At 72.0% G+C, this 57,470-nt stretch carries 40 protein-coding genes and 2 pseudogenes (2 of these 42 only partly in view); 18 read left to right on the top strand and 24 right to left on the bottom strand.

Annotation, left to right across the window (positions count from 1 at the left end; genetic code table 11):
• Positions 1 to 601, bottom strand: the 5' portion of a protein-coding gene (locus ACFQ9Z_RS17670) for an SDR family oxidoreductase (RefSeq protein WP_383017881.1). Its footprint begins 230 nt before the window's first position; 601 of the gene's 831 nt are visible here — the first part of the coding sequence; it begins with the start codon at positions 599 to 601; its stop codon lies off the left edge, out of view.
• Positions 602 to 1,089: 488 nt separating this feature from the next.
• Between ACFQ9Z_RS17670 and ACFQ9Z_RS17665 the strand changes: the two genes are divergently transcribed.
• A complete protein-coding gene (locus ACFQ9Z_RS17665; protein WP_383017878.1) occupies positions 1,090 to 2,403 on the top strand; it encodes a hypothetical protein in 1,314 nt (437 codons plus the stop codon).
• An 83-nt stretch (positions 2,404 to 2,486) separates the two neighbouring features.
• Here the strand turns inward: ACFQ9Z_RS17665 and ACFQ9Z_RS17660 are convergent.
• Positions 2,487 to 2,764 (bottom strand): annotated as a pseudogene (locus tag ACFQ9Z_RS17660) (exo-alpha-sialidase); the annotation flags it as partial.
• 68 nt (positions 2,765 to 2,832) lie between these two features.
• On the bottom strand, positions 2,833 to 3,693 hold the full coding sequence (locus ACFQ9Z_RS17655; RefSeq protein WP_383017875.1) for an SDR family oxidoreductase: 861 nt from the start codon (positions 3,691 to 3,693) through the stop codon (positions 2,833 to 2,835).
• Positions 3,694 to 3,780: 87 nt separating this feature from the next.
• Here ACFQ9Z_RS17655 and ACFQ9Z_RS17650 point away from each other — a divergent pair, with 87 nt between their 5' ends.
• Entirely contained in the window at positions 3,781 to 4,509 is a 729-nt protein-coding gene (locus tag ACFQ9Z_RS17650; RefSeq protein WP_383017872.1) for a TetR/AcrR family transcriptional regulator, read from the top strand.
• Positions 4,510 to 4,648: 139 nt separating this feature from the next.
• Here ACFQ9Z_RS17650 and ACFQ9Z_RS17645 read toward each other — a convergent pair whose 3' ends face one another.
• From ACFQ9Z_RS17645 to ACFQ9Z_RS17620, 6 genes are all read right to left on the bottom strand, one after another.
• Complete coding sequence (locus tag ACFQ9Z_RS17645; RefSeq protein WP_383017869.1) at positions 4,649 to 5,527, bottom strand: MurR/RpiR family transcriptional regulator; 879 nt, start codon at positions 5,525 to 5,527, stop codon at positions 4,649 to 4,651.
• Positions 5,528 to 5,704: 177 nt separating this feature from the next.
• Positions 5,705 to 6,940 (bottom strand): cyanophycinase, encoded by a 1,236-nt coding sequence (locus tag ACFQ9Z_RS17640; RefSeq protein ID WP_383017866.1) that lies wholly within the window; start codon positions 6,938 to 6,940, stop codon positions 5,705 to 5,707.
• A 213-nt stretch (positions 6,941 to 7,153) separates the two neighbouring features.
• Positions 7,154 to 8,344 (bottom strand): M20 family metallopeptidase, encoded by a 1,191-nt coding sequence (locus ACFQ9Z_RS17635; RefSeq protein WP_383017863.1) that lies wholly within the window; start codon positions 8,342 to 8,344, stop codon positions 7,154 to 7,156.
• Positions 8,345 to 8,370: 26 nt separating this feature from the next.
• On the bottom strand, positions 8,371 to 9,123 hold the full coding sequence (locus ACFQ9Z_RS17630; RefSeq protein WP_383018453.1) for an amino acid ABC transporter ATP-binding protein: 753 nt from the start codon (positions 9,121 to 9,123) through the stop codon (positions 8,371 to 8,373).
• A gap of 8 nt (positions 9,124 to 9,131) precedes the next feature.
• Complete coding sequence (locus ACFQ9Z_RS17625; protein ID WP_383017860.1) at positions 9,132 to 10,091, bottom strand: amino acid ABC transporter permease; 960 nt, start codon at positions 10,089 to 10,091, stop codon at positions 9,132 to 9,134.
• 2 nt (positions 10,092 to 10,093) lie between these two features.
• On the bottom strand, positions 10,094 to 11,047 hold the full coding sequence (locus ACFQ9Z_RS17620; protein WP_383017857.1) for an ABC transporter substrate-binding protein: 954 nt from the start codon (positions 11,045 to 11,047) through the stop codon (positions 10,094 to 10,096).
• 333 nt (positions 11,048 to 11,380) lie between these two features.
• Between ACFQ9Z_RS17620 and ACFQ9Z_RS17615 the strand changes: the two genes are divergently transcribed.
• Positions 11,381 to 12,814 (top strand): pre-peptidase C-terminal domain-containing protein, encoded by a 1,434-nt coding sequence (locus ACFQ9Z_RS17615; RefSeq protein ID WP_383017853.1) that lies wholly within the window; start codon positions 11,381 to 11,383, stop codon positions 12,812 to 12,814.
• Between the two features lie 314 nt (positions 12,815 to 13,128).
• Here ACFQ9Z_RS17615 and ACFQ9Z_RS17610 read toward each other — a convergent pair whose 3' ends face one another.
• Both ACFQ9Z_RS17610 and ACFQ9Z_RS17605 read right to left on the bottom strand, forming a co-directional pair.
• On the bottom strand, positions 13,129 to 13,878 hold the full coding sequence (locus tag ACFQ9Z_RS17610; protein WP_383017850.1) for a glucose 1-dehydrogenase: 750 nt from the start codon (positions 13,876 to 13,878) through the stop codon (positions 13,129 to 13,131).
• A 279-nt stretch (positions 13,879 to 14,157) separates the two neighbouring features.
• On the bottom strand, positions 14,158 to 15,180 hold the full coding sequence (locus tag ACFQ9Z_RS17605) for an LLM class flavin-dependent oxidoreductase (protein WP_383017847.1): 1,023 nt from the start codon (positions 15,178 to 15,180) through the stop codon (positions 14,158 to 14,160).
• Between the two features lie 2,082 nt (positions 15,181 to 17,262).
• Between ACFQ9Z_RS17605 and ACFQ9Z_RS17600 the strand changes: the two genes are divergently transcribed.
• The 6 genes from ACFQ9Z_RS17600 to ACFQ9Z_RS17575 all read left to right on the top strand — a co-directional run bounded on the left by ACFQ9Z_RS17600 (position 17,263) and on the right by ACFQ9Z_RS17575 (position 25,022).
• Positions 17,263 to 18,933 carry a hypothetical protein gene (locus tag ACFQ9Z_RS17600; RefSeq protein WP_383017844.1) on the top strand — a complete coding sequence of 557 codons (1,671 nt, stop codon included), beginning with the start codon at positions 17,263 to 17,265 and terminating at the stop codon, positions 18,931 to 18,933.
• Positions 18,926 to 20,026: a Gfo/Idh/MocA family oxidoreductase gene (locus ACFQ9Z_RS17595; protein WP_383017841.1), complete on the top strand. Its 1,101-nt coding sequence runs from the start codon at positions 18,926 to 18,928 to the stop codon at positions 20,024 to 20,026. Before ACFQ9Z_RS17600 ends, ACFQ9Z_RS17595 begins: the two co-directional genes overlap by 8 nt.
• On the top strand, positions 20,023 to 21,156 hold the full coding sequence (locus ACFQ9Z_RS17590) for a Gfo/Idh/MocA family protein (RefSeq protein WP_383017838.1): 1,134 nt from the start codon (positions 20,023 to 20,025) through the stop codon (positions 21,154 to 21,156). Before ACFQ9Z_RS17595 ends, ACFQ9Z_RS17590 begins: the two co-directional genes overlap by 4 nt.
• Entirely contained in the window at positions 21,153 to 22,421 is a 1,269-nt protein-coding gene (locus ACFQ9Z_RS17585) for a B12-binding domain-containing radical SAM protein (RefSeq protein WP_383017835.1), read from the top strand. The genes ACFQ9Z_RS17590 and ACFQ9Z_RS17585 overlap by 4 nt, the downstream gene beginning before the upstream one ends.
• 79 nt (positions 22,422 to 22,500) lie before the next feature.
• Complete coding sequence (locus ACFQ9Z_RS17580; RefSeq protein ID WP_383017832.1) at positions 22,501 to 23,709, top strand: MFS transporter; 1,209 nt, start codon at positions 22,501 to 22,503, stop codon at positions 23,707 to 23,709.
• 20 nt (positions 23,710 to 23,729) lie between these two features.
• Positions 23,730 to 25,022: a hypothetical protein gene (locus tag ACFQ9Z_RS17575; protein ID WP_383017828.1), complete on the top strand. Its 1,293-nt coding sequence runs from the start codon at positions 23,730 to 23,732 to the stop codon at positions 25,020 to 25,022.
• Here the strand turns inward: ACFQ9Z_RS17575 and ACFQ9Z_RS17570 are convergent.
• A pseudogene (locus ACFQ9Z_RS17570) lies at positions 25,000 to 25,236 on the bottom strand (hypothetical protein); the annotation flags it as partial. The gene ACFQ9Z_RS17575 and the pseudogene ACFQ9Z_RS17570 overlap by 23 nt on opposite strands.
• A gap of 152 nt (positions 25,237 to 25,388) precedes the next feature.
• Positions 25,389 to 26,837 carry an amidase family protein gene (locus ACFQ9Z_RS17565; protein ID WP_383018450.1) on the bottom strand — a complete coding sequence of 483 codons (1,449 nt, stop codon included), beginning with the start codon at positions 26,835 to 26,837 and terminating at the stop codon, positions 25,389 to 25,391.
• Between the two features lie 591 nt (positions 26,838 to 27,428).
• On the opposite strand from ACFQ9Z_RS17565, the gene ACFQ9Z_RS17560 reads away from it, so the two are divergent.
• Positions 27,429 to 27,590 carry a hypothetical protein gene (locus ACFQ9Z_RS17560; protein ID WP_383017825.1) on the top strand — a complete coding sequence of 54 codons (162 nt, stop codon included), beginning with the start codon at positions 27,429 to 27,431 and terminating at the stop codon, positions 27,588 to 27,590.
• A gap of 527 nt (positions 27,591 to 28,117) precedes the next feature.
• Here the strand turns inward: ACFQ9Z_RS17560 and ACFQ9Z_RS17555 are convergent.
• Entirely contained in the window at positions 28,118 to 28,324 is a 207-nt protein-coding gene (locus tag ACFQ9Z_RS17555; RefSeq protein WP_383017822.1) for a hypothetical protein, read from the bottom strand.
• A 251-nt stretch (positions 28,325 to 28,575) separates the two neighbouring features.
• On the opposite strand from ACFQ9Z_RS17555, the gene ACFQ9Z_RS17550 reads away from it, so the two are divergent.
• Positions 28,576 to 29,568 carry a RimK family alpha-L-glutamate ligase gene (locus ACFQ9Z_RS17550; RefSeq protein ID WP_383017819.1) on the top strand — a complete coding sequence of 331 codons (993 nt, stop codon included), beginning with the start codon at positions 28,576 to 28,578 and terminating at the stop codon, positions 29,566 to 29,568.
• The gene (locus ACFQ9Z_RS17545) at positions 29,565 to 30,371 is read left to right on the top strand and encodes a RimK family alpha-L-glutamate ligase (protein WP_383017816.1); all 807 of its coding nucleotides are present in this window, start codon (positions 29,565 to 29,567) and stop codon (positions 30,369 to 30,371) included. The genes ACFQ9Z_RS17550 and ACFQ9Z_RS17545 overlap by 4 nt, the downstream gene beginning before the upstream one ends.
• A gap of 93 nt (positions 30,372 to 30,464) precedes the next feature.
• Here the strand turns inward: ACFQ9Z_RS17545 and ACFQ9Z_RS17540 are convergent, their stop codons facing one another.
• On the bottom strand, positions 30,465 to 32,090 hold the full coding sequence (locus tag ACFQ9Z_RS17540) for a sensor histidine kinase (RefSeq protein ID WP_383018447.1): 1,626 nt from the start codon (positions 32,088 to 32,090) through the stop codon (positions 30,465 to 30,467).
• A gap of 56 nt (positions 32,091 to 32,146) precedes the next feature.
• Positions 32,147 to 32,809, bottom strand: a complete 663-nt coding sequence (locus tag ACFQ9Z_RS17535; RefSeq protein WP_383017813.1) for a response regulator transcription factor — start codon at positions 32,807 to 32,809, stop codon at positions 32,147 to 32,149.
• Between the two features lie 146 nt (positions 32,810 to 32,955).
• Between ACFQ9Z_RS17535 and ACFQ9Z_RS17530 the strand changes: the two genes are divergently transcribed.
• The gene (locus ACFQ9Z_RS17530; RefSeq protein ID WP_383017810.1) at positions 32,956 to 33,768 is read left to right on the top strand and encodes a PepSY domain-containing protein; all 813 of its coding nucleotides are present in this window, start codon (positions 32,956 to 32,958) and stop codon (positions 33,766 to 33,768) included.
• A 145-nt stretch (positions 33,769 to 33,913) separates the two neighbouring features.
• Here the strand turns inward: ACFQ9Z_RS17530 and ACFQ9Z_RS17525 are convergent, their stop codons facing one another.
• From ACFQ9Z_RS17525 to ACFQ9Z_RS17505, 5 genes are all read right to left on the bottom strand, one after another.
• On the bottom strand, positions 33,914 to 34,759 hold the full coding sequence (locus ACFQ9Z_RS17525) for a ketose-bisphosphate aldolase (protein WP_383017807.1): 846 nt from the start codon (positions 34,757 to 34,759) through the stop codon (positions 33,914 to 33,916).
• Positions 34,760 to 34,909: 150 nt separating this feature from the next.
• A complete protein-coding gene (locus ACFQ9Z_RS17520) occupies positions 34,910 to 35,800 on the bottom strand; it encodes an SIS domain-containing protein (protein WP_383018444.1) in 891 nt (296 codons plus the stop codon).
• Positions 35,801 to 36,923: 1,123 nt separating this feature from the next.
• A complete protein-coding gene (locus tag ACFQ9Z_RS17515; protein WP_383017804.1) occupies positions 36,924 to 37,964 on the bottom strand; it encodes an NAD(P)-dependent alcohol dehydrogenase in 1,041 nt (346 codons plus the stop codon).
• A 29-nt stretch (positions 37,965 to 37,993) separates the two neighbouring features.
• On the bottom strand, positions 37,994 to 38,761 hold the full coding sequence (locus ACFQ9Z_RS17510; protein ID WP_383017801.1) for an SDR family NAD(P)-dependent oxidoreductase: 768 nt from the start codon (positions 38,759 to 38,761) through the stop codon (positions 37,994 to 37,996).
• 9 nt (positions 38,762 to 38,770) lie between these two features.
• Complete coding sequence (locus ACFQ9Z_RS17505; protein WP_383017799.1) at positions 38,771 to 39,439, bottom strand: TetR family transcriptional regulator; 669 nt, start codon at positions 39,437 to 39,439, stop codon at positions 38,771 to 38,773.
• A gap of 370 nt (positions 39,440 to 39,809) precedes the next feature.
• Between ACFQ9Z_RS17505 and ACFQ9Z_RS17500 the strand changes: the two genes are divergently transcribed.
• Positions 39,810 to 42,188, top strand: coding sequence for a M20/M25/M40 family metallo-hydrolase (locus ACFQ9Z_RS17500; RefSeq protein WP_383017796.1), 2,379 nt, complete (start codon positions 39,810 to 39,812; stop codon positions 42,186 to 42,188).
• A gap of 129 nt (positions 42,189 to 42,317) precedes the next feature.
• On the opposite strand, the gene ACFQ9Z_RS17495 is transcribed toward ACFQ9Z_RS17500, so the two are convergent.
• Positions 42,318 to 44,813: an AAA family ATPase gene (locus ACFQ9Z_RS17495; RefSeq protein WP_383017793.1), complete on the bottom strand. Its 2,496-nt coding sequence runs from the start codon at positions 44,811 to 44,813 to the stop codon at positions 42,318 to 42,320.
• A 528-nt stretch (positions 44,814 to 45,341) separates the two neighbouring features.
• Here ACFQ9Z_RS17495 and sbnA point away from each other — a divergent pair.
• Positions 45,342 to 46,325: a 2,3-diaminopropionate biosynthesis protein SbnA gene (gene sbnA / locus ACFQ9Z_RS17490; RefSeq protein ID WP_383017790.1), complete on the top strand. Its 984-nt coding sequence runs from the start codon at positions 45,342 to 45,344 to the stop codon at positions 46,323 to 46,325.
• 47 nt (positions 46,326 to 46,372) lie between these two features.
• On the opposite strand, the gene ACFQ9Z_RS17485 is transcribed toward sbnA, so the two are convergent.
• Positions 46,373 to 48,556, bottom strand: a complete 2,184-nt coding sequence (locus ACFQ9Z_RS17485; RefSeq protein WP_383017787.1) for an amino acid adenylation domain-containing protein — start codon at positions 48,554 to 48,556, stop codon at positions 46,373 to 46,375.
• Positions 48,557 to 49,044: 488 nt separating this feature from the next.
• Here ACFQ9Z_RS17485 and ACFQ9Z_RS17480 point away from each other — a divergent pair, with 488 nt between their 5' ends.
• Complete coding sequence (locus tag ACFQ9Z_RS17480; protein WP_383017784.1) at positions 49,045 to 52,473, top strand: amino acid adenylation domain-containing protein; 3,429 nt, start codon at positions 49,045 to 49,047, stop codon at positions 52,471 to 52,473.
• Positions 52,474 to 52,617: 144 nt separating this feature from the next.
• The gene (locus tag ACFQ9Z_RS17475; protein WP_383017781.1) at positions 52,618 to 55,833 is read left to right on the top strand and encodes an amino acid adenylation domain-containing protein; all 3,216 of its coding nucleotides are present in this window, start codon (positions 52,618 to 52,620) and stop codon (positions 55,831 to 55,833) included.
• A gap of 83 nt (positions 55,834 to 55,916) precedes the next feature.
• Here ACFQ9Z_RS17475 and ACFQ9Z_RS17470 read toward each other — a convergent pair whose 3' ends face one another.
• The gene (locus ACFQ9Z_RS17470) at positions 55,917 to 57,068 is read right to left on the bottom strand and encodes a glycine amidinotransferase (RefSeq protein WP_143632809.1); all 1,152 of its coding nucleotides are present in this window, start codon (positions 57,066 to 57,068) and stop codon (positions 55,917 to 55,919) included.
• A gap of 340 nt (positions 57,069 to 57,408) precedes the next feature.
• Between ACFQ9Z_RS17470 and ACFQ9Z_RS17465 the strand changes: the two genes are divergently transcribed.
• Positions 57,409 to 57,470, top strand: the start of a protein-coding gene (locus tag ACFQ9Z_RS17465; RefSeq protein WP_365291042.1) for a hypothetical protein. The gene runs 643 nt beyond the window's last position; only the first 62 of its 705 coding nucleotides appear in the window; its start codon is at positions 57,409 to 57,411; its stop codon lies beyond the right edge, outside the window.

Genomic DNA, 57,470 nt, shown 5'->3' with positions numbered 1-57,470 from the left:
GTTGCTCACCGAGGAGGGAGGCCGACAGCGGTGTGTCCACGACTCCGGCCGCGATGAGGTTGCCCCGCAGCGGGGCCACCTCGAGCGCCAGGTTGGCGGTCAGCGCCGGCAGCGCCGCGGTGAGCGCTCCCGTCACGGCCATCCCGGCCACGGGCGGCCGGCCGCCGGTGCCGCCGATGAACAGCAGCGTTCCCCCGGCCCTGACCCTCCCCCGGCTCGCCCGGGCCGCCGCCAGCATCATGGCGATACGGCCACCGAAGTCACGTCCCGCGTCGGCCAGGTCGAGTTCGTCGAGGGGCGTGTACGACGGGCTGCCCGCTGTGACCAGCACATGGTCGACCCGCCCCGGCAGCTCGTGCAGGAAGCGCTCAAGACGATCGGTGTCCAGGGCGTCGAACACGGCCGTGCTCAGCGGGCTCAGGTCCGCCGCCGCCCGCTCGAGACGATCGGGGTTCCGGGCCGCGAGCACCACCTCGCCGCCGGCCGCGCGCACCTCCCGCGCGGTCTCCAGACCGATTCCCGCGCTGCCCCCCACCACCACGACCGTCTGCCCGGCCAGTCCTCCGTCCGCCGGACGGGCCCCTCCGTCCTTCGTGCTCACGGCAGGTCACCGCCGTACGGAACCGGTTCCCGGACGTCCCCGCGCAAGCCAGACATGCTCATCTCCGTGTCTCCTGGGCCTTGTACGAGCCGGCCCGCACAGGAGCCGTCTCGTGGGCGGATCGTGTGTGTCGACGGCCACGGGAGGTTCCCGACGGCCCAGCGAACGGATCGGCCGCTGGAGGGGTGCACCACCGAGGGGACGGGGAGCGGGTGGTCAGGGTTCCTCGCCACGGACGACCGGACCCGTGATTTCAGTCTGGCACTCGTCCGGTGGGGGCGCATCCGGGCTGAGTTCGCACTTCGCCGGGTTGAGCGGAGAGCCTGGGCGCGAGGCTGTCGCTCACTGCGCCGGGGCCCTGTCCGGTGTTCCGGCCGCGCTCCTGACGCGATCAGCCTTCGGGTCCAATGTCGGTGCGTCTCACTAGAGTTGCTTCGCCGGCCGCGCCGGTGCGACCGGATCCCTTCACGAAGGAGTTCAAGGTGCGAATGCGAATACGAAGACGTGCGGCGGGTGTCGCGCTGGTCCTGGCGGCCGCGTCGCTCCAGCTGCTCGGTGCCCCGGGCACGGCGGCGGCACAGACCCAGGGGAGCGTCGTGCTGCCCGTGCGGTCGCACTGGCAGACACTCGCGGACAGCCGGCGTGTGTACGTCAGCGCGCCCGGCGACGACGCGGTGCTGGCCACCGACCACGACGGGCAGGTCGTGAAGAAGGTGGAGGGTCTCGACGGGGCGCGGGGCATGGCCGAGTCGCCCGACGAGTCCACCCTCTACGTGGCGCTCCCGGACGCCGACGCGATAGCCGTCATCGACACCGCGACCCTGACCGAGACCCGGCGCATCCCGACCGGGGCCGACACCGGACCCGAGACCGTCGCCCTCGCCGGCGGCCGGCTGTTCTTCGGCTACCAGGCCACCGTCTTCGACGCGGGCATCGGGTCGGTCGACATCGCCGGGGCGACCCCGACCGTCACCCTGGACGACGACCCCGTCTGGTACGGCAAGCCGCGGCTCGCCACGTCGCCGGGCGCGCCGGACCGGCTCGTCGCCGCGGAGAGCCTGGGCGCGGCGGGCATGCGCGTGTACGACGTGAGCTCCGGCACGCTTCGGCAGACCGCCTCCAGCGACGCCGTCGGCGATGTCGAGGACGTGGTGGTGACGCCGGACGGCAGCAGCGTCATCACCGCGGACGGCCACGACTACTACCACCAGCGGTGGCACCTGTCGGACCTGTCGGAGGAGGTCCGGTACGACACCGGGCCGTATCCCAACGCCGTCGCCGTCGACTCCCACGGCACGGTCGCCGCGGGGATCGTGGCGGGAGGGGACTGGGACGTCTACCTCTACCGCCCGGGCGAGACCACCGCGTACCGCACGGTCTCGCTGTCGCCGGGGTACCGCGACCTGCTCGACCGGGGCCTGGCCTGGGCGCCCGACGGCAGCAGGCTGTTCGCCACCCGCTTCCCCTACTCGGGCGAGGTCGTCCTCGACGTCGTCACCGACGTCGCCAAGGCATCCAGCACGATCACCCTGTCCGCCCCGCCGACGAACCCCGTGGGCACGCCGGTCACCGTGACGGGGAAACTGACCTCGCTGATCCCCTTCCCCAAGCGCAGGGCGGTCGTCACGGTGACGCGCAGCGGCGTTGAGCTGTCGGATGTGAAGGTCCGGCGGGACGGCACCTTCAGCTTCAGGGACACCCCGCCCGACTGGAACACGTATCCGCAGTACACGGTCACCTACGCGGGCGACGCCCGGCACGTGTCCGGCACGGCGACCGTCATGGTCGAGTTCGTCGGCTGACCGGTCCGGCCGGTCCGCGCGAACCCGTCACGACGGTGTGAGGCCGGTGCTCCGCGGAGGGCACCGGCCTCACTTCCCCTCGGTCACGGCGTCACGGCCACCGTCCGGTTGCCCGAAGCCTGCCCGCCGTCGGCCTTGTACGTCGCCGTGAGCGTGGCACTTCCGGTGGCGCCGGCGGGGTGATGGTGATGTCCGCGCAGGTGCCGCCGAGCCACTGCAGGTCGAAGGACGACTAGGTGACGTACTTGTAGCCCGCGCGCTCGTAGAGCAGGCCGAGCCGGCCGTCCGGCAGCCGGGTCAGTGTCGAGTACGCCGCGCTGCCCGCGTCGACCACCTTCCTGATCGGCCACGTCCGCCCGTTGGGCAGGACATCTAGACGGTGGCCGGGTGCGCCCCTGCAGGCACACGCCCCTTGGCGTCGCACCGGGTCTATTCGGCCCAGGCACGCTCGAGCAAGGTGCCGAAGGTGGCGGGTTCTCGCCCGATCAGCTCGGCGAGGGTCGAGTCGACGGCAGTGAACTCGCCCTTCCGCGCCGCTGCGAAGATGCTCAGCATCAGGTCGGCGATCGGGGCCGGGGCGCCGCGCTCCAAGGCCTGCTCGCGGAAGGCGTCGTCTGGGACGACGGTGCGCACGAAGGGCCGGCCGGTGGCCTGGGACGCCATCTCGGCGACGGCGCCGAAGTCGAGCGCCGCCGCGCCGGTGAGCGGCGGGGTGGGCCCCTCGAAGCGGCCCTCCTCGGCGAGGATTGCGGCGGTCGCGTCGGCGAGGTCGTCGTGGCCGGTCCAGGCGACGGGGCCGTCGGCTGGGAGGGCGATGCGGCCCGTGAGGCGGGCCGGCTCAAGGAACTGCAAGGCGCTGGCCGCGTAGAAGCCGTTGCGCAGCGCGGTCCAGGGCAGGCCGGTGGCGCGCAGCATGTCCTCGGTCCGTGCGTGGTCGCGGCACGCCTGGAAGCGGGAGTCGTGGGCCGCGCCCATCTGACTGGTGTAGAGGATGCGTCCGACGCGAGCCGTCAAGGCGGCGTCGACGGCGGTGCGATGGCCCGTGACGCACTCCTCGCCTGTGCGGTCGAGGGAGACGAGGAGCAGTTGCTCGGCCTTCTCGAAGGCATGCACGAGCGAGGCGGGGTCGTCGAAGCTGCCCTTCCGGACGCGGACGCCGCGATCGGCGAGGTCCCGGGCCTTGAGGGGGTCGCGGACGCTGACGCCGACGCGGTCGGCGGGGACGCGCTCCAGGAGGCGTTCGACGATGCGGCGGCCGAGCTTTCCGGTGGCTCCGGTCACGATGATCATGGGACATCCCGAGGTTGTTTCCAGTGGAATCGCGGAGACGTTAACACTGGAATATCGCTGGAATTAAGAATCCGTTATCATCGATTCATGCCTACACGCGACACCACCGACAGCCCTCGTCGACGCATCGTCGAGGCGGCCGTCGAGCTACTGGAGAAAGGTGGCTCGGACGCGGTGAGCACCCGGGCGGTCGCCGCTGCGGCAGGCATGCAGCCGCCGGCGATCTACCGCCTCTTCGGCGACAAGGAGGGCCTCCTCGAGGCCGTCGCGGAGCACGGCTACGCACAGTTCCTGGAGAGCAAACGCGCGCAGCTCGATTCCGAACCGCAGGACGCGGTGGAGGATCTCCGCCGCGGCTGGGACACGGTTGTCGAGTTCGGAATCTCCCGCCCCGAGCTGTTCGCGGTGATGGACAGGGCCACCGGCCGTGGGGCGGACATGGCACACCGCGCAGGCTTGGAGATCCTCCACAGCCGGGTGCGCCGACTGGCAGCCGGTGGGTGGCTGCGGGTCGACGAGGAGCTGGCTGCCCAGATCATCCAGGCCACCGGCCGAGGCGCGGTCACCACCTGGCACTCCACCCCGGCAGACCGCCGCAAGCCGGCCCTGCTGACCGCCCTCCGCGAGGCCATGGTCGCCGCCATCACCAGCGTCGAACCCACGGTCCCCGCCGCGGAGACCGGCCCCGCCGCAGCGGCCCGCGCGCTGCGCGCCGCGCTCCCCGACGACGCCGGTGTCCTGAGTGACGCCGAGCGGTACCTGCTGCGCGAGTGGCTCACCCGCCTTGCGGCGGACAGCAGCGCTCCGGATACCTGAGCGAGCATGCCGGCTGCCGGAGCTGCTGACCCAGAGCCGGCATCTGCGGGGGCCGGTGCTGCGTGCCGTCCCCCGTACCCCTCACCACGAGAGGGAGGACCCCTGCGACGACCGAGGCTGGTCGCGGTCGTCCGAGCGGTCAGACCAGGCCGATCCTCTGGGCGACGTCCTCACCGTTCCGCAGGTGTTGGTGCGCCGTCTCGCCGAGCGACAGGATGACAGCCGCGACGACGGTCTCGATCACGGCCATCGTCGGAACCAGGCTGTCGTACGGTGAGGGGGACGTGACCTGGCTGGGCAGGACAACCTCTGCGTGGGCGGTCACCGGGGAGAGCCAGGTGTCGGTGAACAGGACCACCTTGCCGCCCCGGTCCCGCAGGAGCTGGGCCATGGCTACCTTGTCGTCCTCGTAGCGCCGGTAGTCGAACACGACGAGGACATCGCGCCGTGTCAGCGCGGCCAGGGCGGCGGTGCGCTCGACGTCACGGTCCGGCAGGAAGGCCACGTCGTCGCGCAGTTGCATGAGGTGAAGACCGAGGTACTGCGCCAGTAGGTGGGTGAACCGGCCGCCCGCCAGGACGATCCGCCGCTTGGGGTCGGCGAGGAGTTGGGTCGCCCGGTCCAGGTCGTGCGGCGGGAGTTCGGCCAGGGACCGGGTGAGCGCCGCCGCGAACAGCCGGCTGCCGCTCGTCAGCAGCGGTTCGTTGCCTTCCACGTCGCCGGAGTCGTCGGACCGGGTGAGGGGCGCCGACTCGTACAGCGAAAGCGGTGAGGCACTGCGGGCCTCGAGTTCGTCGCGCAGCGCCGCCTGGAAGTCTGGGTAGCCGCGGAAGCCGAGGCGTCCCACGAACCTGAGCACGGTCGGTGCGCTGACTGCGGCACGTTCCGCGATGGTCGCGATGGTCTCGAATCCGGCTGCCGGGTATCCCGCCAGCATGACCCGGCCGACCTTGCGTTCGGCTGGGCTGAGTTCACCCAGCTTGAGCCGGATCTCGTCGGCCAGTGTGGCAGAAGCCATCGTGAAGTTCCTTTTCCGAGCCGCGAGGGCCTTGTCCGTGAAGCCTACCGGGCAGGTCGGGGGCAGAGGAGCGCCCGTGGTGGACCGCGGTCCCGAGCGATCCGCCGCCGTCCGTCCGCTCACCGGGGGCTCCATCGACGCTCAGGAGCCCCCGGCGGACCCGCCCGGGTGGTGTGGTCACTCGGGCGAGATGGACACGGTCATCCCGATCAAGGTGTCCGCCGTCGTGCCGTCAGTCGTGAGCGGGACGAAGTGCCGGTACTTGTCGAAGGTCACGGTGAACCGCGGGCCGGACTCGAAAGTGGTGGCGGTGGCCTCGCGCCGGCCCGCGGTCTGCGCGAGGGCGCGCGCGGTGCCCAGGAAGCTGTAGGGGACACCGTCGTCGTCGGCGGGTGAGTGGAACACGTCGTTGGTGGCCGGCACGGCGTCGAGGTCGTGCGGGCGGAGCCGCTTCTTGCCGGAAGCGGCCCGTACCCGCCAGTGGCGTGGTTCGTAGCGGTCGCCGTCGGTGAGGTAGTCGTACGTCGCCCCGGTGAGCGACCAGCCGTCACCGCGTTGCACGGCGCGCGCGTGCCGCAGGTCGAACACCGCGAGTCCCTGGGGTCCGACCACGCGCATGCTCTCGTCGGGTGAGCCCGGATGCTCGACGACGAGCGCGGTGTTCTCCTCCAGGGCGTAGACCCGCTGGTGGCCCGTGTCGGCGGCCAGACGCAGCGAGCGGCCCTCGCGTCCGGAAGTGCCGGTGTGGGTGTCCAGCAGTCCCGAGCGCAGGAAGCCGAAGCCGCCCTCGGGCAGGTAGGCGAGCTTCGACGCGTCCTCGAAGTAGCCGGGGGTGCTGCCGTCCCGCAGAGCCTCGTAGGAGTCGCCGCCTGTGATCATGTCTGCTCCGGCCGCGATCTGGGCGCCGGCGCTCGATCCGGCCACGACCGCACCCTCGGCGAGTTTCGCGCGGACGGCGGCCAGCACCTTGGAGTCGGTGTGTGCGGAGCCGTGCAGCAGGCTGGTCACGTACCGGTACTGGTCCCCGCCGCCGAAGAAGAACCCGGTCATGCTGTTGACCTGGGCGACGACATGGTCGGAGTCGGCGGCGGAGACGTGATCGATGTCGACGGGGATCCACTGCGCGTCGGCCGCGCCGTGACGGGTGAACAGGTCGGCGTAATAGGCCCCGTTGCACGCGGAGTTGGAGCAGGTGGCCGGGTCACCCGCGTGGGGGTCCTGGCTCTCCGGCACCGAGGCGGCGGTCAGCACACCGATCCGTGCGTGTCCCTCGCCTCCGGCCCGGTCGATGATCTCGCCGTACACCTGGTCGTTGTCGTCCTTCAGCCCACCGCCGACCAGGACGAGGGACCCGGCGGAGCGGTGCTCGGCGGCCGGATGGGCCACGGCTGCCGACCCGGCTGCCAGAGCCACGAGGAGCGCGGTGCCTGCGGTCAGTACGGTGCGGCCGGCTCTGTGCGGGGTTTTCACGAGGTGCCTCCAGGGTGTGTGAGGGCGGGGGAGAAGTGCCGTACGTAGGCCTCGCCGAGCCCGATCGCGGCGCGGCTGCACGTCCGCGGTGCCGGCGACCGAGAGACCGTGCGCGGCAAGAAGGACGGCGGGACGCACCGGCCTGCGTTCGCCGGGTCAGCCGGCCGGGGAGTACGCGCAGCCGAGTTCGGCGATGAGCGAGGCGAGCAGGGCGACGCGGGTGACGACCGTGGTGGTGTCCAGCCACTCCTGCGGGCTGTGATCGCCGCCGCCGACCGGTCCGAGTCCGTCGAGAACGGGCACTCCCACACCGGCGATGAGGTTGGCGTCGCCGACTCCGCCGGTCATGGCAGCCCCGATGGACAACCCCATCTCCTTGCCGATGGACTGGGTGGCCCGCAGGATCTCCCGAGAGGCGTCGGTGTCCTCCATCGGCGGGCAGAGGTCGAGCTGTTCCACCGTCACGGTGGTCCCTGCCACGGCTGGGCGCGCGGCGAGCTCCTCGATCGCCCGCCGGGCCTGTCGGATGCCCCGGGTCGTCGCCGAGCGGACCTCGACGTGCAGTTCGGCCTCCGGGCAGACGATGTTGATGCGGGTGCCGGCGTGCACCATGCCCACGTTGACCGTCACGTCGTCCCAGCGGCCGTTGAGCCCTTGCAGTGCGACGGTGAGGTGGGCCGCTTCCAGCGCGGCGTTCGCACCGCGTTCCGGTTCGATGCCGGCGTGGGCGGCACGCCCCGTGACGGTGAGCCGGAAATCGGCCACACCCTTACGGGCGATCACGACGTCGCCGTTCTCCCGAGCGCACTCGAGCGCCAAGGCGTAGTGCATGCCGCGCGCCGTCTCTTCGGTGAGGGGACGGCTGGCCGGAGAGCCGATCTCTTCGTCGGGCACGGCCAGGAACACGAGCTCGGCGTACTCGTGGAAACCCGCGTCCTCGAGGATGCGCAGCGCCGTGAGACCGGCGACCAGTCCACCCTTGTCGTCGCTGACTCCCGGTCCGCGGGCGTGCGGGCCGACCATGGCGAACGGGCGCGCCGCGGCCGTCCCGTCCTCGAACACCGTGTCCATATGGGCGACGAGGAGGATGCGGCGGCCGCCGTCCGCGACGGAGAGCGATCCCTTCTTACGCGCCACGACCAGGTCACCGGTCTGGCGGGTGCCGACGGGCGGCGGACTGACGCGCCGGGTGTCGAAGCCCGTGGCGCGCAGCCGCTGCCCAACGATGTCACCGACGCGGTTGATGCCCGCGGGGCTGTACGACCCGGAGTCGATCGCGACGAGTTCGGCGAGTTCCTCCAGGAACCGCGTCTCCTGGGCACGGGCGAGCGTCAGCAGTGCGGCCATGCGGGGCTGCTGACGGACCGAGGCGCTCACAGGACCTTCGAGAGGAATCCGCGGGTGCGTTCCTGCTCGGGATCGACCAGGACCTGCTGCGGGTGTCCGGCCTCGACGACGACGCCCTCGTCCATGAAGACGGCGGTGTCGCCCACCTCGCGGGCGAAGCCGATCTCATGGGTGACGACGACCATGGTCATGCCGTCGGCCGCGAGTTGCCGCATGACGTCGAGGACGTCGCCGACGAGCTCCGGGTCGAGTGCCGAGGTCGGTTCGTCGAACAGCATGAGCTTCGGTTTCATGGCCAGGGCACGGGCGATGGCGATCCGCTGCTGTTGTCCTCCGGAGAGCTGCGCGGGGTAGTGCCCGGCGCGGTTGGCGAGGCCGACCTGCTCCAGCAGGCGCATACCGTCCTCCCGGGCCTCGGCGCGGCCGGCGCCGGTGACGCGCACGGGTGCCTCGGTCACGTTCTCCAGGGCTGTCAGATGAGGGAAGAGGTTGAACCGTTGGAAGACCATGCCGATATCGCGTCGACGCGAGGCGACCTCTTTCTCACGCAGTTCGTGCAGCCGGTCGCCCTGCCGGCGGTAGCCCACGAGCTGGCCGTCGACAGAGAGCCGGCCGCCGTCGACCGTCTCGAGGTGATTGATGCACCGCAGGAACGTCGACTTGCCCGAGCCCGAGGGGCCCAGCAGACAGCACACTTCTCCTGCGCCGACGGTCAGGTCGATTCCCTTGAGGACCTCCAGCTTCCCGAAGTGCTTGCGCACGCCCTGTGCGTGCACCATGGGAGTGCTCATCGCTTCGACTCCTTCTTCGCGCGGCCCAGCGTGGTGGCGCCCGCGAGCATGCGCTGCAGGGGTGAGGTCCTGCCGGCTCCCGAAGTGCCGCGGCCGTAGCGGCGTTCCATCCAGGCCTGGGGGATGCTCAGCAGGCTGACCAGAGCCAGGTACCAGATGCTGGCGACCACGAGCATGGGGATGACCTGGTAGTTCTGCGCGTACACGTCCTGGATGTTCGACATCAGGTCGTGGGCGGCGATGACGGAGACGAGAGCCGTCATCTTGAGCATGTTGATGGTCTCGTTGCCCATCGGCGGAATGATCACCCGCATGGCCTGGGGCAGGACGATCCGGCGCATGGTCAGCGCGGGCCGCATGCCGAGTGAGTGCGCCGCCTCCGTCTGCCCCGCGTCGACGGACTGAATGCCGGCACGCACGATCTCGCTCGCGTAGGCGGCTTCGTTGAGACCGAGCGCGAGCAGGGCGGCGACCGCCGGGGTGAGCAGGGAGTTGGTGTCGGCCTGGACGAACGTGATGTCGGTGAACGGGATGCCGATCAGCACCTTCTTGTACAGCGCCGCCGCATATCCCCAGAAAATGATCTGGACGAGGAGCGGCGTCCCCCGGAACACCCAGACGAACAGGGAGGCCAGGCCGTACAGGACGGGGTTGGCCGACAGGCGCATGACCGCGATCAGAGTACCTAGGAGCAGACCGAGGGCCATGGCCGCGGCGGTCAGCCACAGCGTCGTCGCCAAGCCGTCGAAGACGAGCCCGGCGAAGAGGTAGTGGCCGATGACGTCCCAGTGCAGGTTGGCGTTCTTGGCCAGTGAGCCGATCAGGCCGCCGACGGCCGCCACGGCCGCCACGGCGGCGATCCAGCGGCCGTAGTGCCTCACCGGTACGACCTCCAGGTCCGCGGGGGCGGACTCGCGGTGCGGTGAGGCGCTCACGGGTGCGGAAGTGAGGGGCATCGTCAGTCCACCGCCGCGTTGCGGGTGGCTTCCTTGACGGCGATCGAGGCGACACCGTACTTGTCGAAGATCTTGGCGGCCGTGCCGTCGTCGATGAGGGCCTGAAGGGCCTTCTGCACCGCGTCGGTGAGCCCGGGCAGTCTCTTGCTGACGGCTATGCCGTTGGGGGAGGCGTTGTAGCCGCCCGGCGCCTTCGGGTCCTCCACGACCTCGAAGGCCTTGCCCCCGTCCGCCGTCTTCGCGGTCCAGCCCGCGGCGGGCTTGGTCAGCACGTCGGCCACGACCTTGCCCGACCGCAGCGCCAGCTGGGCGTCGGAGTCCTTGGGGAAGGTGGAGATCGCGATCTTGGGCTTGCCGGCCGCGGCGCAGTCCGACTGTGTCGCGGTCAGCAGTCTCAGCTGATTCGTGGCGGCCTGCACGCCGACCGGCGATCCGCACAGGTCGATCAGCGCGGTGATCTTCTTCGGGTTGCCCTTGGCGACCAGGACGCCGGACCCGGACTGGGAGTAGTCGACGAAGTCGACCACCTTCTGGCGGTCCTTGTTGTCGGTGATCGCCGACATGGCGGCGTCGAACTTGCCGGCCTGGAGGGCGGGCACGATGCCGTCGAACTTCTGCGGCGTGAAGGCGAACCTCACGCCGAGCTTGACGCCGATGGCCTGACCGAGGTCGTAGTCGAGTCCGGTGATCTCCTTGCCGCCCTCGCTGACGAACATCTCGAAGGGCGCGTAGGGAACGTCCGTGGCGACGCGGACCGTGCCGGACCTCTTGATGGCGGCGGGCAGTGCGTCGTGCAGGGCCTGATCCTTCGTCACCGTCACTCCGGCGACCTTCGCGGCGGCGGCCGGCGCGGCGTTGCTGGTGTCCGACCCGCCGTCGCAGGCACTGACCGCCATCAGCGAGACGACGGCGGTCGCGAAGCTGATCACGGTGCGGCGGGAGGAGTGTGGTCTCACGGTCGGTCCCTCTCGGAAGTACTGCCGGGGAAGGTCTGCCCTCGCCCTCTGACAGGGCAGGAAACTACAGGCGCACGGTGAATCTGCATAGATGTAATGCCGATTACATCTCTGCTGCTCCAGTCGGACACCGCTCAAGACGGGCAACTGACCCGGTATGACCCAATTCGGCGGTCCCCGGCAACGCGTATACCCGAATCCGGCGTTACATCTTTCCGTAACGACTGACTGCTTGTATGTTCCGCTACTGCCGCCCGCCTCGCCCCTGTTGGTTCCAAGCTGGTGAGCAGGGCGCCCTGACCCGCCCGTCCCCTCGGAAACTCAGGAGCACCGATGACCTCACGCGCGCTGAGCAGACCCCTCGCCTCGCTCCTCGCGACGGCGGCCGCCGCCGCGACTCTCGCGGTCACCAGCGGCCCCGCCCAGGCCGCCGTCGACCGAATCCGGCTCGGCAGCGCCTCCGACGTCAGTCGGCCGAGCTGGTCCGGCCCCGCCTTCACCATGAACGGCGACGGCAGCGTCGTCGGCGGCTCCATGACCAAAGCCATCGACGCGATCCGCGGTGGTACCGGAAGTCTCGACGTGGTCGTGCTGGCCGGCTCGGCTCCCACCTCGGGCAGCAAGACACCCGAGTGCGACACGATCACCACGCTGTCCGGCGTCAACTCCTGCACCACCTGGACGCTCACCGCCGCGTCCGACGGCGACAACACACAGCTGAACACCGACATCCGCAACGCGGAGTTCGTGTACTTCGCGGGCGGCGACCAGTGCCGCTACGCGGCCTGGAAGGGCACCGCGCTCCAGGCCTCCGTGCAGTCCGTGGTGGCCAAGGGCGGCGGCTCCGGCGGCGGCAGCGCCGGCCTGCACATCAACAGCTCGATCGTCTACGACGCGTGCACCGCGAGCGCGACTTCGGCTGTCGCCCTCGCCAATCCGTACGACAAGTCCGTCACGTTCACCACCGGCATGTTCAACTGGCCGAACTACGGCGACACCATCAACGACTCCCACTTCGTCGCCCGTGACCGGATGGGCCGCACGATGGCGTTCGTCGCGCGCGCCCTCAAGGACGGGCTGACCACGCAGGGCAAGGCGTGGGGTGTCGGCATCGACGAGGGCGGCAGCTCCCTCTACATCGACGAGAACGGTCTGGCGACGCTCTACGGCAGCGACGCCTATGTCGTGCTCGGCGACCACCAGCCGGAGAAGGCCATCGCCGGCCAGCCGCTCACCTTCTCCGGATACAAGATCTGGCACCTCACCGGCGGCCGGACCTTCGACTTCAGGAACCGCCCCACCTGCGGCTACTACCGGCGCAGTGTCACCAACGGAGTTGCCGACCCCAACCTGTACAACGGCACACCCGAAACAGACTGCGGCAACTCGGGGGGCGGTACCGCGGTGAACGAGAGCGAGCCGAACGACTCGCGCTCCACCGCCGACGACGTCAGTGCGAGCGCTCTCCCCGTGACTTTGACGGGCGCCCTGAGCACCACCTCCGACCGGGACTACTTCAAGTTCGCCCTGGCGTCCGGCGGGACCGCGGCCATCTCCTGCGCCGTACCCGACGCCTACGACGCGGATGCCTATCTCCTCGACTCGTCCGGATCCACACTGACAAGGTCGGTCAACGACGGCCGGGGCAGCGACGAGGCCCTCACCTACACCCGCACGGCCTCGGGCAGCGGGACGTACTACCTGGACCTCGAGGCCTACGCCGGATCCGGCTCCGCCGCCTACGCCTGTGACCTGAACGCGGCCTGAGCACGGGCCGGGGGCCGAGGGACGTCGCCGGCTGCCGGACTTCGGCGGCCGACGCCAGGTCTCGGGCCTGCGCCAGGCGGCACTGGTGCGCCGCGCCTACCCCGACCCGGCCCGCCGCGCCCGCGCGGTGGGGGTGTGGGCGATGGGCGGGGCGCCGGCCGCCGCCGCGGGGCCCGTTCTGCTCCTCACTCTCCTTGTGCGGGTTCGCGGGCGGCCTGCTGCGGGCGGGGCCGCGGCCGTCTGGCCGCGGCCCCGTGCCGCTGGTGCGGAATGGTCACCGGTCGGGGTGACAGTCTGGTGCGCTCGTCTCGGCGTCAGACCTGGTTGGCGCCGCCGTCGACGTAGATCTCGCTGCCGGTGATGTAGCTGGACTGGTCGGTGGCGAGGAACAGGGCGACGTTGGCGACCTCTTCCGGCTGACCCATGCGGCCCAGGGGGACGCCGGCGGCGAGGGTGTCGCGCAGTTGCGCGGCCTGTTCGTCGTCGGGGGCGAGGTTGTTGAGCCCAGGGGTGGTGATGGGGCCGGGGGCGATGGTGTTGACGCGGATGTTGCGTCCGCGCAGTTCGTTGGCCCAGGTGCGGGAGAAGGAGCGGATGGCGGCCTTGGAGGCGCCGTAGACCCCGAAGGCCTCGTTGCCGACGGTGGCGGCGATGGAGCCGGTAAGGATGACGGACGCGCCGTCGACGAGGAGGGGTAGCGCCTTCTGCACAGTGAACAGGGTGCCCTTGACGTTGGTGTCGAAGGTGGTGTCGAAGTGTTCCTCGGTGACCTGTTCGAGGGTGGCGAACTCTCCGCCGCCGGCGTTGGCGAACAGCACGTCGATGTGGTGTCCGGCCTCGGCGATGGTGGCGTACAGCCGGTCGAGGCTGGCGAGGTCGGCGCTGTCGGCCCGGACGGCGGTGACGTCCCCGCCGATTTCCTGTGCCGCCTTCTCCAAGGTCTCCTGGCGGCGCCCGGTGATGTAGACACGCGCGCCCTCCGCGGCGAACCGCTCCGCCGCGGCCAGGCCGATGCCGCTGGTGCCGCCGGTTACCACGGCCGTCTTGCCGTCCAGCTGTCCCATGATCTGCTCCTGTTGGTGTGGGGGTGGCTCGGCCCTGCGGCCGGACCAGGCATGTCGTTTAGCTTTCAACGACAGTAAACCCGAGAAGATGACGTGTCAACTAACTTGGCAGACGTGTCGTCTGCTTGGCCGCGGCACGTCATGGCCCGGATCTCGCGCCCGGTGTGTCGAGGTGCTCGACGTCATGGCGGGCGCCCTGGGCGCCGCCCCGGCCGGCGGCGCTACGGCCGCTGGGCGTCTGGCGGCCGAAGCGTCCCGGCATGCGGCCCCGCCCAGGCGTCAGCGCCAGCCGAGTCCGGGTGCGACATGGGTCAGGATGCTCTCGATCAGATGTGCGTTGTACTCGACCCCGAGCTGGTTGGGCACCGTGAGCAGCAGGGTGTCGGCGGCGGCGATGGCCTCGTCGTCGGCGAGTTGCTTGACGAGCACGTCGGGCTCGGCGGCGTAGGACCGGCCGAAGATGCTGCGCGTGTCGGCGTCGATGTAGCCGATCTGGTCGTTGGAGTTTTGGTCGTGGCCGAAGTACGCGCGGTCACGGTCGTCGGTGAGCGCGAAGATGCTGCGGCTGACCGACACTCTCGGTTGCCGTGTGTGTCCCGCGGCCTGCCAGGCCTCGCGGTACGCCTCGATCTGCTTGCGCTGCTGGACGTGGAGTGGTTCGCCGCTCTCGTCGTCCTTCAGTGTCGAGCTCTGGAGGTTCATCCCGAGTCGGGCCGCCCAGATGGCGGTGGCGTTCGAGCCGGAGCCCCACCAGATGCGCTCCCGCAGCCCTTCGGAGTGTGGCTCGATCCGTAGCAGTCCTGGGGGGTTGGCGAACATCGGGCTGGAACTGGGCTCCGCGAAGCCTTCGCCCTTGAGGACGTCCAGAAACCTCTTGGTGTGCCCGCGGGCCAGGTCGGCGTCGGTTCCACCCTCCGGTGGTACATGGCCGAAGTGCTGCCAGCCGTCGACCACTTGCTCCGGGGAGCCCCGGCTGAGACCGAGCTGGAGCCGGCCGCCGGAGATCAAGTCGGCCGCGCCCGCGTCCTCGGCCATGTACAGCGGGTTCTCGTAGCGCATGTCGATCACGCCGGTGCCGATCTCGATCCGGCTGGTGCGGGCGCCGATGGCGGCGAGCAGCGGGAACGGCGAGGCGGCCTGCCGGGCGAAGTGGTGGACGCGGAAGTAGGCGCCGTCGGCGCCGAGCTCCTCTGCGGCGACCGCCAGGTCGATCGCCTGGAGCAGGGAGTCCGCCGCTGATCGTGTCTGCGAGTGCGGGGATGGCGTCCAGTGCCCGAAGGACAGGAACCCGATCTTTTTCATGCCGCTTTCAACAATCGACGGTCCGAATCATTCCGCCCTTCCCGCGCGCTGTCGGAGGTGGAGAGCCGAACTCGTGTCGGGACGCCTGATCAGGGAGTGCGGCCGGGACGGAAGGGGGCGGGCCGGGTGTGCGCGAAGGGCCGTTCAGTCGTGCAGTCAGACCACTGATTCGTTGCGGGTCACCTGCACAGCAGCACATGAAGTGCCGCCGCGCAGTCGCACAGCGCGGCGGCCGCCTCCGCAGGCCGGGCGGTCACCGATTGGCGTCGTTCTTCGTGACCGCGTCGGTGATCTCGGCGAGCATCGCGGTCCGGCCGGGGGTGAGGTGGTCGAGGAGAAGGCGGCAGGCGTCCTCCACGTGCCGCGGCGCGACAGCCGCGTTGCAGGGATCGCCCGGTCCACAGCCGCCCTGTTGGGAGGCGATGAGACCCGCCGCCCAACGAACGCCGCGCCGGCCTGAGGCGCCGGGCGGGCCGTTTCCCCCTTCCCGGGACCGGCTCGCCTCGGTCGGTGAGCCCCGCGTAGACCCGGGTGTGGGTGTGGGATGCAAACGCTTCGGAACTCGGGGTGGATCGCCCGGCACCCAGAATACCGAGATCTCCTGTACACGATTAAGAGCGAAGTGAGCGACTGCTGTCTGCGCCGTCTTTCGATCCCGGAAATCGTACACGACGTCCGGGCAGGCCGTGGATCGACCCCGCTGCCGCGCCGGTCGACGACATAGCCGCCGTCGTGCGGCGTTGCCTCAGTGGAGCTCCGCAATATCACCTGGCTGAGGACCAGGACGAGGAACCATTCTCATCCCACTCGAATACACCGGCACCGGCACCCGGAGGGAACGCTCTATGTGCGTGGTGCTCTGCGGATAGAGACGGCAATGGGCAGCCGCCACGAACCACGGGCGATGCTGTGCGGATGCGGTGCGTCTGCTAAGGGCCGTCCCGTAATCCCCGGCGGGCACGCGACGACAGCTACGGCGCCTCGCCGCATTGTCGGATCGCCCGAATACGCCCAGTATGAGGACGACCCTCCGCCTTGCGATGCACCGCATCTGACGCCGCGCGCTGATCCACCGGGGATTACGGGACAGCCCTTAGCCAGCCTTTCTGTGATCACAGCGGAAGCTGCGCGAAACGCTCCTGAACATCTTCGGCCGGCGGGACCGGACAGGCGTCGGCGTATCTGGTGTGGAATCCGGCGGCGGGCGAGCCGGTCGCCCCCGCTCGATCGGTCCGGTCGTCGCGGCATCGTTGGCGACGGTGTGGGCTTCTGTCAGCCGTTCGCCTCCTCTGGCACCGCATGGCCCGGTCCGGGAAGCTCAGCGGCCATCGGGCCTGCCGCGCCGGTCGCACGCCCCGGACCACGCCAGGAAGCGGGCGTCATCGCGAGCATGGCCCGGTCCCGGCCGGGCGCGGCCCCGGGGGAGCACGCCCCCACTGTTTCAGCCGTTATTGCCGTTCGTTTGCCAGAACGTCACCTCCGCCAGGTGTGCCGCTTCAATCCGCGAGCCCTCGGCGCGCTGGCAGCACCGTATTCCGTACGGCCGTCGGACGGGTCAATCACTCCGGGGGACCCGCGATGAGGTGACACGTGTAGTGCCGGAATAGGCCAGAGTGAATGAGAACCGGCCATTTCGCGGAGCGGAGTGCTTCGTTGCTTCGGCGCGGTGAAGTCCGGGGCCTGGTGCAATCTTACATCCGGACATATCTGAAATGACTTCACCAAATGAGCGCGCGATCGGTGCGGAGTCGTGGTTGACACAGCTCGCGCCGGGTCACACCATGCAGTGCGGATCACGGCGCGTGATCCACCCGGTCCGGAAATGGTCGGGCGTACGGGCGACCGTCTTCCTCGCCCGCCCCGTCATTCAGTTCTGCCTGGAAGGAAATCTCAGGCCTGAGGAAGGAATCCGACAGCGCTTCGCGTCCGGCTGTGGATCAAAGCCGTGGAAGCCGACCTCCGATCGGCGAGGTCGCGCGTGGACGGCCCAGCTGGAGAATTCATTTCGCCGTCATATCCGTCACCCAATGATGACACCCGCTATTCCGTATGCCCGGAGGCGGGTGACGAAGGAGTGTGCACATGACGTTCAGCGCCCTGGTGGGCACTTCGCCGAACGGCGACGAACTGCCCCGGGCCGGCACCACCGCACGGCTCCACAGTGTGATCAGCGGCCACTGGTCCTCGGAGGTCCTGCTGCGCCTGTGCCTGAGCCGATGGCCGGACCCGGCGGAACCGCAACCGCCGGGCCACGAGGTGGTGGCTCTCGACGACGGCGGCTACACACACGTTCTGGACACCGGCACCGGATTCGTCACCGTGCAGTTCACCCCCGAGCAGGACTCCGCGCCGCACTCGCTGGAACACAGCGACCCGCCCACCCCGCGCTGGCGCGCCGCCGTTCTCACGGACGGCGTCCGGCCGGACGATCCAGGGCCGGCCGCGCTCGCGCGGAAGCTGGCCGAGGCCCTGCGCAGCGAGGGCGCCGCCTTCAGCGAAAGCGAGGTGGCGATGCTGTGGAAGGCGATGCCGCTGCTGCGCCGGTACGCCACCGAGGACGGCGCCCTGGCGGACTGGGCCCTGATATTCCGCGACCACTACGTGGAGAACAGCGTCGGCTTCCTGCTGGCCGCCGAGCGCGCCGGCTTCTCACCACGGTGGATCTACGCCCTGGACAAGGGCGACAAGACGTTACGCAGGAACCGCGTGCACGGATGGTTCCTGTCCCGGGGCTACCGCAGCGCCACACTCGACAACTCCGTGGTCAACGGCACCGCCACTGACGAGGAGGTGCGCCTGGCGCGCGAAGTGGGCTCCGACGTCGACGCGTTCATCCGGGCGGCCCACGCCGAAGGCCGGCGCGTGCTCATGGTCGACGACGGCGGCATCATCGCCCTCGGCTCCGGCAACGACCGCCTGGTCACCGAACAACCCGACGCCGCACTGGAGTTGACCGTCAGCGGCCTCAAACGCATCTCGGCGGCCGCCGACCTGCGCCTGCCCGTCCTCAACATGGCGCGCTCCCAGGTCAAGACGTACCTGGCCTACAACGAGATCGCCGACTCCTGCGTCCGGCGCCTGCGCGCCATCGTGCCGGGGGAGAAGTTCGTGGGACGACGGGTGCTTTCCCTGGGCTTCGGCACCCTGGGCTCCCGGGTGGCCAGGGCGCTGCGCGCGACCGGATGCCGCGTGACCGTCGTGGACACCGACACACTCGCACTGGTACGCGCCGCTGAGGAGGGCTTCGACACCAGCCGCTCGGCCCACGAGGCGCTGCGCCGCACTCGCCCCTTCCTGATCATCGGCACCACCGGCGAGGACGCGCTCACCGAGGCCGACCTCGCACTGCTGCCCGACGGCGTGCTCCTGGCCGGATTCGCCACCCGCGACTTCAGCCTGCTCAGCGAGCGCCGCGTAGCGACGACGCCGTCGGACGTCCCCGGCGTCGGCGTCCGCCACACCCTGTCCGAGCGCCGCTCGGCCGTCCTCCTCGGTGACGGCCGGTCCCTGAACCTCTTCACGTACGAGGGCATACCCAACCGGGGCTACGACGCCTACCGCGCCGCCACCCTGATAGCCGCCAAACACCTGTGCCGCTCGGCCGCCACCCTGTCGCCAGGCATCCACCTCGGGGTCGTGGACGACGTGGTGCGCGACGCAGGGCTGTTCGACGCGTACTACGACACCTATCTCGCCGATACGGCCGAGTCGGCCGGAGAAGCCGCCGAGGACGGTGGGGACGCGCATGAATGATCTGCCCCGCGTCTGCGTCGTCGGCTACGGAGTGGCCGGCCGACTGCACCACCGCCTGCTGGAAGCCGCCGGTCTGCGTGTCTGCACCGTGGACCCGGCACTGACCGGTGTGCCCGTCGGAGCCCACCGCCGCCGGCCCGTCGAGCACAGCCCGGCCGTGCGGGACATGCCGGGCCCTGTGAACCTGTGGTCGCTCTGCACACCCACCCAGGTCCACACCGACGTCCTGGCCGAAGTCCTCGAACGCGACCCCCGGGCCCGCGTCATCATGGAGAAACCCGCCTGCCGGGCGCAGGACGTGCCCCGCCTCCTGGAACTGCTGGAGCGATACCCCGAGGCGCGCGTGGTCGTGATGAACCAGTACCGGCACGCCCATGCGCTGCGCCTGCTGGACGACCTCCGGCGCCAGCACATGCCCGACCAGCCGGTGACGGCGGTGCGCGTCGCCTTCAGCAAGGACCGGCGCGCCGACATGGCGGCAGGCCGGTTCATCGACCGCGACCACGGTGTCTTCGGCTACGAATGGCCGCACATGCTGGCGGTGGCGAGCCGGCTGCTGCCGCCCGACACCTACCGCGGCTACGCCGAGAGCCCGGTCCAGGACGTACACGGCGTCGTCCACGACGACTACTTCGTCACCACCGCGCGGGAACGCGCCGTGCTGGCCGACGGCGTGGAGCTGGAACTCTACTCGTCGGTCGTCGGCGACCCGCCGGGAGACACCGGCGCCCCCGACTGGACCCGACCCTTCCGGCACTCCACCGGCGGCCGCCGGCGACTCGCGCAGATCCAGACCGGCTCGGCGCTGTTCACGGCCGAGATGGACCCCGTCGCCCTGCCGAACGGTGGCCGGCTGCCCGCCAACACCCACCGGCTGACGGCCCAACTCCCCACCGGCTGCCAGGAGGTGCTGGTGAACGACTCTCCCATGGACAACGCCCTGCGCACCGCTGTCGCACGGCTCCTCGGAGACCTGCCCCTGCCCCCGGTCGACCTGACGCCCGTGCACCGCATCAGCGCCCTCGCGGCCCGCTTCGGGCGCGGTCGCGTGACCGCCGCCGCGGCCGGACACCTCAGCGGAGGCGCCGTATGAGCAGGCTCCGCTTCGGCGTCGTCGGCTGCGGCGTGATCGGCGGCCTGCACGCCCGGGTGCTCACCTCCTACCCACCGCTCGCCGAACGGGCGCGACTCGTCGCCGTCGCGTCACCTTCGCCCCAGCGCGCGCAGCGGCTGGCGGCGGAGACCGACAGCGAGGCGGCGGACGTGTCCACCCTGCTCGAGCGCTCTGATATCGATGTCATCAGCGTGTGCACCCCCAGCGGCCTCCACGCCGAGTTGGGGCTGCGGGCACTGGCCGCGGGCAAGCACGTCGTAGTGGAGAAACCCATCGACGTGACCGCCCAGGCGGCGGACCGGTTGATCGCCGGGGCACGACGGGCCGGACGCGCCCTGGCCGTCATCAGCCAGCGCCGCTTCGACCCCGCCTCACGGATGCTGCGCTCCGCCCTCGACGCCGGGGAACTGGGGACGCTGACGTCGGCACTCGTGGAAGTCCCCCTGTGGCGCGGCCAGTCGTACTACGACTCGGGCGACTGGCGTGGCAGCCGTGCCCTGGACGGCGGAGGCGCGCTGCTCAACCAGGGGGTGCACGCCGTCGACCTCGTCCAGTGGCTGATGGGCCCGGTCGTCGAGGCCGCCGCGCACACCGCCCTCAAGGGACATCGCGGCATCGAGGTCGAGGACGTCGTCACCGCGAGCCTGCGGCACGCGAACGGCGCCCTGACCTCCCTGCTGGCGACGACCGCGGCCTACCCGGGACGCACCACGCGCCTGACAGTGCACGGCGATCGCGGCAGCGCGGTGATCGACAACGACGAACTCGTCTACTTCCACGCCACCGGGCCGCAGGACGACACCTCCGCCTACGGCGCCTACGGAGCGGGCAACCAGGCCGCCGAGCGCCGCCCGGCCGCCCCCGCACAGCAGCGCGACGCCAGCGGCCTGCTCCCCTCGCCGCACGGGGACCAGCTCCTCGACTTCTGCGACGCGGTCGCCGCGGGCCGGGCGCCCGGCGTCGACGGCGAGGAGGGCCGCAGGGCCCTGCTGACCGTTCTCGCGGTGTACGAGGCCGCGCGCACCGGGGCCGTCACACGGGTGCCGCCGACGGCCGCCCCCGACATGTCACCCGCCCCATCCGCCCCCATGACCCCGGAGCCGGCATGACCACCGTGACCTTCGTCGTCGTCGCCGACGACGAGTTCGAACGCGACTTCCTGCAACTCCCCCTGGACGTGGCCAACGCCGGCGCTCTGCTGCGGCAGGGCGGGGTGGACGTCGCCGTCTGGGACCGTCGCCTGAGCGCGGAGGCGCCCCCCGTCGGCGCCGTCGACGTGGCCGTCGTCGTGACGGCGATCGCCGACCGCGCCCAGTGCTACCCCCTCGATCTCCGACCGGTGCGCACCGCGGTGGAAGAAGTGCGACGGACCTGGCCGCGGGCCACCGTCCTCGCCGTCGGCCCGCACGCCACCCAACTGCCCTCGGCCACGCTCCGCGAGCTGGGCGTGGACCACGTGGCGCGCGGCGAGGCGGACGCGGCGGCGGTGCACGGCGTACAGGAGCTGCTGAGCGGCAGGCCCGTACTCGGCGAACTGCCGCTGAGCGGGACGTACCCGCCGCTGGTCTTCGACGAGACGCCCCTGCCCGCCTACGACCTCTTGGACCTGACCGCCTACACGGCCGAGACGTTCGCCGGCGGGCGGGTCAGACGCGGACCGTGCGGCATGGTGCTGGGCGTTCGAGGCTGCACCTACGGCTGCACCTTCTGCCATCTGCCGTTCGGGACGCGAATGCGCCCACAACCCGTGGAACGCACGCTCGCGGAGATCGGCGCGATGCGCGAACGCGGCGTCGACTCGCTGTTCTTCCTCGACTACGTCTTCGGCCTGCACCCGACCTTCTACAAGGACCTGTGCACCCGGCTCACCGGAAGCGGCATCGGCTGGAGCGGTCAGAGCCGGGCGGAGGTGGTCCTGCGCCAGGACGTCGACCTGTGGGCCGCCGCGGGGTGCAACGGCATGTGGCTGGGCGCGGAATCGCCGGCCGTCGCCGAGACGGCCGTCGGCAAACGCGTCCCCCCGGAGAAGATCGACGCGGCGATCCGCCGGCTCTCCGCGGCCGGGATCACGCCGTTCGCCTTCATACTGCTCGGCCTGCCCGGTGATCCGGCCTGCCTGAGCGGCGAAGTGGTCGACTGGGCCGCTTCACTGCCCGGATACTTCGGGCTCAACCAGCTCTTCCTGCGCCCCGGCACCCCGCTCTACGACGAACTGGCGGCCGACTACAACGACGGTGCCATGCCGACGACATGGGCCGAGGTGGAGGCGGTGACACGGCGCTACCGGGAGCGCTATCCGGTCAGCCTCGACGAACTGTGGCAGCGGCTCGTCAGGCTGCCGAACTACATCGGTAACGCCATGGCCGCCGTATGAGCGCCGGCCGCCCCCTCGCCGGCGACCGCCCGACGCGCCACACGGCGTCCGGGACAGAACGGCGGGAGTCCGTCGTACTGTGATCGCGGATGCCCGGAGCCCTGCGCGCGCGGCGGCCGCCCGGCCGGTACTGCCGCGCGCGTTCTGGTGGTTGTGGACCGCCACGCTAGTGAACCGGCTCGGCGGCTTCGTCGTCGTGTTCCTGACGCTCTACGTGACAGTCGACCGGGGGCACTCGGCGTCCTTCGCGGGCCTGGTCACCACCCTCTACGGCGTCGGCGGCGCCGTCGGCGCGATCGTCGGCGGCCTGCTGGCCGACCGGCTGGGCAGACGGGCGACCCTCATGGGCGCCCAGCTCCTGAGCGCCGCCGGCACGGGGGCGCTGGCATTCACCCAGGGACGGGAGGCGCTCGGGGTCACCGCGTGCCTGGTCGGCCTGGCGGGCAACGCCTCCCGGCCGGTGATCCAAGCCGTGGTCGCCGACATGGTCACCGCGCAGGCGCGTGTCAGGGCGTTCTCCCTCATCTACTGGGCCGTCAACATCGGGGTGGCGGTGTCCGCCGCGCTCGCCGGTCTGCTGGCGCAGCGCGGTTACACCCCGCTGTTCCTCGGTGAGGCGGCCATGACCGTGCTGTGTGCGGTGACCGTGTACCTCACGGTTCCCGAGACCCGGCCCGATCCGGCACGGTTCGAGGACGACACCGGCCCGGACGCGGGGGCGGGGGGACCGTCGCGACGCCACCGCTTCCTGGCCTTCGTGGCGGTGACCTTCCTGGTGGGGCTGCTGATGCAGGAGGTCAGTACCGCGCTGCCGCTCACCATGACGACGGCGGGCCTGAGCGCACGCGACTACGGCCTGGTCATCAGCCTCAACGGCCTTCTCGTGGTGGCGCTGCAGCTTCCGGCAGGCCGGGTCCTGGCACGCCACGGTCCGGCGGGCCCGCTGGCCGTCGGGACCCTGCTGCTGGGTGGAGGCCTGGGGCTGACGGCGGTGGCGGCTTCCCTCGAGACGTACGCCCTGACCGTCGTGGTGTGGACGGTCGGCGAGATCCTCCTGGCCCCGACCGCCACGGCCGCCGTGGCCGGCCTCGTACCGGGCCACGCTCACGGACGCTACCAGGGGGTATACAGCTTCGCCTGGTCGGCGGCGGCGTGCGTCGCGCCGGCGAGCTCGGGATACGCACTGGACACCGTGGGCCCGGCCACCTTGTGGGGCGTGAGCGCCGCGCTGGGCGTGCTGGCGGCCGTGGCGTACCTCATCATCCTGCGCGGACGGCGCCACGACTGACGAGCAGAAAGGTGCAACGGATGGCCGATGAGATGACGTTCTGGGACTTCTCGAGGTCGCAGGCGCTCAGCAAGTACAACGGTTCGAGAATCGACGTGCGGGAGATCGCGGAACTGTGCGGCCTCCGCAAGGAGAAGGAGGCCGTCGAAGTCCCATGCCTGTCACCGGAGGAGATGGTGCGCATTCATCCCCTGGCGCTCGAGCGGCCGCGCCGGTGGGAGGCGGCCATCGCCGCGACGATCTACGCCTGCAGCGGTCAGATCGCCGCACGGCAGGAGATCATCACCGCGCGGGAGCTGCTGGACCGGCTGCCGAAGCCCGATCGCAACGCACTCACCGTGCCCCGCATGCTGGCGCTGGTCCCCGCACTGATCGCCGGCTTCCGCTTCAGCAGGCGGAGCGAGACGTTCAACCCGGAGGCGAACCGCTACCTGGAAGGCGCCCGCTTCCTCTCGGTGCTGCTGCGGGAACGGCCGGCCCTGGACGTGGAGATCGGGCTGTGCGCCCACCGGGCCGGTGTGAGCGACCCGGTCCTTCCCGAGCACGTCAACCGGACCGAGGCGCACCGCATGGTGGCGTTCGTCGCCTCACTGATGGACAACTCGCTGGCACAGGAGCGCACGGTCACCGTCTCCCAGCAGACGGCCACCGATCGGGCCGCGAGCACCGTCAATTCCCTCGTCTTCCTGCACTACGCGAACGAAGGGGGACTGGAACACTTCCTCGGCACACTCGACCGCCACGCGGACGACTTGAGGACCGTACTGGCACGCTGCGACACCCTCTCGACGACACGATTCCGGTTCGCCCCGCTCGATCCCTTCAACGAGGCGGTCGAGCGGGACATGCACGACGCGTTCGGACCGGACTGGTCCGGAGCGCCCGCCGACCCGAGGTGGGGCCGCGGGGGAACGCTGGACGCGGCCGTCAGGGAGGCGAAGAGGAAGATGGCGCGGTTCATACGGGACGCGCCGCTCGACATCGACCGTCTGCTCAGGCTCCACAAGGCCTCCGGGAATCCCAGTGAGCGCGGCGTCTCGGCGCTCCACTGGTTCGACCGGCACCAACGGCAACCGCTGGAGGTCCGGGCCCGTTACGACGTCGCCTTCCACCACCGGCTGGCTCTGCGCACCATGGAGAAGGACGGTGTGGGAATCGGCATGGAACGGGGCTGGGACGCCTACCAGTGGCTCGCGTGGAGCGCTGCGTACGGTTCCGTCGGAACGCCGATGCCGCTCCTCTACGCCAGAAGCTCGACCGAACCCGCGAGCCACGTCTCCCTGAGGAGCTTCAACCTCCGACAGTTCTGGTGAGGACGGGGGTGGCGGGCTTGTGCCGCGCTGAGCGAGGGATACGACGGCGGCCCGGCGTCGGCCGGGGGGGCGAGGCGACGACGGTGTAGGTGACGACCGTGCGCCCGGGGTCGGCGGGGACTTCGAGGGCGTCGTAGTCGGGGTCGGGGTCCCCGGCCTCTGGGTGGTGGAGGCGCTGCCGGCCGCCGCGGTGGTACTCGACGTCGTGGGCGTCCCGCCGCGGCCGGCTTCGAGCACGGCCTGCGCCTCAGTCTCGCCCTGACGGTCGCGCCGGTCGCCGCGTTCGCCGCCGCACGGATGGCCGCCGGCCATGGCCCCCGCACCCGCGAGCAGTGATCCTCCGCGGGTGGATGCGGGGCCCTCTGCTCACCGCCCGCCGGCTTCGGCGCCGGTCGTCGGCAGGTACCGCGGCGCACGCCAGGCATGGATTCGCCTCTCCACGGCCGCTCCGAGGGACAGCAGCTCGGCGTCCCGGTGGCCACCGGTCATCAGGAGCATCCCGACGGGCAGTTCCCCTGCGGAACCGGCCGGCACGGACAGCGAGGGGTAGCCGGCGACGGCCGCCGGTGTGGACGAGGGGATCACATCGTTGTCGCCCCGTGCGCAGTCCGTGGTCCACGCGGGGGGATTCGTCGGCGCGGCGATCGCGTCCAGGTGATGGGCGGCCATCGTCTCGTCGATGGACCGCCGCGACAGGTCCCGCAGTTCCGCCCGCATCGCGCGGTACCCCGGATCGGTCGTGGGCGGCGCGGCGAGCGCCTGCTGGAAGAGTTCCTGCCCCGCGAAGCAGGTCCGCTCCGCCGCGTGGCCGCTGTTGAAGGCGATGAGGGCGGCCAGGTCGCGAGGCCCCTCGCGGGTGGCGAGATAGGCGTCGATGTCCCGGTGGAACTCGGTCAGCAGCGCCGGGAACTCGAGCGCGGCGAGCCGGTCCTGGTAGGGCGGCGTCACCTCGACGACCTCGGCGCCCGCGGCACGCAGCCGGCGCGTCGCGCGGGTCATCACGTCGTCCACGGCCTGGCCGAGGGTCGGCAGGCGCCACAGGCCGATCCGCTTGCCCCGCAGGTCCCGCACGCCGCCCGAGCCGGTCGGCCGCCCGGCGGCCGCCCGCGCGAAGGCGCTGGTGTCCGCGTCGCCGGCGCCCGCGGGCCGCTCGGCGATGGCCGCCAGTGTGAGCGCCACGTCCACGACGTTGCGCGCCATGGGACCGGCCGTGTCCTGCTCGGCGGAGATCGGCACCACACCACGGGCGCTGACCAGGCCGAGGGTCGGCTTCAGGCCGACCACGCCGTTCATGCCCGCCGGGCAGACGATCGAGCCGTCGGTCTCGGTCCCGATCGCCACCTGCGCCAGGGAGGCGGCGAGAGCGGCGCCCGAACCCGCCGACGAACCGCACGGATTCCGGTCGAGGACGTACGGGTTGCGTGTCTGCCCGCCCACCGCAGACCATCCCGAAGTGGGCTTCTCAGCACGGAAGTTGGCCCACTCGGACAGGTTGGTCTTGCCCAGGATCACCGCGCCCGCCCGGCGCAGGCGCGTCACGAGTGCCGCGTCCGAATCCGGCGGGCTGCCCGCAAGGGCGAGCGACCCCGCCGTCGACGACAGGCCCCGTGTGCCGACGTTGTCCTTGATCAGCACCGGGATGCCGTCGAGCGGGCCGCGGACGGAGCCCGCGCGGTGCCGCGCGTCGCTCGCGGCGGCCTGGCGCAGGGCCGAGGGGTCGGTACGCAGGACGGCGTGGATCTTCGGATCGACAGCCCTGATCCGCTTCAGGTAGGCGCGGGTCAGCTCCGACGGGGTCAGCGCGCCGGCCGCCATACGTGCCTGGAGCTGTGGAATGGTCACCGTGTCGAGGTGCAGGCGGCCGAGGTCGCGCGCCGGCGCCCCGCCCGTGGTCCCGAGCGCGCCGGCGGGTTCGGGGGCGGCGGCCCGCGCGGGCTGGAGCGGGGACGCCGCCCACAGTGATCCGGCGAGCACGGCGGCTGCCAGAGCCTTCGCGCGTCTGCTGCCGGCCGAGCCGCCGCGGCGGGCCGTGAGGCGTGAAGCCGGTAAACGATGTGCCGTCAACTGTCGCATGGGGACACCCGACTACACCCTTCACGCCCGCACAAGAGCGCCGGAGGACTCGCGGTCGTCGAGCCGGCCGAGCCCGAACTCGTACGTGCCGAAAAAGGGACGTCCGCGGCCGGGCGGGGCGAATCGTGGGCGCGGCGCCGGGCCGGAGTCTGCGGCAAAGGGGTGAAGACGCGGCGATCGGATGACGCCGGCGTGCGTCGGCTCGCTGACCCGGGGAACCTGTGCTGCACGTGGAAGACGGAACGTGTGGGGCGGACGCTCCGGTCGCACCGGTCGCCGACGCGATCGTGGCCGGGATGCTGTCGGCTCCGGACCGGTGAGAGAGGCGAAGTGATGAGTACCCCTGAAGAGAACGACACGGCGCAGGTCGACGAGGAAACGAAGGAGCGGTCGGCGGAGCAGCGGAACATCACCGCGCCGACCCCGCCGGACGTGCGTGCCAAGGGTGAGGACGAGGACGGCGACCCGCCGGGGGCAGCGCCTGAGGCCTCCTAGGCGAGCTCGTTCGGATCGGCAGGTCGTCGGTCCGGTGTGCCGTTGACCGATGCGCAGTGGGCGCGGATGGAGCCGTCGCACCCGGACCGGACGACCTGGCCGGGGCCCGCGAGAAGGGCACCGGACCATGATCCGGACGGCCGCGCCGACCGGATCGCTCCGCAGCGCGCGCACCGCCATGGCGGCCTCGTCGAACGGCGCCCGGGTGAGGACGGCGGCGACCCGGCCGGCGCGCAGCCCGCACGTCGGGTCGGTCGGATCGGTATCGCGGACGCGGACGCCGGCATCGGGGCGGGTCCCGGGGCGGGCCGCGGCCGGCCCGGCCACTCGCGGGTCGGCGCCGTCTCCAGGCGCTTGGTCGCCCGGCTCAGCCGAGGCTGACCCGTGGATCACCGTCGGCGGTCGGCCGCCGAGGCCACCGGCCGGCATCGACGCCACGAGCCGCTACGCGACCGGGTCCGCCACCGACCCGCCTGCTGGTGCCGTAGCCGTGACGCCGTGACCGCCCAGCACCGCCGGCCGGCAGCCTACGGCCGCGGCGGCGCAAACGCCGCTCGCGCCGCGGCCTCGGGCTGCCGGATCGGCAGCGGGCTCATGGAGCGGGCGGGCAACGACATCGCACCGATCACATGGTCGAGTTCACGCAGTATGCTCGTCGCCGCGTCACGCACCCGCGCAGGAACATCTCCACGCTCCGCGACAAGCTGGTGGTAGATCGGAGCGTCCTGAAACATGTGGTGCCTTCCAGTAGTGATCATGACTGGTACGGGCGCCGAGTCTAGTGCCGCGACCGCATGGACACCTCACGCCGCCCTGCAGGCCCCTCACTTCACGGCCTCCGGCCGGCGGCTCTGCAACACCCCTGGACTTACCGGACTTTCGCCCCGGACGTTCGTGACGGGCGTGACATTCTGTGTCGTCACAGGACGTCATGGAGTGTCGGGCGATGAGGGTGGGGCGCACGGTGGGTCGGGGTACTTCGACGATGAGACTCTGCTTCGTGGTGGAAGAGCAGTACCGGAACGACGGTATGCCGGTGGAGGTGATCCGCCGGCTGACGTCGTGGGGGCACCAGGTGGACGTACTGCGGCCGGCCGGCTCCCTGCTGTGCCTGACGGAGGCGTTGCAGTGCGCCGCGCATGACGCCTGGGTGCTCAAGACGGTCTCCGGTGGTCCCGGGCTGACCTTGCTGGAGGCCGCCGCCGTGGGCGGGGTGACGACCGTCAACGACGTCCGCTCGATCCGCGGGGTACGGGACAAGGTGCTGGCCGCGGCCATCGGCCGCGCCCACGGGCTCCCGCTGCCGCCCACCTACGCGGCGGCACGGCCCGAACTGCTGGCGGAGATACCGGAGTCGATGTACCCGATCGTGGTCAAGCCCGCCGACGGCAGCTCCGGACGGGCGGTGCACCTGGTGACGTCACAGGGCCGGCTCACCGAGAGGGCGGCCGAACTGGCGGGGGAGGGCATGCTCATCGCCCAGCCGTACGTGCCCAACTCGGGCGTCGACATCAAGGTGTACGGCGTCGGCGGCGAACTGTACGCGACCGAACGCCGTTCCCCGCTCCACCCCGACCACGCGGTGCCCGAGCGCCGGGTGCGGCTGCCGGACGAGGTGGCCGCCTTGGCCGCCCGCGCCGGAGCCGCCTACGGCCTCGATCTGTTCGGCGTGGACGTGGTGCTGGGGCCGGACGGACCCGTGATCGTCGACGTGAACGACTTCCCCAGCTTCCGCCAGGTCCCCGACGCGGCCGCGCGGGTGGCACGGGCCGTGCTGGAACTGGCCGCCCGCGGAAGCCGGGCCGCCGAGACAGCCGAGCCCGCCCGAGTGCGCATGCCGGAGCAGCGGGAGCCGTCCCAGGCCGCCGTGTCCTCGTCCGCACCTTCCGTCCCACCGGCTCCGCCGGCGGCACCGGCCGTGTCGCCGGCGCGCTCCGGCTCGGCACCGGTTCTGACGGCGGTGGGCAGGACCGTATGAGAATCGGCCTGATCACGTCCGACCCCGGCCACCCGCTGCTCGCCGCCACCACGGCGCTCCTCGCCGACGAGCACACCGTGCTGACGCTGGACCCGCGGACGGCACCGGCGCCCGAACCGTCCGGGCCCGTCGCCGACGTGTATCTGCTCAAGGCCCGTACCCCGCAGGCGATCTCCCTCGCTCGCGCGCTGGAGGAGCGTGGGGCGCGGGTGCTGAACTCGGCCGCCGCGACCGAACTGTGCCAGGACCGCACGGTGATGGCCGAGCACGCCCGGCGGGCCGGCCTGCCGTTCGCCGCCACCCGTACCTACCCCACGCTCGCGCGGCTCGCCGAAGACCACAGGATTCGCGGTCCGTTGGTGGTCAAGAGCCGGCACAGCCGCAAGCACGACCTGGTGGCCCGCGTCGACGACAACGCCGGACTGCGCGCACTGGCCGCCGCGCACCCCCACGAACCGGTGGTGGTGCAGCAGTTCGCCCCCAACGACGGCTGGGACCGCAAACTGTGGGCGATCGGCGGCCGGATCTTCGCGGCGCTGCGCCGCTCCGAGCTCTCGCCCGAGGGGCGCGGCCCCACAATGCCGCTCGCCCTCGACAGCCTGCCTCCCGGCTGGGCCTCGCTGGTCCGCCAGGCAGGTGAGGTCTTCGCCCTGGACGTGTACGGCGTGGACATCCTCGACAGGGGACCGGACGGCCCGCTGATCGTGGACGTCAACGCCTTCCCCGGAGTCCGCGCCCAGCCCGGCGCCCCCCAGGCCCTGGCGGCCCTCGCCCTGTCGAACGCGGGCGCCCGGCACATGTGACGCGCGCGTGTCGGGCGTGGGCCCGGCACATGTGACCCATGTCTGTCGGGCGTGGGCCCGGCTCATGTGACGCGCGCGTGTCGGGCGTGGGCGCTACCGCCCCCTCGGCCGGTCCCGCTCACTGACGTGCGCGGCCGGGCGCTCATCCGCCGCCGGGTCCCGCGCGGGAGGCGCGGCGGCCGCGGGGAGGCGCAGTTCGAAGAGGGCGCCTCCGGACGGCGCCTCGCCGACGGTGAGCGTGCCGCCGTGGCGGCGGGCCACGTCGCGGGCGATGGCCAGGCCGAGTCCGGCGCCGCCGTCGTCGCGTGCACGGGCGTCGTCCAGTCGTACGAACCGCTCGAAGATCCGGTCGCGCTCGGCGGCCGGCACACCGCCGCCGTCGTCCGCTACGGTGAGGACGATCCGGTCACCCCGGCGCTCCACGCGCACGGCGATCTCGGCACGCGCGTGGCGCCGGGCGTTGTCCAGCAGGTTGCCGATCACCCGGATCAACTGGCCTCGCGAACCGGTGACTCGCTGCCGGCCTTCGGCACGGACGGCTATCGGCGTTCCCCCGGCGGGGCGGCGCCCGACCTCTTCGCGGACCAGCTCGGCCAGGTCGACCGGCGCCTGCCCGGGCCGCTCCCCGGCGTCGAGCCGGGCGAGCAGCAGCAGGTCGGCGGCGAGGTGCTGCAACCGCTCGGTGTCCTTGACCGCGCCGGGCACGTCCAGCAGTTGCGGGTGCGCCGAGCCGACCTCGAGCTGGGTGCGCAGCGAGGCGATGGGGCTGCGCAGTTCGTGGGACGCGTCGGCGACGAAGCGGCGTTGCCGGTCGACGGCGGCCTCCAGAGCGGTCAGCGTCTCGTTGGTGGTGCGGGCCAGATGGGCCACTTCGTCGTTCGAGGCGGGTTCCGGTACGCGCCGGGAGAGGTCCTCGGAGGCGGTGATCGCGGCCATCTCCCGCCGGATGCCCTCGACGGGGGCCAGAGCGCGCCGGGTCACCAGCCAGGTCACGGCGCCGACGGCCAGCAGTACCAGCGGCAGTCCCGCCAGCATCGCCACCCCGGCGCTGCGGACGGCGCTCTCACGGGTCGTCAGTGAGGCGCCCGCGTGGACGAGCACGGTCCGGCCGCCGAGGTCCGTGGCCTTGATGGTGGCGAACCGGTAGGGGCCGCCGCGGCCGTCGATCACGGCGTGCCCGGAGCTCTCCTGGATCGTGTCACCGATGGTTCCGATGGCCGGGTCGTTCGTCTGGGGCGTCGGGGTGCCGGCGGCACCGTGGTCGTCCGTGCCGTGACCGCCGGATCCGCTGTCGTCCGAGCCGTCGTCGCCGCCGCGGTCCCGGTCCCGGCCGCGGCCCCGGCCATGGTCGTCGGCCGCCGAGGTCGCCGAGGTGGTGAGTCGGGTCGCGGGGGCGGGGGACGGTGCCGGTGACGCGGACGGAGGGCTCGGCGAGGGGGCGGCCGGCGGCACACGTACGGCAGTCACACCGGTGCCGCTGATGCGCTCCAGCCCTTCGCCGACGGCCAGCAGACGGCCGTTCTCGTCCGTCACCTGGACCGGGACCCCTTCCCGCGCGCCGTCCGGCAGCGGCAGCCGGGCGTCGCCGCCACGCCAGGTGGCGACGCCGAGGGCGATCCTGCGGGCCGTGTCGTTGGCCTCGTTCTGCGCCTGCTCGGTGAGGTTCGTGCGCAGTGACAGCAGCACAGCGGTTCCGGCGGCCGCCAGGGCGACCGTCATCACGGCGGTGGCGAGCAGGACCATCGTCGCCTTCACGGAACCGAACGGCCGTCGCCTCACGAGGTCACCATCCGGTAGCCGGCGCCGCGCACGGTCTGGATCGTGTCCGTGCCGAGTTTGCGGCGGAGTGCGCTGACGTACACCTCGACGATGTTCGGGTCGCCGTCGTAGGCGAAGTCCCATACGTGCTCGAGGATCTCGGGCTTGCCGACCACCTGCCCGGCCCGTGTCGCGAGCTGTTCCAGCACGGCGAACTCCTTGGCGGTGAGCGTCACTTCCGTCCCGTCCCGGCACACCCGGCGCGTGGCCCTGTCGACGACGAGCCCTCCGGCGCGCAGGACCGGCGAGGCCCCGGCGGACCCGCTGCGGCGCAGCAGCGCTCTGACCCGTGCCACCAGCACGACGTAGGAGAAGGGTTTCGTGAGGTAGTCGTCGGCGCCGGTGTCCAGGCCCTCCGCCTCGTCGTACTCGCCGTCCTTGGCCGTGAGCATCAGGATCGGCACGTCGTGGCCCGCGGCGCGCAGGGCGGCGCAGACGCGGTAGCCGTTGAGGCCCGGCAGCATGATGTCGAGCACCACCAGGTCGTGGACGCCCTCGGCGGCCAGCCGGAGGCCCTCGGTGCCGTCGTGGACGACGTCCACGGCGAAGCCCTCGGCGCGCAGGCCCTTGGCCAGCGAGACCGCGAGCCGCTTCTCGTCCTCCACGATCAACAGGCGCATGTGCCCAGCCTCCCAAACGGAACCTGAAGGGATCTTCAGGTGGCTTCAGGTGGCCTTCAGCTTCCCCCAGGCACATTGGCGTTGCCGAACAGGCAGGCCACAGATTCGACACAGGCCGGGCGACCGCCCGGCCGGGAAGGCTCCTCATGAAGCGCACCGCTTCCATCGCCACCGCCCTCGCGGCCGCCGTGCTCGTCGGCGGCAGTGGGTACTCGGCGCTCGCCTCGGGCGGCACGGACCGGCACGGCGGTCGTACCGAGGACCGGCCGTCCGCCACGGCTTCGCCGGCGCCCTTGCCGTCGCCGTCGTCGGCCTCGCTCACGGCCGCTCAGGCGGCGGCCGTCGCGCGCAAGCAGTACCCGGGGACCGTCACCCGGGTCGAACTCGACGACCGCCACCCGGGTCACTGGGAGGTGCACATCCTCGGCGCCGACCACGTCCGACGCGAAGTGCGCGTCGACATCCACACGGGCGCGGTCGTCCTGGACCGGCGCGGCGGGGACGACCGTCGTGGGGATGACCGTGGTGGTTCCGTGCGTGGGGATGACCGTCGGGGGGACGACCGTGGTGGTTCCGTGCGTGGGGATGACCGTCGGGGGGACGACCGCGGTGGCTCGGGGCGCGGAGGTGACCGTCGGGGGGACGATCGCCGGAGGGACGACAACGGTGGCTCCGCGCGTGGGGACGACCGCCAGGGGGACGACCGCGGCGGCTCCGCACGTGGGAATGACCGCCCGGGGGACGACCGTCGTGGGAACGACCACGGTGGTTCCGCGCGTGGGGACGACCGCCGGAGGGACGGCCACGGCGGCTCCGCGCGCGCGGACGACCGGCCGGGGGACGACCACGGCGTTCACGTCGGCGGGGACGACCACCTGAAGGTGCGGGACGATCACGGCGGTGGCCGCGGCCACGGCCGGGACCGGAACCGTGGCGGACACGGCGGCGACGACCGCTGACGGCTGAGCAGAACGGTCCCCGGGGGTCCGGCGCCGGCGGCGGTCGGTGTGCCGGCGCCGGACCCGACCGGCGGCGGATCCCGGCCGGCCGGACCGGGCCGGCCCGGCCGGTGCTGCCTCGGCACGCCGAGGACACGCCCCGGCGTCAGGGCGACCCCGGCGGAGCCAGCGCCGTGAGGCAGTCGGCGATCGCGTCGGTCATGGCGGCCCGGGCCGGCGCCAGATAGCGGCGCGGGTCGACCAGGTCCGGCCCCTCCGCCAGCGCCTCGCGGACCGCACGGGTGAAGGCGACGTTGAGCAGCGTACCGATGTTGATCTTCGTCATGCCGTGCTCGACGGCGGCCCGGAGCGTCGGGTGCGGCACGCCGGAGGAGCCGTGCAGGACCAGCGGGACGGGCACCTCCTGCCGTATGCGGGAGATCAGTTCCAGGTCCAGCTCGGCGGTGCGGGAGACCATCGCGTGGCTGCTGCCCACCGCGACGGCGAGGGCGTCCACACCGGTCTCGGCGACGAACCGGGCGGCGTCCTTCGGATCGGTGCGCACGCCGGGGAGGTGCGCCGAGCCCTTGCCGCCGATCTCGCCCAGTTCCGCCTCGACGAACAGACCGTGGTCGTGCGCCCAGCGGGCGGCCGCCCGGGTCGCGGCGATGTTCTCCTCGTCCGCAAGCCGCGACGCGTCGAACATCACCGAACTTGCTCCGCACTCGGCTGTGCGGTGCAGCAGGCCGGTGTCCTCGACGTGGTCGAGGTGCAGCGCCAGCCGGGCCCGGCCGCCCGCGGCCGCCGCGGCCGCAGCGGACGCCAGGGGCATGACGTCGCCGCCGTAGTGGCGTACGGCGTTCTGGCTGATCTGGACGATCGCCGGCCGGCCGGTGCGCTCTGCGGCGTCGGCGACGGCCTGGACGTGCTCGAGGGTGATGACGTTGAAGGCGGCTATGCCTGAGCCCGACGCGTGGGCCTCGGCCATCAGATCAGCGCTGCGGCAGAGCATGACGTCCTTTCGGATGGAGCGGTCGCGGGCGACCGGGACCGGGAGGCCCGGCGCTGGGCGCGGGCGTGGGGGCCGCGGTGCCGCCCCGGGTGCGGGGCGGCACCGGGCGGGCGGCGTTCGTGGGGTGTGCGGCGTGTCCAGGGCGCGCGGTCAGGAACCGGGGCGGTCCAGGACCACGGAGCGGCTCAGGGCGCGCGGCCGGTCCGGGTCCAGCCCCCTGCGGACGGCGAGGGCCTCGGCGAGGCGCTGCACCCGGATCAGGTCGGCCTGCGGGTCCTCCGGGTGGTCCACGAAGTGCGCGCCGGTGGCGGCGACGTCCGCCCGCAGCCCGTCCTCGTCCGGGCCGAAGTGCCACACCAGGCGGCCGGGCGCGGCGATGGCGATCGGACCGTGCCGGTACTCCAGGGACGGGTAGGACTCGGTCCAGCTCTGAGTGGCCTCACGCATCTTCAGGGAGGCCTCGCGGGCGATTCCGTGCGCCCAGCCCCGGCCGAGGAAGGTGATCTGGTCGGCGGCCAGCCACTCCTCGGGCAGCGGTGTCTGGAGAGCCGTCCGCGCGGCCTGCGCCAGCGGTTCGGCCGGCTCGCCCAGGCCCGCGCGCAGGGCGGTCAGCGCGGTGGTCGCGAAGACCGTCTGCACGACCGACCTCTCGTCCGCGAAGGACAGGTCGAGGACGTGTTCGGCGGCGTCGACGATCGGGGTGGAGGTGTCGGCGGTCAGGGCGAGGGCCGGGAAGCGGCCGCGCCGCCGTTCCAGCAGTTCCAGGATCTCGGTGGTGGTGCCGGAGCGGGAGATCGCCACCAAGCGGTCGTAGGTGCGGTCGTGGGGGAACTCGGAGGCGGCGAAGTGGTCCGTCTCGCCCAGGCCGCGCCCCTCGCGCAGTGCGGCGTAGGCCTCGGCCATGAACCAGGAGGTGCCGCAGCCGACGACGGCCACCCGCTCTCCCTGCCGGGGCAGCAGGTCCGCGGACTCGGCCGCGGTGCTCGCGGCCTTGAGCCAGGTCTGGGGCTGGCGGGCGATCTCCTCGCCTATGAACGTCATGCGTGTGCTCCTTGGTGTGCGGGGGTGTGCGCCGCCGACGGGGGCCAGGCGGGGCTCGGGGGCCGACGGCGGGCGGGGCGGGACCCGGGTGGCCCGGGGGACCGGGCCGCGCGAACCGGGCTGGTGGCGCGCGAAGTAGCCGGCGAAGTGCGGTTCGAGGGCGCGGACTTGTACCGAAGTGCCTTCACGGAAGAACAGGGCCGGAGCGGTGTGCAGGTCGTCGGGGGTGAGCACGGAGACCGGGCCGAGGGCCGCTACGGTCCGGTCGACCAGGGTGGCGAGTGAGGCGCGCCGGCCGAAGCCGACGACACCCAAGCGCAGTTGGGGCGCGGACGGCTGGTTGGTCATGGGCACCCCTTCGTCGCGGACGGGGAGACGCGCACGACGCCATGGCGTCGCAGGCCCGCACCAGGCAGCGGGCATACACGGGTTACCGGCCCGGAGCCGGGATCGCACCTCGGATTCTTCAGGGACGCCTCGACCTTAGATGCTCGAAAGTGCTCAATCAACGGCTCCAGCGAGCAACTTCAAGCACCTTGGTCGCGAGCCGCCTCAGTCCGGTGCGCGCACATCAGCGGCCGTGCCGCGCCTCCGCCGTATTCCTCAGCCTCCGGCGGAACGACAGCCGGATGCCTCAACAGATCGTCCGCCAGAGGGACTTGGTGGCCGCGTTGACATCCGCGCAGGCGATCGCTTCACTCCCGGACAACGCCGGAGCCCCGCTCCGCGTCAGGGGTACGCCCAGCTGGTATGCAGACCCCGTACTGTGAGCCCGGCCCGAGCCGCCAGGGCGCCCCCACGTGTCCAGTTGGCGGCGCTGAACTGCACTTACCTCAGCGTCGACGACCTGGTGCTGCGGGCGGCGATCGATCGGGCCGCCGGTGAGCGCGGCGGCCCCGAGGTCCTGCGGTACGAAGAGGTGCCGGTTCCCGTGCCGGGGCCGGGGGAGGTGCGAGGCGGAGGCCGCGAAGGCGGGTGTCACCGTCTCGAGCGCCCAGGTCCGCTCGAACGGCGCCCAACTCGCCGAACTGGGACGGCGAGGCGACTGCCGCGACAGGCCCTGGACGCGGCCGGGTCGCCCGGGCGGCGGCAGCCGTGCCCGGGCGGTGCGGAACGGGTGGGCTCAGCCGTTGGGGAGGATGACCGCGCGGCCGTTGACCTTCCCGGCGTGCAGGCGCTCGTAGGCGAGCGGGGCCTCGTCCAGGGAGTAGGTCTCGGTGTGCACCGAGACCGCGCCCGAGCGGGCCAGGCCCAGCACCTCGATCAGCTCGCTCCGGCTGCCCCAGTAGGGCGCCGCGACCGACACCTCGAAGGGCAGGGACCCGAAGCCGACGGGCAGGGCGCCGCCGCCGATGCCTACGATCGTCACGTCGGCCTCCACCGCGGCGACCGCGCCCGCGGTCCGCACGGTGGGCTCGGCGCCGACGAAGTCGAAGACGGCCTCGGCGCCCAGACCGCCGGTCAGCGCGCGCATGGCGGCGGCCGCGCCCGCGTCGGAGAGCACCGCCTCGTGGGCGCCGACCTCCTTCGCCAGCCGCAGCTTGTCCTCGCTGACGTCGAGGGCGATCACCCGGGCCGGCGTGAGCGCGCGCAGCAGCTGGATGGCGACGTGCCCGAGGCCCCCGGTGCCGATGACCACGGCCGTCGAACCCGGGACCAGCTTCGGCAGCGAACGCTTGATCGCGTGGTAGGGCGTGAGCCCCGCGTCGGTCAGCGGGACCGCGGCGACCGGGTCCAGACCGTCCAGCGGCACGAGGTGCCGCGGGTCGTCGACGAGCAGGTACTCGGCGATGGCGCCCGGCGACCCGAGCCCGGGCGGCCGGATGCCCAGCGCGTCCGCCCGCAGGCAGTAGTTCTCCTTGCCCTCCGCGCACTTGGCGCAGGCGCCGCAGCCCCACGGCCCGTACACGGCGACCGCGTCGCCCTCGCGCACACCGCTCACGCCCGCGCCGAGCGCGGCGACCGTGCCGACGCCCTCGTGGCCGAGGGTGAGGGGCAGTTCGTAGGGGAAGTTCTCGGCGGGCCAGCTCATCACCGCGATGTCGGAGTGGCAGACGCCGGCGGCGGTGACCTTCAGCAGGACCTGGCCGGGGCCGGGCTCGGGGTCGGGGACCGTGACCACCTCGGGGGCGGCGCCGATCGTGCGGTACTGCAGTGCCTTCATGATGTGTACTCCCTTTCCACGGCCGCGGCTCAGACGGCGGTGTAGGCGCCGTCGACGAGGTGGTAGCCGCCGGCCACGAAGGAGGCGCGGTCGGAGAGCAGGAAGACGATCAGCTCGGCGACCTCCTCCGGGCGGCCGAGGCGGGCTATCGGGTGCAGGCCGACCAGACCGTCGTAGGCCTGCTGGTCCATGCCCTTCAGCAGCGGGGTCTCGATGAAGCCGGGGCCGACCGCGTTGACGCGGATGTTCTTGGCCGCGTACTCGGCGGCGGCGGTCTTGGTCAGACCGACCACGCCGTGCTTGGCGGCGACGTAGGCGACGGAGCCGGCGAAGCCGACCGAGCCGAGGATGGAGGCCACGTTGACGATCGAGCCGCCCTCGCCGCCCGCCTCGATGGCGGGCAGTTCGTAGCGCAGGGAGTAGAAGACGCCGTCGAGGTTGGTGCGGACGACCCGGTTGTAGGCGTCGAGGTCGTACTCGCCGGTCGGGGCGCTGGGGCCGCCGATGCCGGCGTTGTTCACGGCGAGGTGCAGGGCGCCGAAGGTGTCCACGGCGAAGGCGACGGCGGCGGCCACGGATTCGGGGTCCGTCACGTCGAGCCGCACGGCGGCGGCCTTGACGCCCTCGGCCTTGAGGTCCTCGGCGGCCTGCTCGGCGCCCTCGGCGTTGTAGTCGGCGAGGACGACGTTCGCGCCGCCGGCCCCGAGACGGCGGGCGGTGGCCAGGCCGATCCCGGAGGCGCCGCCGGTGACCAGGGCGGTGCGGCCGGCGAACTCACTGCTGCAGGTGGTGCTCATGTGCTGTTCTCACTCTTCGGAAGATGGTTCGGCGGCCGCGGTGGCGGCCTCCGAGATCAGGGCGTCGTAGGCCCGCTCCACCAGGGCGGCCAGGTCTGCGGCTCCCGAGTCGTGCTCCTCACCGCCGCGCGCCCAGACGCGCAGCGCGGCGGTGAGGACTCCGGCGGCGGCGTCCACGACGACCGCCGGGCGCATGTCCCCGGCGTCGTCCGTGCCGAGCCGCTCGGCGAGGATGCGGATCGACTCCTCCTGGGCGTCGACGCGAATGCGTTCGTAGGCGGCGAACAGGGCGGGCTCGGCGTCCACCAGGGTCAGCAGCCGTCGCATCCGCGGGCGCAGATGGTGGGCCGGGTTCTCCTGGTCGGCGAGCCATGCGCGCACCGCCCGCCGGTACGCGAGCAGCGGCGGCTCCCCGGCCGGACGGGCCCGCAGCAGGGCGTTGATGCGGTCGCCGTCACCGCGGACGAAGTCGAGGGCCGCGTCCTCCTTGCCGACGAAGTACCGGCTGAAGGTACGGCGGGCGACGTCGGCCCGCTCCGCTATCGCCTCGACCGTCGTGGCCGCGAGCCCGCGCTCCAGGATCAGCTCCATGGCCGCGGACGCCAGCGCGTTCCGCGTCTGCCGCGCCTTGCGCTGCCGCCGGTCCTGGCTGGGGGTGAGGGGCTCCGTCGCCTTCATGGCCCCGATCGTACGCCTTGATGTCCCATTGGGACACATGGCGCATCGAGACTCATGTCTCAGTGGGACATCTGCAGCGACGACCCGGCCGAACCGGGCAACCAACTGCGCGGCCCGGCGCCGACCCGCACTCGACGACCACGCGCCGGCACCCGCTGAGCCCCTGACGGGACGCGGGACAGCCTCGCCCGCCGGCCTCGGGGGCCGGTCCCCTCCCCGGGCGCGCGCGTCAATACCGGGGAACCAACCACAAGACTTCGAGCAGGCGGCGGAGCAGAGTGTCCCGTGTGCTGTGGACGCACTCCGAACACGAGGAGAGGGATGCCGGGAACGGTGAGGAACATCCTTGTGGTGAACGGTCCGAGCAGTGATGTCGCTGTCCACTGACGCGGAACGGAGCGGAGCGGACCAGGGGACCGGCGAGGCACGACGGCGCGGGACGAGGGGGCGTGCCCTGCTGGCGCTGGTGCTCATCGGCCTCACCCTCCTCGGCACTTCGGCGCTGCTCGCCGCGAGACCTCCGGCCGCCCGTCCGGCGGACACGCCGGCCCAGGAGTTCGCCGCCGCCCGGGCGCTCGGGCACGTGAGAGCCGTGGCCCAGCGCCCGCACCCGACGGGCACGCGTGACAACGCCCGGGTCCGCCGGTATCTCGTGGACACGGCGAGGTCCCTCGGCGCGCAGGTCGACGTGGAGTCGGGAGGGGCCGTCCGGACGGACATGGGCAGCCCGTTCCCGGCGGGAACCGTGCACAACGTGATCGCCAGGGTCGCCGGCAACGCCCCGCGGACCAGCGGCGGCAAGGCGCTGCTGCTCGTGGCCCACTACGACTCGGTCCCGACCGGCCCCGGCGCGGCCGACGACGGTTCCGCGGTCGGCGCCATGCTGGAGACCATGCGGGCGCTCAGAGCAGGGGGCGGCGTCCGCGACGACGTCGTGTTCCTGTTCACCGACGCGGAGGAAACCGGCTCCCTGGGCGCCGAGTTGTTCGTGCGGAAGCACAAGGCCGACGACTACGGTGCCGTACTCAACTGGGAAGCGCGCGGCAGCGGCGGCCCCGTGATGATGTTCGAGACGAGTGACGGCAACGGCCCGCTCGTCGACGCCTTCGCGCGAAGCGGCACCCGGTTCGTCACCACGTCGCTGGCGTACGAGGTGTACAAGCGGATGCCGAACGGGAGCGACTTCACCGTGTTCCGCGACGCCGGCGCCATCGGCCTCAACTCCGCGTTCACCCGTGGCCTGAACGACTACCATTCGCCGCGCGACGACGTCGGCCGGCTGAGCCCGGACAGCGTGCAGCACCAGGGCGAGCTCATGCTGGGCCTGGTGCGCGGTCTCGGCGACTCCGACCTGCGGAACCTGCACGGCCGGAACAGCGTCTACTTCGACCTGTTCGGCCGGGTGCTCGTTCGGTATCCGGTGGGCTGGGCGGTACTGGCGGCGGCGGTCACGCTCCTGGGCTTCGCAGGGCTGCTGGTCCTCGGCACGCGCCGGTCGGCGCTGCGGATCGGCGGTGTACTGGCGACCGCCGGGATCGCCGCCGGCGCGGTGATCACGGCGGCCCTGGCCGACTTCGGCCTGTGGTACGCCGTGACGCTCGTGCGCCCCGACATGGCGGCACTGCCGATGTCGGAACCGTACGACCGGGGCTGGTTCGTCGCCGGGTTCCTGGTGCTGCTGGCCGGGACGCTGCTGTTCGCGGGCCGGCTGACGCGCGGCCGGCCGCCGGCGGAGCTGATCGCCGGCGGGCTGGCCGTCATGGCCGTGCTGCTGGCCGTGGTCGTACTGACGGTGCCCGGAGCGAGCTATCTGCTGCAGTGGCCGCTTCTGGCGGGCCTGCCCGCGCTGGGGTTCGCCTGCCGGCGGACCGCGGCCCGGGGCGAGACGCTGGGGGTGCTGCTCGCGGCACTCGCGCCCGCGGTGGCCGTGGTGCTCTTCACGTCCTTGGTGGACAGCCTGCTGATCGCGCTGGGGGTCTCCCTCTCGGCGGTGGCCGTGCTGCTCGCGGGCACCGGCGGCCTGCTGTCGCTTCCGCTGCTGGCACGCCTCCCGAGGCCCGGGCTGCTGGCGTCGGGCGCCGCCGCGGCCTCGGTGGTCCTGGTCGGCACGGGAACGGTGGCCCTGGACTTCAGCCCGCGCCAGCCGCTGCCGGACTCGCTGGTGTACGTGCGTGACCTGGCCCGCGGCACCAGCACGTGGATGACCACGGATCCGTCCCCCGACGACTGGACGCGGCGGGTGCTGGGCGACGACCCGGGCCGGGGCACGGCGGCCCGCTACTTCGCCGAGTACGGCGACCTGCCCGTCCGGCAGGCGAAGGCCCCAGCGCTGGACCTGCCGGCGCCCAGTGTCGAGCTGCTCGCGGACACCACCGCCGGAGGCGTCCGGACGGTGCGCTTCCGGGTGGCCTCGCAGCGGGACGCCTGGCAGATACAGGTCCGCCTGCCGCGCGCGCCGCTGATCTCGTGCGTCGTCGCGGGGCAGCGGATGAACCGGGAGGCGCTGTCGAAGCAGGGCGTGGCGTCCGGTGGCGTAGTCTTCCAGTTCACGGGCGAGCCGGACGGAGCCGAACTGAGCTGCCGGACGAAGGCCGGGAGCCGGCTTCTCGTCGACGCCTCCGACTCCACCATCGGACTGCCGCCCGAGGTGGCAGCGCTGGCCGGCCCGAGGCCCCGCGAGAACGAGACGGTGCCCTACGGGTTCGCCCCGGCCGATTCCTCCGTCGTCCGTCGGACCAGAACACTCTGACAGCCGGCGCCGGAGCAGGCTTCGGGCACGTGCGCACCGGTCCGCCGGCCGCGCGCGGTCGCGGGGCTCTCCGGTTCCCGGGGTGCGCCCGGCCACCGGAGAGCCCCGCGAGGCGAGGCGCGGGACGCCTCAGGAGAAGGCGGGACTGGGACCGTCGGCTCTCCCCACCAACGTGGCGAGCTGGGCCCGTGAGCAGAGGTCCAGCTTCTTGAAGATGCGGGCGAGGTAGGTCTCCACCGTCTTGTGGCTCAGTCCCAGGGCCCGCGCGATCTGCTGGTTCGTCCGGCCGTCGCTGACCAGCCCGGATATCTCCCGCTCCCGCTTGCTCAGCAGGTCCAGATGGGTGTTGGCCTCCGAGGAGGGCGCGGTGGCGGGCCCGGACCCCTCCGGTTCGCCCGTGCGGTCCGCACCCGTGTCCGGGATCTCGTCGGCGGTCGTGGCCCCGGGCGCCGGCACCGGGCGGTCCGGGTCCCCCGCGCCGGCTGCCGCCCGCACCGGGGCAGGCTGGGCGGGGGCCGGGCGGGCGATCTCTTCCGCCAGCCGTGTGGCGCTCGCCAACTGGACGTCGCTGCCGATCTGACGTGCCGTGGCCTGGGCGTGCTCCGCGTGCAGGGCGGCTCCGGGAAGGTCGCCCAGACGCAGCAGCACGGAACCCAGCAGGGTCGCCACCTGCGGCACGAGACACGTCTGGCCGAACCGCGAGGCGAGATGGAGCGCCCGCTCGAGGTGCTGTACCGCCCGCTCGTACTCGCCGAGCCGTTGTTCGGCGAGCCCCAGCCAGTACAGGGAGTCGAGTCGCGGGGCGAGGAGGTCGTCCGGAACATGGTCGACCAGCTCTCCCGCCTCGTTCACCCGGGCACCCGCCCGCACGGTGGCGCCGTGCCCGAGGTCCGCCAGGGCGTTCAGCGAGAGCAGCAGTGTGCGCAGCGCGGGTTCCCCGTCCACCGCGGCCACCGGTTCCGGGGCCGGCTCGTCCGGCGGGTCCGCTGTGCGGGCCGCCTCGAGCGACGTCGCGAGCAGTGCTCCGCGCAGGCGCGCCTGCGTGCTCTGCCGCGGAGCCATCGTCCGCAGCGCCTGCCGCAGCAGGTCACCGGAGTCGCCGAGCCGCCCCAGCAGCCGGAGCACGTACGCGTGTGACAGCACCGCCTCCGCGTCGCCGTCCGTTCCGGAGGCGGGCGCCCCGCGGAACAGTGCCAGGCTCTCGGTGAGTCTGCCGCACAGGGCCAGGGACGTGGCGAGCAGGAGCACGAGTTCCGTGTGCTCCGCGTCCTCGTCGTCCGGCTGGAGGTCCCGTACCGTCCGCAGCCACAGTGCCGCGGTCTCCGGCTGCTCCCACAGCACGGTCCGGGCGGCCTCCGTCAGCAGACGCATGCTGTCGGAGTCCCCGGCGGCGATGCAGCGCTGAAGGTGCCGTGCGATCAGGCGCGGGGGAGCGTTGCGGGCCCGCATGACGGTCACCGCACGCGTGTGCGCGCCCAGCCGCCAGGCGGCGCCCGCCGTCCGGTAAGCCGCCTCGCGCAGCAGCGCGTTGCGGAACATGAAGGTGCGCTCGCTGTCGTCGACACGGAGGATGTCGTGCCGTACCAGTTCGTCGACACCCGCGCGTATCCGGTCCTCGGGCATCTGCGCGACCGTTTCCAGAAGCCCGATGTCGATCGCTTCCCCCACCAGGGCCGCCGAATGGGCCGCGGCCCAGCCGAGTTCGGACAGCCCGTGGAATTCGCGGAGGACGGAGACCGGCGTCTCCGGCGCGGCGAGTGCCGCGTCGCCCCCGGGTGCCCCGGCTGCGCCCTGCCGGGTGGCGAGGGCCCGCAGCAGTCCCGGGTTACCGCCGGATTCCTCCTGCAGGGCACGGCGGCGGAACGGGCCGAGCCCGGCGGGGAGCAGTGCGGCGAGATCCTCGCCGGCCAGCGGTGACAGGTGGATACGAGTGATCTGCCCGGCCGCCGCGCCCTCCTCCAGAAGCGTCCGCAGTTCGCCGTCGATCTGGCGCGGCCGGTGCGCGACGGCGAGGAGCACCGGAGAACCGGTGGAGTGGCGCAGGAGATGCGTGAACAGTCGGACGGACGCCTCGTCGGCCCAGTGCATGTCGTCGATGACCAGCAGCAGTCGGCCGGCCGCGCCGAGGTTGTCCAGGAGCGCGCGGACCGCGTGGAACGCGTGGTTCATCTCCATGGGGTTCCTGGGCATGAGCGCTTCCCGGGCGTACGGCGCCAGAGCCGGGCAGATACCCGCCAGCCAGGAGGCGTGCTGCTCGGGCAGCCCGTCCACCGGGTTCGCCCGATGCTGTGCGAGGACGTCGTAGAGAGCGTCGGAGAACACTCCGAAGGGCAGGACCTCGGAGGGGGAGCGGGCGGTCCCCGAGGCCACCGTCCAGCCCTGGGCCCGGGCGAGGTCGCCGAGCACGGACAGCAGGCGCGTCTTCCCGATCCATGGATCGCCGCTGATGTCTATGGCGCGGGGACGGGACTCGGTCTCGTCCAGAATTCGCTCCAGCAGGAGCACCTCTTGTTCCCTGCCGTGCAGCGCGGACGGCCGGCGGGCCTTGGTCCGAGGGGAAACGGACTGACCGGAAAGGAAATCCTTCGTGGGGATGCGTCCTCTTAAATTCTCGAGTAGCTGCAAGGCAGGTAACCTCTCCTACTCTCAATTTCTTGAGACTGGAATCTCGCTTGCTCTGACATTGCCGGTGGGCGTCGACGAGGAAGGAGGTGACGGCACGGGGTAAGGCCGGGTTCGGCCGCTTGTGTGTCGGGCTACTCGATGGAGATCGTAAGCGGCTGTACTTCGTTCCGCAAGGTTCGGTATTTTGTTTTCGGCGCGCCGCACGCAGGCGATCGGATGGTGCGGCCGTCTTGGGGAGCAGCGAACTTTCGGTGCGGTCGCGGCCGGCCGGACGAGATCGAAGAACTCTCGCGTACCGCTCGAATCAAGCCAAAATGGTCGACGGTTCAGTTATTGCGCATACAGGTCATTCCGGGCGTGTGTGGCCTCCTGTCGCACCTCGAGCACCCCAGATCGAGCAGGGTGGCGAAAGGCGGTCAGGAGGAGTCCCGACATTGGAGTGCGACGACGACGTACCAGACTGAATGGGCCACCGGGCCCCGAAAGCGCTGGGGCGGTCGACTCACGGCTCTCGATGGAAGGCGAAATATGCAGGAGCACCACATGGGCGGAATATTCTCCCTGATCGGCGATACGCCGCTTGTCGAGCTTCGGAGAATCCTTCCGGGATTCCGGGGCACGGTGTACGCCAAGCTGGAGAAATTCAATCCAGGTGGCAGTATCAAGGACCGGACGGCGTTGAGCATGCTGACCGAAAAGATCAACAGCGGTGAGCTCCGGCCGAAGAAGTCCGTCGTGGTCGAGTCCAGCTCCGGAAATCTGGCGATCGGCATCGCGCAGATCTGCCGTTATTACGGCATCGAATTCATCTGCGTCGTGGATGCCAAGACGACCGCGCAGAACATCGCCATCCTGCGTGCCTTCGGCGCGACGATCGAGCGCGTCACCGAGCCCGATCCCGAGACCGGGGAGTATCTGGTCGCCCGGCTCGGCCGTGTCCGTGAGATCGTCGAGGCGACTCCACACGCCTACTGGCCGAATCAGTACTCGAACCCGTTGAACCCGTTGGCCCTGGAATCCATGTGGGACGAGATAGCCGACGCCCTGGACGGGAAGGTCGACTACCTCTTCTGCGCCGTCAGTTCCTGCGGGACGCTGCGGGGCTGCGTCGACCGTATCCGGCAGCGGGGGATGTCCACCGAGGTCGTCGCCGTGGACGCGGTCGGGAGCGTGATCTTCGGGAACCACAGGGCGGCCACTCGCCTCATTCCCGGACACGGTTCGTCGGTGCGGTCGCCGCTGCTCGACGAGAACCAGGTCGACACGGTGGTTCATGTCTCGGATCTCGAGTGCACCGTGGCATGCCGGCAGCTCGCGGCCCGCGAGTCGGTACTGGTGGGCGGGTCGTCCGGAGCGACGATCGCCGCGCTCAAAAGGCTGGCCGGCGAAATCCGGCCAGAGGCGAAGTGCGTCGTCGTTTTCCCCGACGGCGGGGAGCGCTACCTCGACACCATCTACTCGGACGAATGGGTGGTCAAGAACTTCGGCGAGGTGACCCACCTCTGGAAGTGACGGGCGCCCGACGGCGAGTTCAGGTCACGGGCGGGCGCCCGTCCCGCTCACCCGAGACGGGCCCGCAGCGGCGCCAGTTCCTCCAGTTCGGCCAACTCGCCGACCGTGGGGCTCAGATAGAGCATCCGGGCGGGTATCTCGATGCCGTACTCGTTCTGCAGCCGGGCCAGCAGATCGGCGGCGATCAGCGAATGGCCCCCGAGTTCGAAGAAATCGTCGTCGATGCCGATCTTCTCGATGTTCAGGGTTTCCGACCACAACCGGCACAGGAGCCGTTCCACGGGCAGGCGGGGCGCCACATAGTCGTTGGGGACGCTGCGCGCGGCCGTCCGGGCCTGGGGCAGGGCGTCCCTGGCCACCTTGCCGTTGAGGGTCAAGGGCAGCTCGGCGAGCGTCACGATCCTCGCGGGCACGAGGTATTCGGGCAGCCGGTCCCGCAGCCACCCTCGCAGATCTCCCGGCGGCGGCGCGTCGGACGAGGAACGCACCGGCACCACATAGCCCACCAGTTGCTTGCCGGAGCCGCTGCCCGGCTCGTCGACCACCGCGGCGCTCCGGATCTCGGGATGCGCGGCGAGCACCGTCGCGATCTCGTCCGGTTCGACGCGGTAGCCGTTGATCTTCACCTGGCTGTCGGCCCGTCCGCAGAAGTCCAGCATTCCGTCGGACCGCCAGCGCACCAGGTCCCCAGTGCGGTAGAGGCGGGCCCCTGGTGACGCTCCGTCAGGATCCGGCACGAACCGGTCGGCGGTGGCCGCCGGCCGGCCCAGGTAGCCAAGGGCCAGACCGGCGCCGGCCGCGTGCAGTTCGCCCACCACTCCGGGCGGCACCGTCTTGCCCTCGGCGTCGAGCACCTTCACCCGCGTACCGCTGATGGGCCGGCCGATGGGCACCGGGCCCGGGGGCGGCGGTTCGCGGAAGGTCGCACAGGCCGTGAAGGTCGTGTTCTCGGTCGGGCCGTAGCCGTTGGTGAACGACATCCCGGGATGAGCGGCCAGCAGTCGGGCCACCGCCTGGGGACTGACCACGTCACCACCGGCGAACAGGTGGCGCACGCCGCCCAGCCGGCCGAGCTGGTGGTCCACCATCTGGTGGAAGAGGCCGGCGGTCAGCCACAGGTGCGTGACCCCCGCCGTCCGGATGACCTCGCCCATCCGGTCCACGTCCACACGGCCCGGAGGCAGCAGCACGACGCGGCCCCCGTTGCACAGCGGCGCCCAGATCTCCAGGACGGAGGCGTCGAAGGAGACCGGCGAGACCTGGAGGAACACGTCCGTGGGACCGAACACCGTCCAGTCGGGGGAGCTGACCAGCCGTGACACGGCGGCGTGCGGGACGCAGACGCCCTTCGGCTCGCCCGTGGAACCGCTCGTGTAACTCACGTACGCGAGATGGCCCGGCGTCAGCCCGGCCGGCAGCGGGCCGGGACCGGCGCCCCGCACCTCCGCCGACGTGTCGACAGGCACGACGGTGAGGCCGCCCGGTATCCGGCCGGCGAATTCCCCGGGCGCCAGCACCACCTCGACCGAGGCGTCGCCCAGCAGCGCCGTCAAGCGGGCGTCCGGCCATTCGGGGGCCAGCGCGAGATAGGCCGCACCGGCCTTGAGCACGGCGAGGAGCGAGATGATCGTCTCCGGGGAGCGTTCTCCCAGCACACCGACGACGTGACCGGGACCGGCGCCCGCGTGGGCGAGCCGCGCGGCGAGCTGATCGGCCCGGTCCACGAGTTGCCCGTAGGTGATCTCCTCCGCCCCGGTGCCGACCGCAGGGGCGTCGGGCGTCCGGCGGGCCCGCTCGTCCACCAGATCATGGACGCAGCGAGCCGGAGCCGGCGCCGTGCCGCTGCCCTCGAAGGCCGCCACGAGCGCCCGGTCGGTGTCCGAGGCCAGCTCCAGCACCGAGATCCGGCGGGACGGCTCGTGCAGGCCGTCCGCCAACGCCCGGCGGACCTGGCCGGCGATGCGCCCGAGGTCGTCGCCGGCCTCGCTGCCGAGCGCCGTGCCGCTGTCCGTGGCCGTCAGCTCCATGCCGTCCACCCGCACCGTGAAACGCTCGCCCACCAGGGCGTGGACGCGGGCCGACAGCTCGGCGAATGTGGGGTCCGCGGTCAGGTCCAGCTCCATCGCGACCTGACCGGAGACCTGGATCTTCTCCTGGAGGCTGCGCCGGCCGGCGACAGCAACCAGTGCGGCAAGTACGTTCCGGGGGTCCAGTTCGGCGCCCAGCTCCATGCGCGTTCGCCCGTCGATGGCGTTGTCACCTTCCTGCGTGAGGGGATTCCCTGCGGCGGACGACGCCCGCGGCCGGTCACCTCGGAGGGGTCCCAGGCCGACTGGTGCGGGCGCGCTTTCGCAGGACCGGCAGGGCGGCACCCGCGAGGCGTGCTCGTGCCCCGGCGTGTCTGCCGCCGATCCGCAGAAGGATGCCGGGGCCGCTGCCCCGGGACCAGTCGGGGAATTCCCTGAACGCACCCCGTCACGCACGCGGGCCGGGGCTCTCGGCTCCCCGGTTCCGGACGACAGGCACGCGCGGCACCGGGGCCGACGTCGAAGGTTCCCCGACTTTCCCCGACGCGCGCGTACCAGCACCCTGATGTGCAGACAGCCGGTGCCGGCACCGCGTAGGGGGAGCCCGGACTCGTCGTGCCCACGGTGTGCCGCGGTCGCCGGATCACGTGGCGCCGGCCCGGCCGGCCGCTTCCTACCACGAGGGATACGGGATGACCGACGAGCCGCTGTCCGAAGCCGAGCGGCTGCGACGTGGCCTGCGTGGCCTGTCGCCGGAGCGCCGGGCGCTGCTGAGCCGCAGCCTGAGCCGCCGGCACACCGAGCGGGAGCAGGCGTCGCGCATCCCGGTGCGCGCCCCGGGCACCGATCGGTTCGTCTGTTCGCCCGGCCAGGAGCGCCTGCATTTCCAGCACCAGCTGGATCCGGCCGCCGTCACCTACCTGATGCCCGTCGTGCTGCGGCTCCAGGGAGACGTGAGCCCCGAGGCGCTGCGCTCCGCCCTGGCCGCCATGGTGGACCGCCACGAAACGCTGCGCACCGGGTACGAGCTGGACGCCGACCACCGGCCGGCCCAGGTGGTCAGGCCCGCCGGTGAACTCACCGTGGAACTCGCTGTCGGCGACGCCGGCGCCGAGGAGGCGGCCGAGCGCGCACGGCGACTGGCCTCGCTGCCCTTCGACCTCGCCGCCCCGCCGCTGCTGCGCGCGGGGCTCTGGCACATCCGCGGCACCGACGAGTGGACCTTCGCGTTCTGCGTGCACCACATCGCGGTCGACGGCTGGTCGCTCGGCGTGCTCGTCGACGAACTCGCCGAGCTGTACGGGGCCGCCGTCGCGGGAGAACCGGCACGGCTGCCCGAACTCGACGTGCAGTACGCCGACTTCGCAGTCTGGCAGCGGAACATGCTGGACGGCGGGACAGCCGCGGCACAACTGGACCACTGGCAGCGTGTACTGACCGGCGCTCCGCCGCTTGAGCTGGCCGGCGACCGGCCGCGGCCGAGCCGTCCCACCTTCGAGGGCGCCTCGCTCCCGCTGGAGATCGGCCCCGAGCTGACCAGCGCGCTCAGCCGGGTCGCCCAGGAGGAGAACGCCACCCCGTTCATGGTGTTGCTCGCCGCCTTCACCGTCGTGCTGCACCAGTGGTCCGGACAGTCCGACCTGGTCGTGGGCACGCCTGTCGCCGGCCGACCCCGCCCCGAACTGGAGCGCCTGGTGGGCCTCTTCGTCAACACGCTGGCGTTGCGGATCGACCTGGCCGGCGCGGCCTCCTTCCGGGACCTCGTCGGCAGGGTACGCGCGGTGTGCCTGGACGCCTACGGACATCAGGACGTGCCGTTCGAGCGCGTCGTCCAGCGGATCGGTGTCGGACGGCAGCACGGCCGCCCCGACCTGCCACGGGTGCTGCTCTCACTGCGCAACGTCCCGCTGGGCGCCCCGCACCTGCCCGGGCTCAAGGTGTCCATGACGGAACTGCCCCGGTCCGGGACCGACCTGGACATCAGTGTCGAGCTCGCCCCGGACGCGTCCGGCGGCCTGTCGGGCTGGCTGGTCTACTCCACCGACCTGTTCGAGCGCGGGACCGCCCAGCGGATGGCCGAGAGCCTGACGACCGTCCTCGCCGCGGGGACGGACGACGCCGACCTGCCGGTGCGCGCGCTGCCGACGCTGCCGCCGGCCGAACGCGACCGCCTGGTGAACGAGATCAGCGGCGCACGCACCGGCCCGGTCCCGGCCCGGCCGCTCGCCGCCTGCTTCGAGCGGCAGGCGGCGAGGTCCCCCGAGGCGGTGGCGGTGGTGGCCGACGGCCTGCCGGCGGCCGGCCAGGTGAGCTACCGGGAACTCGACGAACGCGCGAACCGGCTCGCCCACTGGCTGATCCGGTCAGGTGTGCGCACCGAGGACCTCGTCGGCGTCCACCTGCACAGGAGCGTGGACCTGGTGGTGGCGATGCTCGCGGTGTTCAAGGCGGGAGCCGTCTATCTGCCGCTGGACCCGGACCACCCGGCGGGGCGCCTGGAGCAGGTGGTGCGGGACGCGGCCCCCCGCATCGTCCTGACCTCCACCGGACTGGCCGGCTCCGGCACGGCGGCCGGCGGATCCGCGACGGCCGGTGGATCCGCGACGGTCGTGGCCCTGGACGCCGGTACGGTCCCGTGGGACGGCCTTCCGTCGAGCCGGCCCGACTTCGAGCTGTTTCCGGACAACGCCGCGTGCCTGCTGTACACCTCCGGGTCCACGGGCAGGCCCAAGGGCGTGCTGCTCACCCACCACGGCCTGGCCAACCGGATGCGCTGGATGTGCGACTCGTTCGCCTTCGGCCCGCAGGACGTGGTGCTGCACAAGACGCCCATCAGCTCGGACCCCTCGCTGTGGGAGATGCTCGTACCGCTCTTCACCGGCGGCCGGCTGGTCCTGGCCCGGCCCGGCCGGCACCTCGATCCCCGCCACGTGGTCGAGACGCTGCGCAGACACCGGGTCACGGCCTGCGACTTCGTCCCCTCGATGCTGCGTTCCGTGCTTGACGAACCGGGGTTCGCCGAGTCCGCCGGAGACCTGCGGGCCATGGTGTGCGGGGGCGAGGAACTTCCCCCCGCCCTCGCCGAGCGGCTCCTGAGCCTGGCACCGCAGGTGTCTCTCTACAACCTGTACGGCCCGACCGAGGGCTCCTGCGACGCCTCCGTGCACCAGGTGACCCTTCCGGTGCCGGCGTCCGTGCCGATCGGCCGGCCCCCCGCCGGGGTGGAACTCCACGTACTCGACGCCGACGGACGGCCGCAGCCGGTCGGTGTCCCCGGGGAACTGTTCATCGGGGGCGTGCAGGCGGCCCGCGGCTACCTGGGCAGGCCGGGGCAGACGGCCGCCGTGTTCGTACCGCACGCCTTCCGGCCGGGACAGCGCCTCTACCGCACCGGTGACCGGGTGCGGTGGCGCGACGACGGCACCCTGGAGTTCCTGGGCCGACTGGACCAGCAGCTCAAGATCCACGGTTACCGGGTGGAGCCCGGCGAGGTCGAGGCCCTGCTGCGTTCGCACCCCGGCGTCGAGGAAGCCGTCGTCCGCGCCTGGCCGCGGACCGGCGGCGAACACCACCTGGCCGGCTATCTGACGGTGCCCGACGGGACGCCGGCGCCGGACCGTGACACCCTGCGCCGCTACCTGGCCCGGGCACTGGCGACGCCGATGATCCCGGCGTCCTACGTCGTCCTCGACGAGTTCCCCCGGCTGACCAACGGCAAGATCGACCGCAACGCGCTGCCCGAACCCGACTGGGGCGGGCCCGCGTCCGGCGCGGAACGCGTGGAGCCCACCGGTGCCCTGCAGCGGGTGCTCGCCCGGATCTGGGGAGGAGTCCTCGGCCGCGAGGACATCGGTGCCGAGGACGACTTCTTCGAGCTGGGCGGGCATTCGCTGCTCGCCACCCAGGTCGTGTCCCAGACGCGTGAGCTGTTCCGGATGGATCTCCCCCTCCACTTCTTCGTGGACACCCCCACCGTGGCCGCCTTCGCCGACGCGGTGAGGGAACGCGGGACCGCCGAGGGCGTCGACGTCGACCGGATCGCCCAACTGGTGCTCCGCGTACAGGAGATGTCGGCCGACCAGGTCGGGTCGCAGTTGCGGTCCCCGGGAGACGGCTCCTGATGTCTCCCGCCGGTACGGCGGGACCGGCCCGGCCACCCGCGGGGCCCGTCGTACCCGGCGTCCCCCCGTGGTCACCGCCAACCCGCCCGGACCGCCACCGACCCAGCGCAGCCGCCGCGACGGCGCCCGTACGAGAGGTGCTCCATGAACGCAACGACCGCCTACTGGCGCGAGGTCCTGCTCGGTGGCGGGGCCGTCACCCTTCCGCGCTGGTCGCGGCAGCCGGCGGGCACCGGCGAGCACGAGTTCACGGTGCCCGTGGACCTGTCCGAGGCGATGCTGCGGCTCGCCGGGACGCTGGACGCCGACGTCGGCACGGTACTGCTGGCCGCGCACGCCAAGGCCGTCGGCGCGCTCACCGGTGAGCACGAGATCCGGGTGGGCTTCGCGGACCGCGAGGGCGCGACACCCCTGCCCTGCCTGGTGGACCTACGGCACACGACCTGGCGGCAGCTCGTCGCTCACGTGGGCGCGCTCACGGCCGTGATGCCCCGGCACACCGATCTGCCCGCCGAACTCGCCGGTGACGCGCCACCGTTCGAGACGGCGGTCGGGACGGGCGAGCCGACCGCCGCGTGGCCGGACCACCCGGGCCTGCCGCTGCGGATCGGGCTGGCCCGGCGCGCTGGGCGGACGTGCCTCGTGCTGCGGTGCCGGCAAGAAGTGATCGACGCGGACTACGCGGCCAGGATCGCCGGTTACCACCTCACCGCGCTGCGGCTGCTGACGGCCGACCCGGACGCCGCGCACACCCTGCGGCCGCTGCTCGGCGAGGAGGAACTGCGCTTCCAGCTCGACGAGCTCAGCGGGCCCGACCGGGAGCTGCCCGACCGCAGGGTGCACGAGTTGATCGCGGAGGTGGCCCGGTCCCGGCCCGACGCGGTGGCCGCGGTGTGCGGCACGGAGCGGCTGACCTACCAGGAGCTGGACGACCGTGCCAACCAGGCCGCACACGCGCTGCTGGCCGCCGGTCTCCAGCCGGAGGACGTCGTCGCCGTCGTCACGGAACGGAACCTGGGCTGGCTGATCGCCCTGCTGGCCATTCTGAAGGCCGGCGGCTGCTACCTGCCCGTCGAGCCGCAGTTTCCCGCCGAGCGGGTCACCGGCATGCTGCGCAGGGCGGGATGCGGGGTCGCTCTCGTGGACCCGGCGGGCCGCGGGGTCGCGGAGGAGGTGGCGAAGTCGCTGCCGGGTCTCCGGGTGAGATCCGTGGCACAGCTGCTGCGCGAAGGGCACCCGTCCTCGGATCCCGGCGTTCCCGTACCGGCCGGCCGGCTCGCCTACATCTACTTCACCTCCGGCTCGACGGGCGAGCCCAAGGGGGTGATGTGCGAACAGGCGGGCATGCTCAACCACATGCTCGCGAAGGTCGACGACCTGGGCGTGCGGTGCGGCACGGTCGTCGCCCAGACCGCACCGCAGTGCTTCGACATCTCCCTGTGGCAGGTGGCCGCGCCGCTGCTGGCCGGCGGCACGGTGGTGATCGTCCCGCAGCCGGTGCTGCTGGACGTCGAGGAGTTCGTGGCGGAACTGGACCACCGGCGGATCGAGGTGATCCAGCTGGTCCCCTCCTACCTGGACGTCCTCCTCACGGAACTGGCCCGGCACCCGAGGGAACTGCCCGCGCTGCGCTGCGTGTCGGCGACCGGTGAGCCCCTGAAGGCCGCCCTGGTGCGCCGCTGGTTCGAGCGTTTCCCGGACGTGCCGCTGGTCAACGCCTACGGGCTGACCGAGACCTGTGACGACACCAATCACGAGGTGATGGACCGGGCACCGGACGGGGCACGCGTGTCGCTGGGCCGGCCGGTGCCCGGCGCCAGGGTGTACGTGGTGGACCGTGACCTGATGCCGGTGCCGCTCGGCGCTCCGGGCGAGATCGTCTTCTCCGGCGTCTGCATCAGCCGCGGCTACGTCAACGACCCGGTGCGTACCTGCACCGCGTTCCCGCCCAGTCCGCATCACCGGGGACAGCGCCTCTACCGCTCGGGCGACTTCGGCAGATGGGCGCCGGACGGCAGGCTGGAGTTCTCCGGCCGCAAGGACGCGCAGGTCAAGATCCGCGGCTTCCGGATCGAGACGGAGGAGATCGAGGACCGGCTGCTGCGCGTCCCCGAGGTGCGCGAGGCGGCCGTCATCGCCACGGGCGCGGGGGAGCGCGAACAGCGCCTCGCGGCGTTCCACTCGAGCCCGCCGGCGCTGCCGGTCGCCGCACTGGCGGACGCGCTGTCCCGGCACCTTCCCGAATACATGGTCCCGGCGGACTGGTACTGGCTCGACACCCTGCCGCTGACCGGCAACGGCAAGGTGGACCGCAAGGAGCTGGCGCGGATCGCCGACGGGCTGCACCGGACGTCGATCGCCGGCGACGAGCCCAGGACGCAGGCGGAGCGGCGACTGGCCGCGGTCTGGGCCGACGTGCTGGGTGTCCCGCCGGCGCAGGTCGGCCGTACCCAAGACTTCTTCGGCTCCGGGGGCTCCTCGCTGTCGGCTCTTCGGATGGTGATCGCGCTGGACAGGTCGATCACCCTGGGGGACGTCACCCGCCGGCCCGTACTGGCGGACCTGGCACGGATCCTCGACGGACAGCAGAGCCGGGCCGGCGGACGCCTGCACCGCCTGACGCCGCCCGGCGGGCCGGAGCGCGGGGTGCTCGTGTGCTTCCCGCACGCGGGCGGCAACGCGATGAACTACGTACCGCTGGCCAAGGAGCTGGCCGGCTCCGGGTGGGCGGTGCACGGCGTCGAACCGCCCGGCCACGGCCTGGCCGACGGCCCGCACGCCGAGCCACTGGTGGAGGTGGCGGAGCTGGCCGAGCAGGTGGCGGCCGAGGTGGCCGCGATGGCACCCGGCAGGGTGCTGCTGTGGGGGCACTCCGCCGGCACGGCCTGCGCCCTGGAGACCGCCCGGTTGCTGCGCCGGCAAGGCCACGAGGTGGAGCGGGTCTTCCTGGGCGCCCAGCTGCCCGGCGAGACCGCCGACCGGCTGGCGGAGATCGCCGGGATCGGTCAGGTGGGGGACACGGAGATCATCGCCCGGCTCGCGCTGGAGAGCGGTGCACACGAGCTGGCCGACGCGGCCCTGGGGTACGCCGGACCGCTCGCGGCGTCCTACCGGCACGACACGGCCGCGGCATGCCGGTACTTCGTGGCGGCGCGCCAGGACGGGCGACCCGCGATCGACGTGCCCGTCACGGTCGTGCTGGCCGACGACGACGAGGGCCTCGACGGCGACCCGAAGGAGTGGACGCGGTTCGCCGCGGACGTCTCGGTGCGCACACTGGAGCACGGCGGCCACTACTTCCTCGCGACCCGGCCCGCCGAGGTGGCCCGGATCATCGTGACCGCCGCCGACCCGACCTGAGGGAGCGCCGACAACGCCGGTGCCCGCCGGCGCGAAGGGGTTCAACCCTTCGCGCCGGCGGGCACCGGCGGTTCGGCCGAGGTTCAGGTGAGCGGGGTGTAGTCCAGGTTGGGGAAGTAGTCCTCGCGGGTGCCCTCCCGGCGGACGTCCCAGGTGGCGCAGTGCAGGGAGCCGCCGAACTCGTAGACGTTGCGGAACGGTACCGGGAAGACCTCGAACCCGAGCTTGCTCAGCAGTTCCTGGAGCGCCTTCTCGCTCTCCTCACAGACGATCTTGGTGGGGGAGAGGCTGAGGACGTTGATCGACACCCACTTCGTCGACTGGCAGTAGGTGGGCATCTCGTCGTTCGTCAGACTCGGCTGCGGCGCCTCGACGAACTCCCAGTCGTTCGCGAGGAACATCTTCTCCTCGCCGTCACGGATGGGACGGTCGGGGTTGGTCAGGATCAGGCCGGGGCGCAGCGGGATGAACGTGGCGTCGATGTGCGAGGGGAAGAAGTCCAGCGGGAAGTGCACCGGATGGACCCGGAATCCCTGCGGTTCGAGGTGCCTGGTGATCCACTTGATGCCGGCCCGGTTGGTGGTCATGGACTCCTGCACGAGGACGTCCCGGCCGAGCCGGCACATGTCCGCGGCGTCGAAGACCACCTCGTCCTGGGTGACGCAGAACTCGAAGTTGTGCATCTCCCGGTGGCGCTTCTCCAGCGGCCAGTCCCAGAACTCCTCACGGTACATGGAGTCCGCCATGGTGGGCTTCGGCGCCACCGACCAGCTCATGCGGGGATCGGCGGCCAGGTAACCGTAGACGAGTTCGCGGTAGGCCTGGTACTCGAAGTAGCGCGACCGGCGGGACATGGTGGCTTCGAGGATCTCGTTGCCCAGCGTGATCATCACGTCCCGCGGGCACACGGCGCAGTACTGGTTCTCGACCTCGAACGTCGGGGTCTTCAGCGGTGCGGAGAAGTCCAGTGGCTCGGGGCGTCGCACGGTGATGTTCTGGGACTCGAGGAGGGCCACCAGGCCGGCCAGTTCCTCGTTCGCCTTGTCGATGGTCGCCTGCGGCTTGGGCCCGGTGGGGAAGGGCCGCCGTTCGGCCGAGGGGGGCAGACCACGCTCCTGAGGCTTGTGTCCGGGTTCCGTCGGCTCGAAGCAGGCGTTGTCGGCGCTGCCCACAACGACTTCCTGCAGCGGGTCCCACTCGTTCCAGGAATTGACGATCTTGGCGTCGGAGTGCACTCGTCGGCCGCCTCTCTTCTGCGACCGCCCTGCGACAGGCGGGGATGGCTGGGTGCTTCGGCCTCTGTCCGGGATCTCCCGTCGCGGGTCCGACGGGACCGGTCTCCTGCGGACCCGGTGGCTGTGACGGGGCTCCATCGGGTGGGTCCTCATTCGATCGCCACGGACGGGGCCGCTCCAGTCCGGAGAAGTCCGGACGGTGGCCGGCGCCGCCGCGTTGGACGATGTGTCCGGGGGATGTCGGACCGCCGCCGCCCGGTTCGCGGCCGGCCCGCATCACCACTCGACGCAGGGCCCCGACCCAGCGAGAGGCCCTGCGCCCGACCCACGAGGGGTGATCGTGCCAGAGATCCGACAGCTCACCGTCGACGGCCGGTTCAACGGGCCGGACGGCAGCGCCAA

This window comes from Streptomyces sp. NPDC056580, assembly GCF_042793175.1.
Classification (GTDB): domain Bacteria; phylum Actinomycetota; class Actinomycetes; order Streptomycetales; family Streptomycetaceae; genus Streptomyces.
This window is presented reverse-complemented; position numbering and strand designations above follow the sequence as displayed.

What these genes read in the sequence shown, in the direction of transcription:
- ACFQ9Z_RS17655 (WP_383017875.1), bottom strand. Translation starts at nt 3,693, where the DNA reads ATGATCATCGTGACCGGAGCCACCGGAAAGCTCGGCCGCCGCATCGTC.
- ACFQ9Z_RS17565 (WP_383018450.1), bottom strand. Translation starts at nt 26,837, where the DNA reads ATGGCGGCCGGCGCGCTGACCCCGTCGGAGCTGACCCGCGCCTACCTG.
- ACFQ9Z_RS17585 (WP_383017835.1), top strand. Translation starts at nt 21,153, where the DNA reads ATGACCACCGTGACCTTCGTCGTCGTCGCCGACGACGAGTTCGAACGC.
- ACFQ9Z_RS17665 (WP_383017878.1), top strand. Translation starts at nt 1,090, where the DNA reads ATGCGAATACGAAGACGTGCGGCGGGTGTCGCGCTGGTCCTGGCGGCC.
- sbnA (WP_383017790.1), top strand. Translation starts at nt 45,342, where the DNA reads ATGCAGGAGCACCACATGGGCGGAATATTCTCCCTGATCGGCGATACG.
- ACFQ9Z_RS17525 (WP_383017807.1), bottom strand. Translation starts at nt 34,759, where the DNA reads ATGCTCTGCCGCAGCGCTGATCTGATGGCCGAGGCCCACGCGTCGGGC.
- ACFQ9Z_RS17550 (WP_383017819.1), top strand. Translation starts at nt 28,576, where the DNA reads ATGAGACTCTGCTTCGTGGTGGAAGAGCAGTACCGGAACGACGGTATG.
- ACFQ9Z_RS17540 (WP_383018447.1), bottom strand. Translation starts at nt 32,090, where the DNA reads ATGACGGTCGCCCTGGCGGCCGCCGGAACCGCTGTGCTGCTGTCACTG.
- ACFQ9Z_RS17485 (WP_383017787.1), bottom strand. Translation starts at nt 48,556, where the DNA reads ATGGAGCTGGGCGCCGAACTGGACCCCCGGAACGTACTTGCCGCACTG.
- ACFQ9Z_RS17475 (WP_383017781.1), top strand. Translation starts at nt 52,618, where the DNA reads ATGAACGCAACGACCGCCTACTGGCGCGAGGTCCTGCTCGGTGGCGGG.
- ACFQ9Z_RS17560 (WP_383017825.1), top strand. Translation starts at nt 27,429, where the DNA reads ATGAGTACCCCTGAAGAGAACGACACGGCGCAGGTCGACGAGGAAACG.
- ACFQ9Z_RS17630 (WP_383018453.1), bottom strand. Translation starts at nt 9,123, where the DNA reads ATGGTGCACGCACAGGGCGTGCGCAAGCACTTCGGGAAGCTGGAGGTC.
- ACFQ9Z_RS17530 (WP_383017810.1), top strand. Translation starts at nt 32,956, where the DNA reads ATGAAGCGCACCGCTTCCATCGCCACCGCCCTCGCGGCCGCCGTGCTC.
- ACFQ9Z_RS17555 (WP_383017822.1), bottom strand. Translation starts at nt 28,324, where the DNA reads ATGTTTCAGGACGCTCCGATCTACCACCAGCTTGTCGCGGAGCGTGGA.
- ACFQ9Z_RS17535 (WP_383017813.1), bottom strand. Translation starts at nt 32,809, where the DNA reads ATGCGCCTGTTGATCGTGGAGGACGAGAAGCGGCTCGCGGTCTCGCTG.
- ACFQ9Z_RS17480 (WP_383017784.1), top strand. Translation starts at nt 49,045, where the DNA reads ATGACCGACGAGCCGCTGTCCGAAGCCGAGCGGCTGCGACGTGGCCTG.
- ACFQ9Z_RS17600 (WP_383017844.1), top strand. Translation starts at nt 17,263, where the DNA reads ATGACGTTCAGCGCCCTGGTGGGCACTTCGCCGAACGGCGACGAACTG.
- ACFQ9Z_RS17545 (WP_383017816.1), top strand. Translation starts at nt 29,565, where the DNA reads ATGAGAATCGGCCTGATCACGTCCGACCCCGGCCACCCGCTGCTCGCC.
- ACFQ9Z_RS17575 (WP_383017828.1), top strand. Translation starts at nt 23,730, where the DNA reads ATGGCCGATGAGATGACGTTCTGGGACTTCTCGAGGTCGCAGGCGCTC.
- ACFQ9Z_RS17645 (WP_383017869.1), bottom strand. Translation starts at nt 5,527, where the DNA reads ATGGCTTCTGCCACACTGGCCGACGAGATCCGGCTCAAGCTGGGTGAA.
- ACFQ9Z_RS17515 (WP_383017804.1), bottom strand. Translation starts at nt 37,964, where the DNA reads ATGAAGGCACTGCAGTACCGCACGATCGGCGCCGCCCCCGAGGTGGTC.
- ACFQ9Z_RS17605 (WP_383017847.1), bottom strand. Translation starts at nt 15,180, where the DNA reads ATGAAAAAGATCGGGTTCCTGTCCTTCGGGCACTGGACGCCATCCCCG.
- ACFQ9Z_RS17625 (WP_383017860.1), bottom strand. Translation starts at nt 10,091, where the DNA reads ATGCCCCTCACTTCCGCACCCGTGAGCGCCTCACCGCACCGCGAGTCC.
- ACFQ9Z_RS17635 (WP_383017863.1), bottom strand. Translation starts at nt 8,344, where the DNA reads ATGGCCGCACTGCTGACGCTCGCCCGTGCCCAGGAGACGCGGTTCCTG.
- ACFQ9Z_RS17500 (WP_383017796.1), top strand. Translation starts at nt 39,810, where the DNA reads ATGTCGCTGTCCACTGACGCGGAACGGAGCGGAGCGGACCAGGGGACC.
- ACFQ9Z_RS17510 (WP_383017801.1), bottom strand. Translation starts at nt 38,761, where the DNA reads ATGAGCACCACCTGCAGCAGTGAGTTCGCCGGCCGCACCGCCCTGGTC.
- ACFQ9Z_RS17520 (WP_383018444.1), bottom strand. Translation starts at nt 35,800, where the DNA reads ATGACGTTCATAGGCGAGGAGATCGCCCGCCAGCCCCAGACCTGGCTC.
- ACFQ9Z_RS17595 (WP_383017841.1), top strand. Translation starts at nt 18,926, where the DNA reads ATGAATGATCTGCCCCGCGTCTGCGTCGTCGGCTACGGAGTGGCCGGC.
- ACFQ9Z_RS17590 (WP_383017838.1), top strand. Translation starts at nt 20,023, where the DNA reads ATGAGCAGGCTCCGCTTCGGCGTCGTCGGCTGCGGCGTGATCGGCGGC.
- ACFQ9Z_RS17615 (WP_383017853.1), top strand. Translation starts at nt 11,381, where the DNA reads ATGACCTCACGCGCGCTGAGCAGACCCCTCGCCTCGCTCCTCGCGACG.
- ACFQ9Z_RS17505 (WP_383017799.1), bottom strand. Translation starts at nt 39,439, where the DNA reads ATGAAGGCGACGGAGCCCCTCACCCCCAGCCAGGACCGGCGGCAGCGC.
- ACFQ9Z_RS17610 (WP_383017850.1), bottom strand. Translation starts at nt 13,878, where the DNA reads ATGGGACAGCTGGACGGCAAGACGGCCGTGGTAACCGGCGGCACCAGC.
- ACFQ9Z_RS17650 (WP_383017872.1), top strand. Translation starts at nt 3,781, where the DNA reads ATGCCTACACGCGACACCACCGACAGCCCTCGTCGACGCATCGTCGAG.